The organism is Pseudomonas sp. PDM26 (assembly GCF_019219185.1).
Classification (GTDB): Bacteria; Pseudomonadota; Gammaproteobacteria; order Pseudomonadales; family Pseudomonadaceae; genus Aquipseudomonas.
The window spans coordinates 114,371-172,041 of sequence record NZ_JAHUWC010000011.1 but is presented as its reverse complement, the minus strand read 5'-3'; the positions used below and the strand labels follow the sequence as shown (position 1 = coordinate 172,041).

At 60.6% G+C, this 57,671-nt stretch carries 47 protein-coding genes (1 of these 47 cut by a window edge); 22 read left to right on the top strand and 25 right to left on the bottom strand.

From position 1 onward, the window contains the following. Positions 1-167 precede the first annotated feature (167 nt). Positions 168-905, top strand: a complete 738-nt coding sequence (locus tag KW849_RS21470; protein WP_218431167.1) for an ABC transporter substrate-binding protein — start codon at positions 168-170, stop codon at positions 903-905. A 139-nt stretch (positions 906-1,044) separates the two neighbouring features. On the opposite strand, the gene yccS is transcribed toward KW849_RS21470, so the two are convergent. The 9 genes from yccS to betI form a co-directional block, all read right to left on the bottom strand. After that, entirely contained in the window at positions 1,045-3,228 is a 2,184-nt protein-coding gene (yccS, locus tag KW849_RS21465; protein ID WP_218431166.1) for a YccS family putative transporter, read from the bottom strand. Positions 3,229-3,445: 217 nt separating this feature from the next. Next, the gene (locus tag KW849_RS21460) at positions 3,446-4,624 is read right to left on the bottom strand and encodes an NAD(P)/FAD-dependent oxidoreductase (protein WP_218431165.1); all 1,179 of its coding nucleotides are present in this window, start codon (positions 4,622-4,624) and stop codon (positions 3,446-3,448) included. A 130-nt stretch (positions 4,625-4,754) separates the two neighbouring features. After that, positions 4,755-6,092 carry an ATP-dependent RNA helicase DbpA gene (dbpA, locus tag KW849_RS21455; RefSeq protein ID WP_256357322.1) on the bottom strand — a complete coding sequence of 446 codons (1,338 nt, stop codon included), beginning with the start codon at positions 6,090-6,092 and terminating at the stop codon, positions 4,755-4,757. Between the two features lie 105 nt (positions 6,093-6,197). After that, complete coding sequence (mdtD, locus tag KW849_RS21450) at positions 6,198-7,625, bottom strand: multidrug transporter subunit MdtD (protein WP_256357315.1); 1,428 nt, start codon at positions 7,623-7,625, stop codon at positions 6,198-6,200. A gap of 155 nt (positions 7,626-7,780) precedes the next feature. Continuing rightward, a complete protein-coding gene (locus KW849_RS21445; protein WP_218431163.1) occupies positions 7,781-9,118 on the bottom strand; it encodes a TldD/PmbA family protein in 1,338 nt (445 codons plus the stop codon). After that, positions 9,118-10,560: a TldD/PmbA family protein gene (locus tag KW849_RS21440; RefSeq protein WP_218431162.1), complete on the bottom strand. Its 1,443-nt coding sequence runs from the start codon at positions 10,558-10,560 to the stop codon at positions 9,118-9,120. The genes KW849_RS21445 and KW849_RS21440 overlap by 1 nt, the downstream gene beginning before the upstream one ends. 269 nt (positions 10,561-10,829) lie before the next feature. After that, positions 10,830-12,530 (bottom strand): choline dehydrogenase, encoded by a 1,701-nt coding sequence (gene betA / locus KW849_RS21435; protein WP_218431161.1) that lies wholly within the window; start codon positions 12,528-12,530, stop codon positions 10,830-10,832. Positions 12,531-12,740: 210 nt separating this feature from the next. Then, positions 12,741-14,213 (bottom strand): betaine-aldehyde dehydrogenase, encoded by a 1,473-nt coding sequence (betB, locus tag KW849_RS21430; RefSeq protein ID WP_218431160.1) that lies wholly within the window; start codon positions 14,211-14,213, stop codon positions 12,741-12,743. Between the two features lie 62 nt (positions 14,214-14,275). Continuing rightward, complete coding sequence (betI, locus tag KW849_RS21425; protein WP_218431159.1) at positions 14,276-14,869, bottom strand: transcriptional regulator BetI; 594 nt, start codon at positions 14,867-14,869, stop codon at positions 14,276-14,278. 381 nt (positions 14,870-15,250) lie between these two features. Here betI and KW849_RS21420 point away from each other — a divergent pair, with 381 nt between their 5' ends. After that, positions 15,251-17,191, top strand: a complete 1,941-nt coding sequence (locus KW849_RS21420) for a BCCT family transporter (RefSeq protein WP_371319169.1) — start codon at positions 15,251-15,253, stop codon at positions 17,189-17,191. A 253-nt stretch (positions 17,192-17,444) separates the two neighbouring features. Here the strand turns inward: KW849_RS21420 and choV are convergent, their stop codons facing one another. From choV to KW849_RS21405, 3 genes are all read right to left on the bottom strand, one after another. Beyond that, positions 17,445-18,623 carry a choline ABC transporter ATP-binding protein gene (gene choV, locus KW849_RS21415; RefSeq protein WP_218431157.1) on the bottom strand — a complete coding sequence of 393 codons (1,179 nt, stop codon included), beginning with the start codon at positions 18,621-18,623 and terminating at the stop codon, positions 17,445-17,447. Further along, positions 18,620-19,465 carry a choline ABC transporter permease subunit gene (gene choW, locus KW849_RS21410; RefSeq protein WP_108216985.1) on the bottom strand — a complete coding sequence of 282 codons (846 nt, stop codon included), beginning with the start codon at positions 19,463-19,465 and terminating at the stop codon, positions 18,620-18,622. Before choW ends, choV begins: the two co-directional genes overlap by 4 nt. Positions 19,466-19,542: 77 nt before the next feature. Next, positions 19,543-20,490 (bottom strand): choline ABC transporter substrate-binding protein, encoded by a 948-nt coding sequence (locus KW849_RS21405; RefSeq protein WP_218431156.1) that lies wholly within the window; start codon positions 20,488-20,490, stop codon positions 19,543-19,545. Between the two features lie 435 nt (positions 20,491-20,925). Between KW849_RS21405 and KW849_RS21400 the strand changes: the two genes are divergently transcribed. Beyond that, entirely contained in the window at positions 20,926-22,302 is a 1,377-nt protein-coding gene (locus tag KW849_RS21400) for an L-serine ammonia-lyase (RefSeq protein WP_218431155.1), read from the top strand. A gap of 539 nt (positions 22,303-22,841) precedes the next feature. Beyond that, positions 22,842-23,945: a GlxA family transcriptional regulator gene (locus KW849_RS21395; RefSeq protein WP_007975492.1), complete on the top strand. Its 1,104-nt coding sequence runs from the start codon at positions 22,842-22,844 to the stop codon at positions 23,943-23,945. A gap of 99 nt (positions 23,946-24,044) precedes the next feature. Here the strand turns inward: KW849_RS21395 and KW849_RS21390 are convergent, their stop codons facing one another. The 6 genes from KW849_RS21390 to KW849_RS21365 form a co-directional block, all read right to left on the bottom strand. Then, positions 24,045-24,308, bottom strand: a complete 264-nt coding sequence (locus KW849_RS21390; protein ID WP_218431154.1) for a hypothetical protein — start codon at positions 24,306-24,308, stop codon at positions 24,045-24,047. A 359-nt stretch (positions 24,309-24,667) separates the two neighbouring features. Next, on the bottom strand, positions 24,668-25,831 hold the full coding sequence (locus KW849_RS21385) for a gamma-butyrobetaine dioxygenase (RefSeq protein WP_218431153.1): 1,164 nt from the start codon (positions 25,829-25,831) through the stop codon (positions 24,668-24,670). A 13-nt stretch (positions 25,832-25,844) separates the two neighbouring features. Next, a complete protein-coding gene (locus KW849_RS21380; RefSeq protein WP_218431152.1) occupies positions 25,845-26,321 on the bottom strand; it encodes a thioesterase family protein in 477 nt (158 codons plus the stop codon). Positions 26,322-26,445: 124 nt separating this feature from the next. Further along, positions 26,446-27,411, bottom strand: coding sequence for an L-carnitine dehydrogenase (locus tag KW849_RS21375; protein WP_218431151.1), 966 nt, complete (start codon positions 27,409-27,411; stop codon positions 26,446-26,448). A 129-nt stretch (positions 27,412-27,540) separates the two neighbouring features. Next, on the bottom strand, positions 27,541-28,428 hold the full coding sequence (locus KW849_RS21370) for a 3-keto-5-aminohexanoate cleavage protein (protein WP_218431150.1): 888 nt from the start codon (positions 28,426-28,428) through the stop codon (positions 27,541-27,543). Positions 28,429-28,523: 95 nt separating this feature from the next. Beyond that, a complete protein-coding gene (locus tag KW849_RS21365) occupies positions 28,524-29,468 on the bottom strand; it encodes a choline ABC transporter substrate-binding protein (RefSeq protein ID WP_218431149.1) in 945 nt (314 codons plus the stop codon). Positions 29,469-29,708: 240 nt separating this feature from the next. On the opposite strand from KW849_RS21365, the gene KW849_RS21360 reads away from it, so the two are divergent. Continuing rightward, on the top strand, positions 29,709-30,653 hold the full coding sequence (locus KW849_RS21360) for a GlxA family transcriptional regulator (RefSeq protein WP_218431148.1): 945 nt from the start codon (positions 29,709-29,711) through the stop codon (positions 30,651-30,653). Positions 30,654-30,726: 73 nt separating this feature from the next. On the opposite strand, the gene KW849_RS21355 is transcribed toward KW849_RS21360, so the two are convergent. The 3 genes from KW849_RS21355 to KW849_RS21345 all read right to left on the bottom strand — a co-directional run bounded on the left by KW849_RS21355 (position 30,727) and on the right by KW849_RS21345 (position 32,117). Continuing rightward, complete coding sequence (locus KW849_RS21355; RefSeq protein ID WP_218431147.1) at positions 30,727-31,143, bottom strand: DUF3010 family protein; 417 nt, start codon at positions 31,141-31,143, stop codon at positions 30,727-30,729. A 33-nt stretch (positions 31,144-31,176) separates the two neighbouring features. Beyond that, entirely contained in the window at positions 31,177-31,512 is a 336-nt protein-coding gene (locus tag KW849_RS21350) for a helix-turn-helix transcriptional regulator (RefSeq protein ID WP_218431244.1), read from the bottom strand. Positions 31,513-31,715: 203 nt separating this feature from the next. Then, positions 31,716-32,117: a lysozyme inhibitor LprI family protein gene (locus KW849_RS21345; protein ID WP_218431146.1), complete on the bottom strand. Its 402-nt coding sequence runs from the start codon at positions 32,115-32,117 to the stop codon at positions 31,716-31,718. Positions 32,118-32,341: 224 nt separating this feature from the next. Between KW849_RS21345 and KW849_RS21340 the strand changes: the two genes are divergently transcribed. The 8 genes from KW849_RS21340 to KW849_RS21305 all read left to right on the top strand — a co-directional run bounded on the left by KW849_RS21340 (position 32,342) and on the right by KW849_RS21305 (position 42,139). After that, positions 32,342-33,319: a dipeptidase gene (locus KW849_RS21340; protein ID WP_218431145.1), complete on the top strand. Its 978-nt coding sequence runs from the start codon at positions 32,342-32,344 to the stop codon at positions 33,317-33,319. Positions 33,320-33,397: 78 nt separating this feature from the next. Then, positions 33,398-33,928: a DUF5943 domain-containing protein gene (locus KW849_RS21335; protein WP_218431144.1), complete on the top strand. Its 531-nt coding sequence runs from the start codon at positions 33,398-33,400 to the stop codon at positions 33,926-33,928. A gap of 15 nt (positions 33,929-33,943) precedes the next feature. Continuing rightward, positions 33,944-36,004 carry a dimethylglycine demethylation protein DgcA gene (gene dgcA / locus KW849_RS21330; RefSeq protein WP_218431143.1) on the top strand — a complete coding sequence of 687 codons (2,061 nt, stop codon included), beginning with the start codon at positions 33,944-33,946 and terminating at the stop codon, positions 36,002-36,004. Positions 36,005-36,147: 143 nt separating this feature from the next. Beyond that, a complete protein-coding gene (gene dgcB, locus KW849_RS21325) occupies positions 36,148-38,094 on the top strand; it encodes a dimethylglycine demethylation protein DgcB (protein ID WP_218431142.1) in 1,947 nt (648 codons plus the stop codon). Beyond that, entirely contained in the window at positions 38,094-39,314 is a 1,221-nt protein-coding gene (locus tag KW849_RS21320; protein WP_007985970.1) for an electron transfer flavoprotein subunit alpha/FixB family protein, read from the top strand. Before dgcB ends, KW849_RS21320 begins: the two co-directional genes overlap by 1 nt. A 15-nt stretch (positions 39,315-39,329) precedes the next feature. Next, entirely contained in the window at positions 39,330-40,100 is a 771-nt protein-coding gene (locus KW849_RS21315) for an electron transfer flavoprotein subunit beta (RefSeq protein ID WP_108216968.1), read from the top strand. 69 nt (positions 40,101-40,169) lie between these two features. Then, on the top strand, positions 40,170-40,736 hold the full coding sequence (locus KW849_RS21310; RefSeq protein WP_218431141.1) for a GNAT family N-acetyltransferase: 567 nt from the start codon (positions 40,170-40,172) through the stop codon (positions 40,734-40,736). A gap of 170 nt (positions 40,737-40,906) precedes the next feature. After that, positions 40,907-42,139, top strand: coding sequence for a retropepsin-like aspartic protease (locus KW849_RS21305; RefSeq protein ID WP_371319167.1), 1,233 nt, complete (start codon positions 40,907-40,909; stop codon positions 42,137-42,139). Positions 42,140-42,356: 217 nt separating this feature from the next. Here KW849_RS21305 and KW849_RS21300 read toward each other — a convergent pair whose 3' ends face one another. Then, positions 42,357-42,542 (bottom strand): hypothetical protein, encoded by a 186-nt coding sequence (locus KW849_RS21300; RefSeq protein WP_218431140.1) that lies wholly within the window; start codon positions 42,540-42,542, stop codon positions 42,357-42,359. Between the two features lie 361 nt (positions 42,543-42,903). Continuing rightward, positions 42,904-44,199 (bottom strand): glycine-betaine demethylase subunit GbcA, encoded by a 1,296-nt coding sequence (gbcA, locus tag KW849_RS21295; RefSeq protein ID WP_218431139.1) that lies wholly within the window; start codon positions 44,197-44,199, stop codon positions 42,904-42,906. 282 nt (positions 44,200-44,481) lie between these two features. Here gbcA and gbcB point away from each other — a divergent pair, with 282 nt between their 5' ends. Then, on the top strand, positions 44,482-45,582 hold the full coding sequence (gbcB, locus tag KW849_RS21290; RefSeq protein ID WP_218431138.1) for a glycine-betaine demethylase subunit GbcB: 1,101 nt from the start codon (positions 44,482-44,484) through the stop codon (positions 45,580-45,582). 129 nt (positions 45,583-45,711) lie between these two features. On the opposite strand, the gene KW849_RS21285 is transcribed toward gbcB, so the two are convergent. Next, entirely contained in the window at positions 45,712-46,536 is an 825-nt protein-coding gene (locus tag KW849_RS21285) for an NAD(P)-dependent oxidoreductase (protein ID WP_218431137.1), read from the bottom strand. Positions 46,537-46,760: 224 nt separating this feature from the next. Further along, positions 46,761-47,801, bottom strand: a complete 1,041-nt coding sequence (locus KW849_RS21280; protein WP_218431136.1) for a low specificity L-threonine aldolase — start codon at positions 47,799-47,801, stop codon at positions 46,761-46,763. Positions 47,802-47,933: 132 nt separating this feature from the next. On the opposite strand from KW849_RS21280, the gene KW849_RS21275 reads away from it, so the two are divergent. The 8 genes from KW849_RS21275 to fdhA form a co-directional block, all read left to right on the top strand. Next, positions 47,934-48,698 (top strand): TraX family protein, encoded by a 765-nt coding sequence (locus KW849_RS21275; RefSeq protein WP_256357314.1) that lies wholly within the window; start codon positions 47,934-47,936, stop codon positions 48,696-48,698. A 180-nt stretch (positions 48,699-48,878) separates the two neighbouring features. Next, positions 48,879-50,132: a serine hydroxymethyltransferase gene (glyA, locus tag KW849_RS21270; protein WP_218431135.1), complete on the top strand. Its 1,254-nt coding sequence runs from the start codon at positions 48,879-48,881 to the stop codon at positions 50,130-50,132. Positions 50,133-50,155: 23 nt separating this feature from the next. After that, positions 50,156-51,406, top strand: coding sequence for a sarcosine oxidase subunit beta (locus tag KW849_RS21265; RefSeq protein WP_038981138.1), 1,251 nt, complete (start codon positions 50,156-50,158; stop codon positions 51,404-51,406). 14 nt (positions 51,407-51,420) lie between these two features. Beyond that, a complete protein-coding gene (locus tag KW849_RS21260) occupies positions 51,421-51,750 on the top strand; it encodes a sarcosine oxidase subunit delta (RefSeq protein ID WP_046039383.1) in 330 nt (109 codons plus the stop codon). Further along, positions 51,747-54,764 carry a sarcosine oxidase subunit alpha gene (locus KW849_RS21255; protein WP_218431134.1) on the top strand — a complete coding sequence of 1,006 codons (3,018 nt, stop codon included), beginning with the start codon at positions 51,747-51,749 and terminating at the stop codon, positions 54,762-54,764. The genes KW849_RS21260 and KW849_RS21255 overlap by 4 nt, the downstream gene beginning before the upstream one ends. Before the next feature lie 161 nt (positions 54,765-54,925). Then, complete coding sequence (locus tag KW849_RS21250) at positions 54,926-55,558, top strand: sarcosine oxidase subunit gamma (protein ID WP_218431133.1); 633 nt, start codon at positions 54,926-54,928, stop codon at positions 55,556-55,558. 146 nt (positions 55,559-55,704) lie between these two features. Continuing rightward, the gene (purU, locus tag KW849_RS21245; protein WP_218431132.1) at positions 55,705-56,562 is read left to right on the top strand and encodes a formyltetrahydrofolate deformylase; all 858 of its coding nucleotides are present in this window, start codon (positions 55,705-55,707) and stop codon (positions 56,560-56,562) included. A 163-nt stretch (positions 56,563-56,725) separates the two neighbouring features. Next, positions 56,726-57,671: the 5' portion of a formaldehyde dehydrogenase, glutathione-independent gene (gene fdhA, locus KW849_RS21240; RefSeq protein ID WP_108216956.1), read on the top strand. 254 nt of this gene lie beyond the right edge of the window; the window shows 946 of its 1,200 coding nt (coding positions 1-946); the start codon lies at positions 56,726-56,728; the stop codon falls past the right edge of the window.

Sequence of the window (57,671 nt, the reverse complement as noted above, 5' to 3'; positions counted from 1 at the left end):
TGCCATCATTCATTTCTCGCGCGGATGTCTTCTTTGTGTAATCTGGATCGAAGCGCTGTGCTGTGGCTTCGATGAGCTGATGTTTCGTACCCGGGCTTGTCAGTACGAGGCCTTGGGGTTTTGGCTGAAAACACGTTGGGCAATCCGCCCGCTAAGGATTTTCTGGCATGCCGCGATTGCATCGAGCTTTTGCTTTGATTGGATTGCTGTTGCTGGTTCAGGGAGCAGCGGCAGAAAAACTGCGGTTGGTCGCTGATGCCTGGCCCCCTTTTACCGATTCCACGCTCCTCAACGGTGGTTTGGCCACGGATATTGTCAGTACCGCGCTCGCCAGGGCCGGCTATGCCAGTGAGTTTGAACAAGTGCCCTGGGCGCGGGCCTTGATGGGTGTGGGCGAGGGCCGCTACGACGTGCTGGTCAACGCCTGGTACAACGACGAGCGTACAAAATTCGGCCAGTTCTCCGGCGAATACCTGCTCAATCGCGTACGGTTTCTCAAGCGTAAAGACGTGCCCATCGAGTTCAACGACCTGCAGCAATTGCACACGTATCCGATTGCCATCGTGCGCGGTTACGCCTATTCGCCCGCGTTCGACAACGACGACTCATTGCAGAAAATCCCGGTGCACAGCTTCGCCATGGCAGTGCGCATGGTCGCGGCCGACCGGGTCAAACTGACGCTGGAAGATGAGTACGTCGCCCGCTACTACCTGTCCCGTGAGTCACCCAAGGTACGAAACGCCGTGGAATTCCTGCCCAAGGCATTGAGCGAGAACAGCCTGCACATTCTGGTCAGCCTGAAGAATCCGCTGCATGAGCAGATCGTCGCCAGTTTCGACCGGGAGATTGCGGCGATGAAGGTGGATGGGAGTTATGACAATTTGATGAAACAGCATGGGATGTGAGTGGGTTGAGCCAGTTTCTGTGTTGTCTGAGCGGGCCTCATCGCGAGCAGGCTCGCTCCCACACTAGATCTGCGTCGTTCACAAAACCAATGTGGGAGCGGGCTTGCCCGCGAAGAGGCCCGCCCAGACACAAGAGATCTCAATCCTCACTGGTGTCCTTGATCAGATGCGCCGCTAACGTCCGCAACGGCCCGAGCTGACGACAAATCAGCGCCAGTTGCGTCTGCACCAACCGCTGCCCCTCATCGATTTCATCGGGCATCTGTTCCAGTCCATAGGCCAGTGCTTCTTCCTCATCGCTTTGAATCGCAATTGAGGATTTGCTCGCCAGCCCATGAGCGATTTCGTCGATGCTCGCAGCCAGTTTCACCCCGGCTCCGTCGATCAAATGTTCATGCACGTCCGCTGGCAGTTGGGTTTCCCGGTGTGCGCCCAGGCCTGACAGGTAGCTGAGTAGCGTGTGCGACAGCACCAGGAAGCGGAATCCGACATCCGCTTCCTTACGGAAATGCCCAGGCTCCATCAGCATATTGGCCAGTGTGGTCGACAGCGCCGCGTCGGCGTTGTGCGCGTTGCGGCGGGCCAGGCGGTAAGCCAGGTCGTCGCTTTTGCCCGCCGCGTATTGCTGCATGATCTGGCGCAAGTAAATGCTGTTGCAGGCCAGGGTGTTGGCCAGCACTTTGTTCAGGCGTCGGCCCTGCCAGTCCGGCAGGAACAGGAACACCGCGAGCCCGGCGATCAGGCTGCCGAGCAAGGTATCGAACAGCCGTGGCAGGAACAGCCCGTAACCGTCACCCACCTGGTTGAAGCAGAACAGCACCATCAGGGTGATCGCCGCCGTCGCCAGGGTGTAGCGGGTGGTGCGGTTGGTAAAGAACACCACCCCGGCGGCGATGGCGAAACACGACTGGATCAGTGGGTTCGGGAACAGGTCGAACAACGCCCAGGCCAGGGTCAGGCCGATGGCGGTGCCGATGATCCGTTGACCGAGTTTGCGGCGGGTGGCGCCGTAGTTCGGTTGGCAGACGAACAGCGTGGTGAGGATGATCCAGTAGCCTTGGGACGGGTGAATCAAATGCACCATGGCGTAGCCAATGCTCAAGGCCAGGGGCAATCGCAGGGCATGGCGGAACAGCAGCGAGGTCGGCGTCAGTTGCGTGCGCAAGCGCAACCACACGTCCTTGAGGCTGCGCGGCGAACGGTCGAGCAAGCTGCTGTCGGTGGCGTCGGCCAGGGCGTCGGGGTTGCTGGCATCGCTGAGCAAGCGGTCGAGAGTGCCAAGGTTGGCCGCCAGTGCCCGCAGTGAACGCAGCAAGCCGCGCCAGGCCGGGTTGCTCTGGATGCGCAGGTGTTCCAGGGAGGCATCCAGGTCGCTCAGGGCCTCGGCGAAACTGGCGTCATAGGTGAACGGCTGGCGCATCTGGATCGATTCGGCCAGGGCTCGGCAAGCTTTGCCTTGCTGACGCAACAGGCGCTGACAGCGGAACAATACGTCGCTGTGGAAAAAGGCATCGGCCAAGGCGTTGTATGGATAGTGCGATGAGCTGGCGCGTTCGTGGATGTCTTGGGCGAGGAAGTACAGTTTCAGGTAGCGGCTGACTTTCGACCCCGGGCGACCGTTACCGACCCGGTGCAGGATGATTTCCTTGGCAGCGTTCAATGCCGCCACCACCCGACCGTTCTGCTGGGCCAGTTCCAGGCGCCGTGCCTCCACGTCCATCTGCCGGATCGGCTCGAACAGCGAGGATTTGAGCTTCAGGTAAAAGCCCAGCTCACGGAACAGGCGCGCCAGGCTCTGCTGCACCGGCTGATTGGAAAACAGCGCCTGCCACAACACCGAGAGCAGGCCATACCAGGCGGCACCGGCCACCAGCAGCACCGGCTCGTGCCAGACATCGATGACCGCGCCGCCGCGCTGGTCCACGCCGATCATGGTGTAGACCGAAAGGATCAACGTCGCCGAGGCAATCGCGCCGTAGCGTTCGCCCAAGGCGCCGAGCATGGTCAGGCAGAACGCGGCCAGGGCGAAGGCGATGATAAACAGCGAGGGGTAGGGGAAGAGCAGTTCGACGGACAGGGCGGCAACCGCGAAACACACCAGCGTCACCGCCAGCGCGTTGAGACGGCCCTGCCAGCTGTCGTCGGTTTCGGCCAGGGCACTGGCGATAATCCCCAGGAACAACGGGATCAGCAGGCCCATTTCATCCTGATACCAACACAGCGCCATGGTGCCGGTCAGGGCAATGAATACCCGCACGCTGTAGCTGAACTTATCCAGTGCCCAGAGGCGACGCAGAGACTGGCGGAACGAAGTCGATGACATGAAATGCGAAGGCCTTCCGAGGCAATGACGCTAAATTGAGCCACTAATGACGCCGACGCAATGGCGTCGATCACATCAGACAGCAAAATCTGTTCCTTCCTTGGCGATACACCGCCTCTGTAGGAGCTGCCGAAGGCTGCGATCTTTTGATTTTGCTTTTCAAGATCAAAAGATCGCAGCCTCGTTTCACTCGGCAGCTCCTACAGGGGTGGTGCGATCAGACGTACTGCGCGGCGGCATACCCGGATGCCCAGGCCCACTGGAAATTGAACCCGCCCAGATGCCCGGTCACGTCCAGCACTTCACCGATGAAGTACAGCCCCGGGCTTTTCAGCGATTCCATGGTCTTGGACGACACTTCATTGGTGTTGACGCCACCCAGGGTCACCTCGGCGGTGCGATAGCCTTCGGTGCCCGCCGGCACGACTTTCCAGCTCGCCAGTTTTTCCGCGATATCGGCCAGTTCCGCGTGGGTGTACTGTTTCATCGGTTTGGAGACGAACCAGTTGTCCGCCAGCAGGTTGGCCATCTTCTTGGTGAAGATTTCCCCGAGCAGGGTTTTCAGCTCGCTATTGGGACGTTCGGCCTGCTGCTGTTGCAACCAGCCTGGCACGTCGTGATCCGGCATCATGTTGATCTCGACGGTATCGCCAGACTCCCAGAACGACGAGATCTGCAAAATCGCCGGGCCGCTGAGGCCGCGGTGGGTGAACAGGATGTTCTCGCGAAAGCTCTGGTCGTTGCAGCTCACCAGGCAATCCACCGACGTGCCAGACAACTCGGTGCACAAGGCCTTGAGCTGATCGGTGATGGTGAACGGCACCAGACCAGCGCGGGTCGGCAGCAGTTCGTGGCCAAACTGTTTGGCCACCTGGTAACCGAAGCCGGTGGCGCCCAGGGTCGGGATCGACAGGCCGCCGGTGGCGATCACCAGGGATTCGCACGTTATCTGGTCGAGCGTCGTGTCCAGCAAATAGCCCTTTTCGAGCTTCTCGATGGTCTGGATCGACGTGTCCAGGTGCAGGCTGACGCCGACCTGGTCGCACTCATTCAGGAGCATTTCCAGGATGTCGCTGGATTTGTTATCGCAAAACAACTGGCCGAGTTTTTTCTCGTGATACGGCACGCCATGCTTGGCCACCATGCCGATGAAATCCCACTGGGTGTAGCGGGCCAGGGCGGATTTGCAGAAGTGCGCGTTCTGCGAGAGGAAATTGCTCGGTTCCGTGTACATGTTGGTGAAATTGCAGCGGCCACCGCCCGACATCAGGATTTTCTTGCCGGCCTTGTTGGCATGGTCGAGCAGCAACACCTTGCGCCCGCGCCCGGCGGCGGTCAGTGCACACATCAACCCTGCGGCGCCAGCGCCAATGATCACGACTTCGGTAGAGCGCAAAACGGTGTCCTCAGTATTACGTACCTGTAGGAGCTGCCGCAGGCTGCGATCTTTTGATTTTGCTTTTAAAAAACAAGATCAAAAGATCGCAGCCTGCGGCAGCTCCTACACAGGGAGATGTGTGGCGTTATTACAGGATGCGAACGCGCAACGAACGGCCCTTGATCTTGCCGTCGTTCAAGCGCTGCAAGGCCTGCTTGGCGACGCCGCGCTCCACGGCCACATAGGCCTGGAAGTCGAAAATCGCGATCTTGCCGACCTGGGCACCGGGGATGCCGGCGTCACCGGTCAGTGCGCCGAGAATGTCGCCCGGGCGAACCTTGTCCTTACGGCCGGCAGCGATGCACAGCGTGGTCATCTGCGGCAACAGCGGACCACCGCCCTTGGAGGTGAGGTTGTCGACCTGATCCCAGGTCAATGGCGTCTGCTGCAATTGCTCGATGGCTTGTGCGCGCTGTGCTTCGGACGGCGCGACAAGGCTGATCGCGAGGCCTTTCTCACCGGCGCGGCCAGTACGGCCGACGCGGTGGATGTGGATTTCCGAATCACGGGCCAGTTCGACGTTGATCACCATGTCCAGGGAATCGATGTCGAGACCGCGGGCGGCAACGTCGGTGGCGACCAGCACCGAAGTGCTGCGGTTGGCGAACATCGCCAATACCTGGTCGCGGTCACGCTGTTCCAGATCGCCGTGCAGGCCGACGGCGGAAATGCCTTTGGCGGTCAGGTGGTCGACGGTTTCCTGAACCTGCTGCTTGGTGTAGCAGAAGGCCACGCAGGAGGCCGGGCGGAAGTGGCCAAGGACCTTGGTCACCGCACTCATGCGGTCATCCGGGGAAATCTCGTAGAAGCGCTGCTCGATCTGCGTGTCGTCGTGGAACGCTTCGGCCTTCACCTGCTGCGGGTTACGCATGAACTTCGAGGCCAACTGCTTGATGCCTACCGGGTAGGTGGCGGAGAACAGCAGGGTCTGGCGACGCTCCGGGGCCTGCATGATGATTTCTTCGATGGAATCGTAGAAACCCATGTCGAGCATGCGGTCGGCTTCGTCGAGGATCAGGGTGTTCAGGCCGTGGAGTACCAGCGAGCCCTTGCGCAAGTGCTGCTGAATACGCCCCGGGGTGCCGACGATGATGTGCGCGCCATGCTCCAGCGAAGCGATCTGCGGGCCGAGGGACACGCCGCCGCACAGGGTCAGGACCTTGATGTTGTCTTCGGCACGGGCCAGGCGGCGGATTTCCTTGGCGACCTGGTCAGCCAGCTCGCGGGTCGGGCACAGGATCAGCGCCTGGCAACCGAAGTAGCGCGGATTGATCGGGTTCAGCAGGCCGATGCCGAACGCGGCGGTCTTGCCGCTGCCGGTCTTGGCCTGGGCGATCAGGTCCATCCCCTTGAGGATCACCGGCAAGCTTTGCGCCTGGATCGGCGTCATCTGGGCATAACCGAGGGAGTCGAGGTTAGCCAGCATGGCGGCGGACAGCGGCAAAGTATTAAATTCGGTGGCGATGGTGGTCACGGGACTGGCCTGCAAAACAAAATGTCGCGCAGTGTACCAGCCCGGTGGCCATTCGCCCTAAGGCTCTATGTGCTGTTCCGGACGTTTAACACGCCGTCCGTCATTCTTTGACAGTTGCGAGAAGATCGTAGCGGCCAGCATCGCCATGATTCCGACGGTCACGAAGGTCAATTGGAATGCCCCCAAAACCGTGTCCACGCCGTCATTGCCAATCTCCGCCGTAAAGCCACCGAGCAGCGCACCCGCACACGCAACCCCCAGGCTCAGGGACAATTGCGCGACCACCGACAGCAGGCTGTTGCCGCTGCTGGCGCTGGCGTCGTCGAGGTCGATCAGGGTCACGGTGTTCATCGCGGTGAACTGCAAGGAGTTGATCGCCCCGAGGATCGCCAGCAGGCACAGCAGCAGCCAGTACGGCGTCTGCTCGCTGACCAGGCCCATGCTCGCCAGCATGATCCCCAGCGCCAGGGTGTTGCCGGTGAGCACGACGCGATAACCCAGACGCTCGATCAGCGGCCGCGCGACCCACTTGGCGATCATCGCCGCCGCCGCCAGCGGCAGCATGCTCATCCCGGCCTGGGACGGCGAATAGCCCAGCGCCACTTGCAGCAGCAACGGCACCAGAAAGGGCAGGGCGCCGCTGCCGAGACGGGCGAACAGGTTGCCGATAATGCCCACGGCAAAGGTCCGGGTCTTGAACAGCGACGGCGCGAACAGCGGGTTATCGATATGCCCGGCACGCAGCCAATACGCCGCCAGGCAAGCCATGCCGCCGAACAGCAGCAACATTACCCGCAAATGCGGCAGGTGCAGTTCGCCGAGGCCTTCCATGGCGATGGTGATCAGAATCATCGCCGCGCCGAACAGCACGAAACCCAGGCTATCGAATCGGGTGCGCTCGGTGCCGCGAAGGTCGGGGATGAATTTCCACACGGCGTAGCAACCGACGACGCCGACGGGCAGGTTGATCAGGAAGATCCAGTGCCAGGTCAGGTATTGCACCATCCAGCCACCCATGGTCGGGCCGATCAAAGGGCCAAGCAACCCGGGAATGGTGATGAAACCCATGATCCGCACCAGTTCCGAACGCGGGTAGGCGCGCAACACCACCAGCCGCCCGACCGGCAACATCAACGCGCCACCCAGGCCCTGGATCACCCGGGCACCGATCAGCATGGTCAGGCTGCTCGACAGCGCGCAGAGCAGCGAACCGAAGCTGAACAACAGAATCGCGCTGAAGAAGATCTTTCGGGTGCCGAAGCGATCGGCGATCCAGCCCGAAGCCGGGATCAGCAACGCGACCGTGAGCATGTAGGCGATGATCACGCCCTGCATGCGCAATGGGTCTTCGGCCAAGTCGCGGGCCATGGCTGGCAGGGCAGTGTTGAGAATCGTCCCGTCGAGGGACTGCATGAAGAAGGCGATGGCGACGACCCACGGCACCCAACGGGCGGTGACAGCGTCGAGAGGTGGGCGGTTGGGCATGGGACCTCTTCTGTAGGAGCGAGCTTGCTCGCGATGGACGTGAACGATGATGCGTGCTGTCTGAATAAATGCGCTGCCTTCTCATTCTTCGCGAGCAAGCTCGCTCCTACAGGAATTGTGCTGTCCATGTGGGAGCGAGCCTGCTCGCGAAGCTTTTAAAGGGTCAGGGTCAATCGGCTGACCAACGCCCCTGGCAACAACGCCGAAGCCGTCGCCCGCTGGCTATATGTACTTGCCGACAGCAACAACTCCCGCTCCTCGGTCAATGCTTCCAGCTGCGAACCGAGCAGGCTGAAAGCACTGTCATCAAAACGCATGGTGCTGACCGGTGCCTGGATCTCGCCGTTCTCGACCCAGAACGTGGCAAAGCGGGTCATGCCGGTCAGGCGTGCGGCCGGTTGATCCGAGAAGTTCAGGTACCACAGGTTGCTGATGTACAGCCCCGTGCCCAATTGCTTGAGGATGTCCGCGTCAGGCAATGCCCCGGCTTTCATGTTCAGTGCGCTCGGTGATTCACCGCCGCTGGCGCCATTGGCAGTCAAACCGTATTCAGCGGCGCTGCGCGAGCCGACCAGTTGCGCCCCGGCCTTGCCGTCGACGATCAACGCCAGGTCGCTGCGCGGATAACCCTCATCGGAAAACGCCGGGCTCAGCGAGCCGCTGACTTTTTCATCCAGCGAGACCAACAGGCTGAAAGCGCTGTCACCCCCGTAGAGCTTCTGCAGCGGGCTGCTTTTGCTGGCAATCGACTGTGCCGAGAAACCACCCCAGCACAGCATGCCCATGATTTCTTCCAGTGCCGCCGGTGCCAGGTAGGCGCGGTATTGGCCGGGCGCCAAGGTGCGCAGCGGCCGACCCAGAAACTCAAGCTGTTCGCGGGCTTGCTGGAAGCGTTTGGCAAAGCCATCGCTGCTCCAGTCGTGCCCGGCGTAGCTGGCTTTCACGGCCTGGCCATTCTCGTGGAACAGGCTGAAGTCGAAATTGAAACTGTTGGCCTGATGCCAGCCGAAGGCGCCCGAAGAACTGGCAAAGCCACGACTGATAGGCCCTGCAGCATAGAATCCGACCAGATCCAGGCCTTCGGCGGCCTGGGTGATTTGCGCGACGACCTGCTCGGTGTCCGGCAGCGGGTGCGACTGCACGTTGTTGCTCTGCCAGCCGTTGTGGTTGAGCAGCAAGTACGGGTCCGCAGGCAACAGTGGCAGGGTTTCACGCAACTGTTGCAGACCTTCGCTCAGGCGCTGCGCATCCACCTGCGGATCGCCGGCCAGGGTGATGTGCAGGTCGGCATGGCGGCCTTCGTTGATCAGCTTCAGGCCGATACTCGCCTGCTGCACCTGACCGGCCTGACGCACCTTGGCGTGGTTGAAACGCACGAAGGCCGACGACTCGGCGGCGTAGCTGAGGGTGAACTGCTCAGGCTCGCGAAGCGCTTCACGCAAGCTATTGACCAGTGCCTTGAACGACGCGGACTGGCTGTTTGAAGGATTCATCAGGCGTCTCCTCCGAATACATCAACGTTGCTGAACACGCAGGCCGGTGATGCGTGACCGACGCGGATCACCTGGTTCGGTTCACCCTTGCCGCAGTTCGGTGTGCCGAGGACCTTGAAGGTACTGGCATCGCCGACGGCGCTGAGGCTCTTCCAGAATTGCGCGGAGATGCCCCGGTAATTGGGGTTCTTGACCACGCCCTTGAGTTCGCCGTTTTCGATAATTTGGCCCCATTCGCAGCCGAACTGGAATTTGTTGCGCGCATCGTCGATCGACCATGAGCGGTTGGTCGACATCAGCACGCCGTGTTCGATACCGCCGATCAGCTGTTCGATGGACTGATCACCGGGCTCGATGTTGAGGTTGGCCATGCGGTCGATGGGTGGGCGGTTCCAGCCGCAGGCGCGGCTGTTGGCGACGCCGTCCATGCCGGCACGGAATTGCGACAACGCACCACCCAGCGGGCGCAGCAACAGGCCTTCACGGATCAGGAACTGTTTGCTGGCGGGTGTGCCGTCGTCGTCATGGCCGTAGCTGGCGAGTTCTTCGGGGATGTCCGGGTCGAAGGTCACGTTGAGCAGGCCGGAGCCGTATTGCAGGCGGCCGAAATCACTGGCTTTGACGAAACTGGTGCCGGCGTAATTGCGCTCGTCGCCGAGGATGCGGTCCAGCTCCAGCGGATGGCCGATGGACTCGTGGATTTGCAGCATCATCTGGTCGGGCATCAGCAGCAGGTCGCGCTTGCCTTGCGGGGTGTTCGGCGCCAGGAGCAATTGCAGGGTCTGATCGGCCACCTGGGCACCGGCACCGATCAGGCCGCAGCGGCTGATGACGTCCGCCGCGCCTTGCTGGCCGAAGTTCTCGCGGCCAAGGCTGCGGGTCTGGCTGTCGTTGCCGTCGTAGGCCGTGACGTCCAGGCCAGGGTAGACAAAGCGTTGGGCCTGGCGCAGTTCGGCACCGGCGCTGTTGAGGTAAATCTGCTCGACGTGGGTGATGCCGAGGCTGACCTGCCAGTTCACCACGCGCTCGTCCTTGGGCACGGCAGCCGACTCGGTGCCGAGCAGTTGGTAGCAGTCGCTCAGGGACGGGAAGGCCTGCCCGAGGTTGGGCGAAAAGTAATCGGCGCGGTCGCTGGAAACAGCCTGTTCACGCAGGTCCAGCAAGGCGTGGGGCTTGAGTCGGCGGGCCTGGAGTTCGGCGCGTTCGAGGGCGGCTTGCAGGCCTTGTTGCGACAGGTCGTTGGTCGCCGCATAGGCCTCGACGCCATTGACCCGCACGGTCAGCATCGCCCCTTCGTCACGGCTCAGGCTCGGCGGTTCGGCGACGTTCTTGCGCACCGACAGGTACTGCCCGGATTCGCGCACATAACGCAGGGAAAAGAATTCGGCACCCGTGCGCAAGGCAGCGAAGCGCTGCTTGAGCTGGGGATGGAAATCGAACATTCGTGAACCTCCTGGGTGTGGAGTGGCGATGGAGCTGTGTTGCGAGGGGAGGGGTGAAACGATTGCGTGGCGCTAGATTAGGCCTGCGCGGGGGGAGGATCAAGGGTGGAGAGCGGTCTAGAGCGGAGATGCTTTGGGGAGGGGGGGGTGTCTGGTCGGGTCTCATCGCGAGCAGGCTCGCTCCTACATTCAACCGCATTCCCATGAGGGAGCGCGATCAACTGTAGGAGCGAGCCTGCTCGCGATTGGCCGTGACGCGGTGTAACGCCTTACGCCGTCTGGCTCAATTCCCGCACCGGCTTGCCCTTCACCGGCGCTTCACCAGCCACATAGTAAGTGGCGGTGCTGCGCGGCAACGGCTTGCGGCCACGGATCTTGTCGGCGATTTTCTCGGCCATCATGATCGTCGGTGCGTTGAGGTTGCCGGTGGTGATGATTGGCATGATCGAGGCATCGACCACACGCAGGCTTTGCATGCCATGCACGCGACCTTCGCCATCGACCACGGCCATTTCGTCGGTGCCCATCTTGCACGAGCAGGACGGGTGGAACGCGGTTTCGGCGTGCTCGCGGATGAACTTGTCCAGCTGCTCGTCGCTTTGCACGTCGATGCCCGGGCTGATCTCGCGGCCACGGAAGGGGTCCAGCGCAGGCTGCTGCATGATTTCACGGGTCAGGCGAATGCCGTCGCGGAACTCCTGCCAGTCCTGCTCGGTGGCCATGTAGTTGAACAGGATGCTCGGGTGCTGGCGCGGGTCTTTGGACTTGGCCTGGATGCGACCACGGCTTGGCGAACGCATGGAGCCCATGTGCGCCTGGAAACCGTGCTCTTTCACACCGTTGCTGCCGTTGTAGTTAATCGCCACCGGCAGGAAGTGGTACTGGATGTTCGGCCATTCGAATTCCGGACGGGTGCGAATGAAACCGCCGGCTTCGAACTGGTTGCTGGCGCCGATGCCGGTGCCGTTGAACAGCCATTCGGCACCGATGGCCGGCTGGTTGTGCAAGAGCAGCGACGGGTACAGCGAGACCGGTTGGGTGCAAGCGTATTGCAGGTACAACTCAAGGTGATCCTGCAGGTTTTCACCGACCCCCGGCAGGTCGTGGACCACTGGAATGTCGAGCTTGTTCAGCAACTCGGCCGGGCCGACGCCGGAGCGTTGCAGGATCTGCGGCGAAGCGATGGCGCCGGAGCACAGCAGGACTTCCTTGCGTGCTTTGACTTCTACACGCTCTTCAGCGGCGCCGACCAGGTAACGTACGCCGACCGCACGCTTGCCTTCGAACAGGATCTTGTCGGTCAGGGCATGAGTGACGATGGTCAGGGTCGAACGCTTCTTGGCGACGTCCAGGTAGCCGCGGGCGGTGGAGGCACGACGACCCTTGGGCGTCACGGTGCGGTCCATCGGGCCGAAGCCTTCCTGTTGGTAGCCGTTCAGGTCTTCGGTACGCGGGTAACCGGCCTGCACGCCCGCTTCCACCATGGCGTGGAACAGCGGGTTGTTGCCGGCTTTCGGTGTGGTCACGCTGACTGGGCCGTCGCCACCGTGGTAGTCGTTCGGGCCGATGTCACGGGTTTCCGCTTTACGGAAATACGGCAGGCAGTCCAGGTACGACCAGTCTTCCAGGCCTGGCAGTTTCGCCCAGCCGTCGTAGTCCATGGCATTGCCGCGGATGTAGCACATGCCGTTGATCAGCGAGGAACCGCCCAGGCCCTTGCCGCGACCGCATTCCATGCGACGGCCGTCCATGTGTGGCTCAGGATCGGTTTCGTAGGCCCAGTTGTAGCGACGGCCTTGCAGCGGGAACGCCAGGGCGGCCGGCATTTGCGTGCGGAAGTCCAGGCGGTAGTCCGGGCCGCCCGCTTCGAGCAGCAGGACGGTGACGCCTGCGTCTTCGGTCAGACGGGTCGCCAGGGTGTTACCGGCCGAGCCGGCACCGATGATGATGTAGTCGAATTCTTGGGACATTGAATGCACCCTCTTTGAAGTTGGTCAGGTCGCGCACCGAGTTGCCAATCGTTGTGGCGAGGGAGCTTGCTCCCGCTCGGCTGCGCAGCAGTCGCAAAGTCAGCGACTGTGTTCTGTCTGCATGAACGCGGTGTCTGAAGTTGGGGCCGCTTCGCAGCCCAGCGGGAGCGAGCTCCCTCGCCACAAAAGGCCCCACAGGCTCGCAGCGGATCAGAACACCGAGACGTAATCGCCCAGTTCGACCTGTACCGATTTGATGCGGGTGAAGTTGTTCAGCGAGCTGATGCCGTTCTCGCGGCCGACACCCGACTGCTTGTAGCCGCCGACCGGCATCTTCGCGTCGGACTCGCCCCAGGCGTTGATCCAGCAGATACCGGCTTCCAGTTGATGAATCACGCGGTGCGCGCGGTTCAGGTCGCGGGTGACGATACCGGCGGCCAGGCCGAAGTCAGTGTCGTTGGCGCGACGGATCACTTCTTCTTCGGTTTCGTAGGTGAGGATTGCCATCACCGGGCCAAAGATTTCTTCACGCACGATGGTCATGTCGTCGGTGCAGTCGGTGAACACGGTCGGGGCCACGAATGCACCTTTGGCGAATTCGCCGTCGGTCAGGCGTTCGCCGCCGCACAGGACGCGGGCGCCTTCTTCCTTGCCCTTGGCGATGTAGCCCAGCACGCTTTCCATGTGGGCGAAGCTGACCAGTGGGCCGAAGTTGGTGTTTTCGTCTTCCGGGTTGCCGACGCGGATGCGCGCAACGCGCTCAACGATCTTGGCTTCGAAAGCGGTTTTCAGGTGAGCCGGTACGAACACGCGAGTGCCGTTGGTGCAGACCTGGCCGGAACTGTAGAAGTTGGCCATCATCGCGGTGTCGGCAGCGCGATCGAGGTCGGCGTCGTCGCAGATGATCAGCGGGGATTTGCCGCCCAGTTCCATGGTCACGTCCTTGAGCGACGAAGCCGAAGCGCTGGCCATGACTTTCTTGCCGGTATCGGTGCCGCCGGTGAAGGAGACTTTCTCGATGCGCGGGTGCTCGGTCAGCCAGGTGCCGACTTCGCGGCCGCTGCCGGTCAGGACGTTGAACACGCCGTTTGGCACGCCGGCTTCGGTGTAGATCTCGGCCAGTTTCAGGGTGGTCAGCGAGGTGACTTCACTTGGCTTGAAGATCATCGCGTTACCGGCCGCCAGGGCAGGTGCGGATTTCCACAGGGCGATCTGGATCGGGTAGTTCCACGCGCCAATACCGGCCACGATGCCCAGCGGCTCGCGACGGGTGTAGACGAACGAAGTGGTGCGCAGCGGAATCTGCTCGCCTTCGATGGCCGGTGCCAGGCCAGCGTAGTACTCCAGCACGTCAGCGCCGGTGACGATGTCGACGTAGCGGGTTTCGGAGTAGGCCTTGCCGGTGTCCAGGGTTTCCAGGGCGGCCAGTTCGTCGTTGCGCTCGCGCAGGATTTCCACGGCGCGACGCAGGATGCGCGAACGCTCCATCGCGGTCATTGCAGCCCAGATTTTCTGGCCCTTTTCGGCACTGACCACAGCGCGCTCGACGTCTTCCTTGGTCGCACGTTGTACTGTTGCGAGGACTTCACCATTAGCCGGGTTGATGGCTTCGAAAGTGGCGTCGCTGCTGGCGTCACTGTAAGCGCCATCGATGTAGAGTTTTTGCAGTTCGAAACGGGCCATAAAGTCCTCGCAAGAGCATTAAGTGGTTGGCACGGTCCGGTGGTTGAGCGTTTATGTGTGCTCTAACTCACCCGCTTGGCCAGTTGGATATCCATGTATTCGTAAGCGATCCGTTGCGCCTGCCCGGTGTCGAAAGCATCTCCCGACAGCGCGCCGCGCAACCACAAGCCGTCGATCAACGCTGCCAGGCCCCGGGCGGCACTGCGCGCATCATTGAGCGGCAGCACACGGCGGAACTGGCAGCACAGGTTGGAATACAGACGGTGATCGTTGATCCGCTGCAACCTGTGCAAAGACGGCTGGTGCATGCTGGTGGCCCAGAAGGCCAGCCAGGTTTTCATTGCCGGACCATTGACCTGGCTGGCGTCGAAGTTGCCTTCGATGATCACCTGCAGATGCGCCCGGGGGCTGTCATCTTTCAGCGCCTGTCGGCGCGCGGTGACGTTCTCGCTCAGGACAGTCATCAGGTGCCCCATGGTGGCGGCGATCAGGCCATTCTTGTCCTGAAAGTAGTGACTGATGATGCCGTTCGAGACACCGGCCAAACGGGCGATCAGCGCAATGCTGGCGTCCCCCATTCCGACCCGATCGACGGCCTGCAAAGTGGCTTCGATCAATTGCTGGCGGCGGATGGGTTGCATACCGACCTTGGGCATCTTGCACATCTCCTTAGGCCTTCCGGTGGACGTAGGACGGCTACCGGGTTGAAGGCCAGTCTATTTTGTTTTGATTGAACGTTCAATCAACAAAGAATAAGATCTGCGACAAATCGTCGCTGCCTACAGATTTTTCCTACATGTAGCGACGGAAAAAACGACTTCCGAAACTGCTCGAAACCTACGCGCTGCGGCGCTCCAGGGGTTTCGGGCTTTTTTCGGGCTGTCTTTATATCACCCGCCGGTCGGCTGCCCACTAACCGATTGGTCGGGTAACCCGTTTGTCTTGCGTTCTTCTCTCGCACTGCCCGGAGCTTCTGTGCCATGAGTTCTGCCTCGCTAATAAAGACCCCACCCGAGAAGGTGACGGTCAACGGTTGGGTGTTTTACACCTCTACCGCGTTGATTCTGTTGTTGACCGCCATTCTGATCATCGCCCCGCAAGAGGCCGGCAGAATGCTGGGTATGGCGCAAGCCTGGTTGTCCCGCAGCTTCGGCTGGTACTACATGGTGGTGATTGCCACCTACCTGATTTTTGTCGTCGGCCTGGCGTTTTCGTCCTACGGCAAACTCAAGCTCGGCAGCAAGGACGACACCCCGGACTTCAGCTACGGCGCCTGGGCGGGGATGCTGTTTTCGTCGGGTATCGGCATCTCGTTGCTGTACTTCGGTGCTTCCGAGCCGCTGGACCACTACTTCAACCCACCGGAAGGCGTGGCCGGCAGCAACCTTGCCGCCCGTCAGGCCGTTCAGCTGACATTCCTGCACTGGGGCCTGCACGGCTGGGCGATTTACGCACTGGTCGGTCTGGCCGTTGCCTACTTTGCTTACCGTCATAACCAGCCGTTGGCGTTGCGTTCGGCGCTGTATCCGCTGGTGGGCGAGCGTTGGGTCAAGGGCGCGGCCGGGCATGCGGTGGACGGTTTTGGCATGTTCGTGACCCTGCTGGGTCTGGTGACCAACCTGGGGATTGGTTCGCTGCAAGTGTCGTCGGGGCTGGAAAACCTGTTCGGCATGGAGCACAGCAACACCAACCTGCTGATCGTGATCATTGTGATGAGCACCGTGGCGACCATCGCTGCCGTGTCGGGCGTGGAAAACGGCATCCGTCGTCTGTCCAACCTCAACATCGTGCTGTTCAGCGGCCTGCTGATTTTCGTCCTGTTGTTTGGTCCGACCCTGCACCTGCTCAACGGCTTCGTGCAGAACGTCGGTGACTACCTGAACGGCGTGGTGCTGAAGACTTTCGACCTCTATGTGTACGAAGGCGACAGTGAGAAGTCCGACCGCTGGCTGGGCCTGTGGACCCTGTTCTACTGGGCCTGGTGGATTTCCTGGGCGCCATTCGTGGGCATGTTCATCGCGCGTATTTCCCGTGGTCGCACGGTGCGCGAGCTGGTCGCCGGTGTGCTGCTGATTCCGCTGGGCTTCACTCTGGCGTGGCTGTCGATCTTCGGCAACTCGGCCCTGGACCTGGTGATGAACCACGGGGCGGTAGAGCTCGGGAAGACGGCGCTGGAACAGCCGTCCATGGCGATCTACCAGTTGCTTGAGCATTACCCGGCGTCGAAAGTGGTGATCGGCGTGTCGATCTTTGTCGGTTTTGTGCTGTTCCTGACACCGGCGGATTCCGGCGCGGTGATGATGGCCAACCTGTCCTGCAAGGGCGGCAATGTCGACGAAGACGCACCGCACTGGCTGCGGATCTTCTGGTCGGCGGTGATCACCCTGGTGACCATCGGCCTGCTGTTCGCCGGCAACTTCGAAGCCATGCAAACCATGGTGGTGCTGGCCGGCCTGCCGTTCTCGGTGGTGCTGGTGTTCTTCATGTTTGGCTTGCACAAGGCCATGCGCCAGGATGTGCAGATCGAACAGGAACAAGCCGAGTTGGCGGCACGCGGTCGTCGTGGTTTCAGCGAGCGCTTGACCCAACTGGACCTGCAACCGAGCCAGTCGGTCGTGCAGCGTTTCATGGACAAGCACGTGAGCCCGGCGCTGGAAGATGCGACGGTGCAAATGCGTGCTCAAGGTCTGCAAGTGCAGACGCTGCTGGGCAAGTCCAAGCGCTGCATGGGCGTGCGGGTCGAGATGGAAGAGGGCAATCCTTTCGTCTACGAAGTCAGCCTGGACGGGTACCTGGCCACACCGACCGAATCGGCTCAGTCCGATGAGGCGCGTCAGCGTTACTACCGTGCCGAGGTGTATCTGCATAACGGCAGCCAGGACTACGACTTGATGGGCTTCACCCAGGATCAGATCACCCGTGACGTGCTCGATCAGTTTGAAAGCCATCGGCAGCTCCTTGGCCGCGTCTATAGCTGAGTTGTGAGGGGATGCGGTGCAGTGAATGCACCGCAGATCTGATTGTGGCGAGGGGGCTTGCCCCCGTTCGGCGGCGCAGCCGTCGTAAATCCGGATAATGCGGTTTGTCTGAACTACTGCGGTGTATGGGTTTAGGGTCGCTGCGCAACCCAACGGGGGCAAGCCCCCTCGCCACAGGGTTCTCTGTTTACAGTTGAATTTCTGCACTAACAAAAACGCCGCGATCTCTCGCGGCGTTTTCGTTTCTGTTGCCTTACCCCAGGTTCTTGCCGAGCAGCGCGTGATACAGCTCGCTGTCGCCAAGGATCCCCACCACCTTGTTGTTGTCGTGCAGCACCAGTTTGTTGCCGGTCTGATAACGAATCTGCAGCGCATCGCGCATGCCGATGTTCGAGTCCACCAGGGTTGGTCGACGACCCAGGCCTTCAACGGCCTGACCCGGTACCCAGTTCTGCAAGTCCAGGGCAGACCCGTTCTGGCGAGCGCCCTTGATGGTGTTGCCCTCGGCCAGGTCCAGCCACGAATCGCCGCCCGGATCCAGGCACACCGAACCGTTGATGCGTTTGCAGTTGTCCAGGGTGCGCATCAGGCTGCGACCGCACAGTACGTTCAGCGGGTTGGTGTGAGCCACGAAGGTCCGCACGTAGTCGTCCGCAGGGTTGAGGACGATTTCTTCCGGCTTGCTGTACTGGATGATCCGGCCGTCTTTCATGATCGCGATACGGCTGCCGAGTTTCAGCGCTTCATCAAGGTCGTGGCTCACGAAGACGATGGTCTTGTGCAGCTTGCGTTGCAGCTCCAGCAGCTCGTCTTGCAGGCCCTGACGGATCAGCGGGTCGAGTGCCGAGAACGGTTCGTCCATCAGCAGAATGTCGGCGTCCATCGCCAGGGCACGGGCCAGGCCCACGCGTTGCTGCATACCACCGGACAGCTCATCGGGTTTCTTGTTGCGCCACTGGGCCAGGCCCACCAGTTCAAGCTTTTCGTCCACCAGTTTGCGTCGTTCTTTCTCGGGACGACCCTGCATTTCCAGGCCGAAGCTGATGTTTTCGCGAACGGTCAGCCAGGGCATCAGGGCGAACTTCTGGAACACCATCGCAATGCGCTTGGTGCGCATCATTTTCAGTTCGGCGGGGCTGCAGGACGCAATGTCGATCTGCTTGCCTTCGTGCTCGACGAACAACTTGCCACGGCTGACAGTGTTGAGGCCGTTGATGCAGCGCAGCAGGCTGGACTTGCCGGAGCCGGACAGGCCCATCAGTACGCAGATTTCACCTTTTTCGATATCCAGGCTGGCTTTTTCAACGCCGACAATCTGCCCGGTCTTTTTCAGGATCTCGTTACGGGTCATGCCCTGATCCAGCAGCTTGAGCGCCTCGCGTGGATCCTTGGAGAAGATAACGTCAACGTTATCGAAGCGAATAATGCTCATGCGTCACCCCCTACTTTGGCGTCGGGTTGTTTGCAGATACGGTCGAGCATGATCGCCAGCAGTACGATCGCCAGGCCTGCTTCGAAGCCCAGGGCGATATCAGCAGTGTTCAGTGCGTTGACCACCGGTTTGCCCAGGCCATCGGCGCCCACAAGTGCCGCAATCACCACCATCGAAAGGGACAGCATGATGCACTGGGTGATGCCTGCCGCAATGCTTGGCATGGCGTGGGGCAGTTCGATCCGCGAGAGCAGCTGACGGCGCGAGCAGCCAAAGGCCTTGCCGGCGTCCATCAATTCTTCCGGTACATCGCGGATACCCAGGTAAGTCAGGCGGATGGGCGCGGCAATCGCGAACACCACCGTGGAGATCAGGCCCGGGACCACACCCAGCCCGAAGAGGGTGAGGGTAGGAATGAGGTACACGAAAGTCGGTACGGTCTGCATCAGATCGAGTACCGGACGCATTAAAGTATAGAACATCGGCTTGTGCGCGGCGACGATGCCCAGCGGCACGCCGATGACCACGCAGACCAGGGTGGCGAACATCACCTGGGCGAGGGTTTCCATGGTTTCCTGCCAGTACCCCAGATTGAGGATCAGCAGAAAGGAGGCAACGACAAACGCGGTCAGACCCCATTTACGTTGAATGAAATGTGCCAGTAGTGCGATTAGGCCGATCAGTGCCAGCGGGTTGAACCAGGTCAGCGCAAAGGTCACGCCGTGGATCATCGTTTCCAGAGACACGGCGATTGCGTCGAAGGTGCTGGCGCCGTGTTGCGTCAACCATTCAACAAAGCCCGCGATGTACTGGCCTAGGGGTATTTTCTGATCAATCAGCATGGTAGTGAACGTCCGCATGCAAGGTAATTAACAGCCCGGACGGTGTGGGCCGTCCGGCATAAGCGATGCTCCCTAATTCAAGGCGTCAGTTTGGCTTTCACGGCCTCCAGGCCAGGTTTACCGTCAATGGTGGTCACGCCAGCGAGCCAGGTATCGAGCACCTGTGGATTCTTTTTCAGCCAGGCCTTGGCGGCCGCGTCAGGCTTCATCTTGTCGTCCAGGATGTTGCCCATCAGTTCACTTTCCATGTCGACGGTGAACTCCAGGTTCTTCAGCAACTGGCCGACGTTGCCGCACTCCTGCGCATAACCCTTGCGGGTGTTGGTCGCCACGGTGGCGGCACCGAAGTCCGGGCCGAAGAAGTCATCACCACCGGTCAGGTATTGAATCTTGAAGCGCTTGTTCATCGGGTGCGGCGCCCAGCCGAGGAACACCACGGCGGTGTCGCGTTTCTGCGCGCGGTCGACCTGCGACAGCATGCCGGCTTCGCTGGACTCGACGACCTTGAAGCCTGCGTCCTTGAGGCCGAAGGCGTTCTTGTCGATCATCGACTGGATCAGGCGGTTGCCGTCGTTGCCAGGCTCGATGCCGTAGATCTTGCCATCGAGTTCCTTCTTGAATTTGGCGATATCGGCGAAGTCATGCAGCCCCTTGTCGTACAGAGCCTGGGGGACGGCGAGGGTGTACTTGGCGCCCTTGAGGTTGGTACGCACGGTCTCCACGGTGCCGGCATCGCGGTAAGCCTTGATGTCGTTTTCCATGGTCGGCATCCAGTTGCCCAGGAACACGTCCATGTTCTTGCCGTCAGCCAGCGACTTGTAGGTCACGGGCACGGAAATCATGGTGGTCTTGGTCTTGTAGCCAAGGGCATTGAGCACGACGCTGGTGGTCGCGGTAGTCGCGGTGATGTCGGTCCAGCCGACATCGGAGAAGTTTACGGTACTGCACTGCGCCGGTTCTGCAGCTTGCGCCAGAACCGGCAGACTAAGCATGGCGGCCAACAACAACGACGGGGAACCTTTCATGGATGGACTCCTTGGTGTTTTTTTTGGCAGTGTTCCGACTGGACCACCGCACTTATAGGTTGCGGTTGGGTGGCGTTCTGGAGACAGCTCTACCACGTCGCCTTGCAATCGAGTCGATATGATCATGTACCAGTGAAAATCTGACGCCTACAGGGTGCGTCGTATCCAGTACAGGGATGGTCGCATCCAGTGTCGGTGACGTCGTTTACAGATTTTTTCAGCCCGATTTTCCCCTCTGAACCGCAAAAAAACGGCGAAAACACGGCGTAAAAGACACGCGGCGCTGGTGGGCATGAGTGCGTCGGTTAGAGACGTCGAACAACTGGATAAAAGCTTGATGATGCGCTCATCTCGGCGGATTGCAGCTTGAGCGTAGCAGCTCCGTCACCGTGCGCTTTCGCGTGCGCAGTGGGCCCATCCAGGAGTTCGGCAGTAATGGCTATCAGTGTTTTCGACCTGTTCAAAATCGGCATCGGCCCTTCCAGTTCACATACCGTGGGGCCCATGCGGGCGGCGGCTTTGTTTGTGCAGGGCCTGCGCGAGCGCGGGTTGCTTGAGCAGGTGCGGCGTGTCGAAGTCCAGCTGTTCGGCTCTTTGTCGGCCACCGGTATCGGCCACGGCAGCGACAATGCCGTGATCATGGGCCTGATGGGTGAGTGGCCGGATGCGATCGATCCGTCGCAAATCGGCATCCGCATCGCCACTCTGCGCGAGAGCGATACGCTGCTGCTCGACAGTCGCTTGCCGGTGCCCTTCATCTGGTCCCGGGACATGCGCCTGATCGACGAGAACCTGCCATTCCATCCCAACGCCATGACCTTGATAGTCGAGGGTGATGACGGCGAGTTGCATCGCGACACCTACTATTCGGTTGGCGGCGGTTTTGTCGTCGATGAGGCTCAGGCCTCCAGCGGTGTCGTCGACCTCGACCGCACTGTGTTGCCTTATGACTTTTCCAGTGCGGCCGAGCTGCTGGAACTGTGCAAAAAGCACAAGCTGCGCGTGGCTGAGTTAATGATGGCTAACGAGAGGGTGTGGCGCAGCGAGGACGAAATCCGCAGCGGCCTGATGAAGCTCTGGCGCGCCATGCAAGATTGCGTCGAACAAGGCCTGAAGCACGAAGGCATCCTGCCCGGCGGGCTGAACGTGCGCCGTCGTGCGGCCAAGCTGCACCGTAGCCTGCAGGAACTGAACAAACCCAACGTGATCGGCTCGACCTTGAGCGCCATGGAGTGGGTCAACCTGTTCGCCCTGGCGGTCAACGAAGAAAACGCCGCCGGCGGGCGCATGGTCACGGCACCGACCAACGGCGCGGCGGGGATCATTCCGGCGGTACTGCACTACTTCATGAAGTTCAGCGAAGCGGTGACCGACGCCAATGTCGTGGATTACTTCCTCAGTGCGGCGGCAGTGGGAATCCTGTGCAAGAAGAACGCCTCGATCTCCGGTGCCGAAGTCGGCTGTCAGGGCGAAGTCGGTTCGGCCTGCGCCATGGCGGCGGCCGGGCTGGCGGAAATTCTTGGCGCCACACCAGAGCAACTGTGCAACGCGGCGGAGATCGGTCTGGAGCACAACCTCGGCCTGACCTGCGACCCGGTGGGTGGGCTGGTCCAGGTGCCGTGCATCGAGCGCAACGCGATTGCCGCGGTGAAGGCGATCAATGCGGCGCAAATGGCATTGCGCGGTGATGGCCAGCACTTTATTTCGCTGGACCGGGTGATCCGCACCATGCGCGATACCGGTGCCGATATGCATGACAAATATAAAGAGACATCGCGGGGTGGGTTGGCGGTGAGTGCGGTGGAGTGCTGACACACCTGTCCCTGTAGGAGCTGGCTTGCCAGCGAAAGCGGTGGCTCTACCGCTGAATATGTGTCGGATGTACTGGCCTCTTCGCTGGCAAGCCAGCTCCTACACACCGTCAGACCAGTCAAAACTGCGCGCTAAGTGAACACCCGATTTAAAACGCGCCACCTTTTGGCGCGTCGCTCACAGATAAATCGTCTTGCCACTGATCGAGGGCCAACCGGCCTTCGACCGCCCGTCACCCGTGCCTGCGGTGACACTCTCTTCCAACTGCTCGTAGCCCTGTTCCCACAAGTGCTACCGAATTGCTCACAGCTTGTGGGCCAGGGCGCTTGCCAGCCCTGATGGCCATTTAAATCCCCCTGCCTTGCAAGACATATATATACACATTCCGACGTCGTTTTCAGGAGTTATTGAACGCGCATTCAAAAATAGGCATGGCAATTGCTCTGTCATTACAAAGCCCGTCTCCCACGCGAGAACGATGGCAATAAAAAGAGCCTCCGCCTGAGGCCATCACCCGCTTTGTGTGAGGAGATACCGCGATGACGACGTTCAACTCCGGGGCCCAACCCCAGAACCGTGCGCCTCAATCCATCGGCTTTCTGCTGCTGGACAATTTCACGCTGATTTCCCTGGCGTCCGCAGTGGAACCCCTGCGCATGGCCAACCAGTTGTCCGGTCGCGAGCTGTATCGCTGGACCACCCTCACCGTCGATGGCGGTCAGGTCTGGGCGAGTGACGGCTTGCAGATCACCCCCGACGCCTCCATGCACAAAGCCCCGCCAATGGACACCGTGATTGTTTGCGGTGGCATCGGCATCCAGCGCACGGTGACCCGCGAACACGTGTCCTGGCTGCAAAGCCAGGCCCGCCAGTCCCGCCGTCTCGGGGCGGTGTGCACCGGCAGCTGGGCCCTGGCCTGCGCCGGCCTGCTCGACGGTTTCGATTGCAGCGTGCACTGGGAATGCCTGGCGGCGATGCAGGAAGCTTTCCCACGGGTAGCCATGAGCACCCGTCTGTTCACCCTCGACCGTAACCGTTTCACCAGCTCGGGCGGCACCGCGCCACTGGACATGATGCTGCACCTGATCAGCCGTGATCACGGGCGTGAACTGTCGGCGGCCATTTCGGAAATGTTCGTCTACGAGCGCATCCGCAACGAGCAGGATCACCAGCGTGTGCCGCTCAAGCACATGCTCGGCACCAACCAGCCGAAGTTGCAGGAAATCGTCGCGCTGATGGAAGCCAACCTCGAAGAGCCGATCGACCTCGACGAACTGGCGGTTTATGTTGCGGTGTCCCGTCGTCAGCTCGAGCGGTTATTCCAGAAATACCTGCACTGCTCACCGTCGCGCTATTACCTGAAGCTGCGTCTGATCCGCGCGCGGCAATTGCTCAAGCAAACGCCGATGTCGATCATCGAAGTGGCGTCGGTGTGCGGTTTCGTGTCCACGCCGCACTTCTCCAAGTGCTACCGCGAATACTTCGGCATTCCACCGCGTGACGAGCGCGTAGGGTCCAACACTACCCAGCAAGTGGCGATGATGCCGCTGCCGCAAGCGCTGGTGCTGTCGCCGTTGTCCGGGCCGTTGTCGGCGCTGAGCCAGGCGCGTAATGAGTCGACGTTCGCTAGCGTAAGGCTTTAAACCGAGAAGCCATTAAAAGATCACAGCCTGCGGCAGCTCCTACAGGGAACGTGTTTCAACTGTAGGAGCTGCCGCAGGCTGCGATCTTTTGATTTTCTGTCAGCTGCGATGGCTCTGCTGGTACTCCGACAACGCCGGCAGCAATTGTTTGTCGATGGCCTGGCGCACTGCCGGCAGGATCGTCGCGCTGCTGGTGTACATCTCCTTGACCATCTTGCGAAGCTCATACGCCCGAGTATCGTCCAGGCCCCTTACCACGCACTCGCAAGCCTGCTCGGCGGTGGCTCCATTGGGTACGTTGAATCCCAATGACTTGAGCTGGCCCAACAGGTCTTCCTGGTCTATCAAATCGGCGTGCATCATGACGCAATCCTTCTTCAGGGAACGGTGTCGTGGTTCGATTCTGGTGGGGGTGCCGGGTGTCGGCAAGGGCGAATTGTCGCAATGGCTCAATTGGTTATGAACATGTCGTTTTCGGCTAACCTGGCTCGCGGGGTAGTGGGCACACTGGACTCAGCTCGCTTCACGAAGGTTTGGTCACCCTCGCACGGCAGCTCCTCAACAGTACCCTCTGCCTCGATCATGTCACGGCTTGATCGGGGCTTTTTTTCGCCTGCGGATCGGTGTTGGCAGGCCCCATGCCTTCGCTGGCAAGCCAGCTCCTACAGGGGCGGTGTGATCTCTGTAGGAGCTGGCTTGCCAGCGAAGAACGATGACGCGGACTAGCGTTGCAACACGAGGATGCGCGACAACAACTCATCCCGGTCGACATAGCAACCCTGGAAATGCCGCGCCCCGGTGGCCGGGTCGAAGGCGTTACGGGCATGCAGGGTGCGGCGGTTGTCGAAGCACCACAGCTCGCCTGGATTGAGCCGCTGCATCAACCTGAATCGAGGCTCGCGGGTCATCGCGATAAAGCGCCGGTAGGCGCGATAGAGTCTGGGCATCTGTTCCACCGACGCATCGAACGGTCCGCGCAGAAAGTTCGCCATGCGGATTTCCGACACCTGCCCCAACGCATCCACGGCAATGATCGGCGCCAGGCAGCGGTAGTCGCTGTGACGGTCCTTGTTGCGAAACTCAACGGGAATTTCACACAGGTTTTTGAAGGATTCGGGGTCTTCCCGGCGCAAGGCGTCGGCGATGGCAAAACCATCGACAAAAATGCTCTCGCCACCCTCGGCGTCATTGACCAGGCAATGCAGGAACTGCAGCCCCGGTTGCAACTCACGGGTTGGCAAATCGCTGTGCAGCGGCAGGTTGAAGGCGGTGTAGGCGTTGCTGTCGGCGTCGGCCTTGGATTGCACGTTGAACAGCACGCCGAAATTGCTCTCGCGGATGAAGGAAATCCGTTGGGCGATCAGTTTCAGGGAGCCGGGCTCGGTGGGCAAGCCACGGACCTGGGTCAATCCGACGTCCCGTACTGCCAACAACCATTGCAACAAGGCGTCGGAGTCGTTCATCAGCGCTTGATACTCGAACACCGGCAACTGCAAATCGCTGTGCCAGAGCCTGGCTTTCGGCTTGCGTTGCTGACGCTCGGCGCGGGAATCATCGTCATAGGCGTGGGCACGCAGCCAGCCGGGGTCGAAGCGGCTGCCGTGGCCGTCCTGCCAATCCACCGCCAGGCAGCCATCGCTGTCTATACGGGCGTTATCGGGCATCAGGTCTTGAGCCACATCGACGATTTCCAGCACTTGCTCGCGGGTCACTGTGTAGACGCATTGCGGGCACGAGCAGTTGTCCCGCAGCCATTGATGGTGGAAAGGGCTGACACGGTTATCGGCCCACTTCACCAGAACATGGTCCGCCAGAGTCTGCACGCCAGTCAGCGCGCTGATCAACGGATAGGTACGAAAGTCGGCAAATGCAGCGGCGGTGTTCATGGCGATCTCCTTGTTATTTTTTTGGGGGTAATGCGATCACTCGGCCAACGTACTCGGGTGTTGGCAGGTCCACCTGTTCGGCGACGATGGCTTGCAGCCGGCTCAAGGACTGTTCACTGAACGGGGCCGAACGCGGCCCGGCGAGATCCACGTGCAGCAGCATCTGTTCGTTGCCTGCCAGTTCCTGGGCATCACCGACCAGATGCAGGCTGTGATAGAGGTGCACGCGCTTGCTGTCGTGGGCAATGATTTGAGTGTGCACTTCGACTTGGGCGTCGAGCTTCACTTCGTGCAGGTAGTTGAGGTGCAGTTCGAGGGTGAACAGCGAGTTGCCGCTGGCTTCGCGGCTGCTGCTGTCCAGTCCCAGGCGATCCATCAGCGCGTCGGTGGCGTAGCTGAAGATCAGCAGGTAGAAGGCGTCGCGAAGGTGGCCGTTGTAGTCGACCCATTCGGGGATGATGGTGGTTTGGTAGGTGGTGAGGGTGGGCATGATGGCTGATCCAGAACAGATTGTGATTGGAATGCCGTCATCGCCAGCAGGCTGGCTCCCACATTGGAATGCGTTCTCCTGTGGGAGCCAGCCTGCTGGCGATGGGGCCGGGCCTGCGGTTTGATTACTCGCTGAACGCCATCCCATGCTTCTCTTTGGTGGTCTTCACCGCCTCCAGCACCGCCAGCAGGCAGTCATCACGATAGCGCTCCAGCGCCGAAATGCTGTGTTTGCCCAGTTGATCGCTGGTGCCATCGACCACGTCGTCGATCAGCTTGTCGGTCAGCTCCGGTGCCGGCAGGTAGGTCCACGGCAATTGCAACGCCGGGCCAAACTGGGCCATGAAGTGACGCATGCCGGCATCGCCACCGGCCAGGGTGTAAGTCAGGAACGTGCCCATGAAGGACCAGCGCAAACCGGCGCCGAAGCGGATTGCATCGTCGATTTCACCGGTAGTCGCCACACCGTCGTTGACCAGGTGCAGTGCCTCACGCCACAGCGCCTCGAGCAGACGGTCGGCGATGAAGCCCGGTACTTCCTTGCGCACGTGCAGCGGGCGCATCCCCAGGGATTCATAGACCTTCATCGCGGCTTGCACTGCTTCAGGGGCGGTGTTTTTGCCGCCGACCACTTCCACCAACGGCAGCAGGTAAACCGGGTTGAACGGGTGACCGACCACGCAGCGCTCCGGGTGCGTGGCACTCTCGTAGAACTCGCTGGGTAGCAGGCCAGAGGTGCTGGAACCGATCAATGCATTGGGCTTGGCTGCCGCGCTGATTTTGCTGTGCAGGTCCAGTTTCAGATCCAGCCGTTCCGGGGCGCTTTCCTGGATGAAATCGGCATCGCGCACGCACTCTTCGATGGTCGCGACAAAGCTTAGGCGATTCTGCGATGCACCTGGCGCCAGGCCTTGTTTCTCCAGCGCGCCCCAGGCATTGGCGACGCGTTTGCGCAAGGCGGCCTCAGCGCCGGGGGCCGGGTCCCAGGCCACTACATCCAGACCATGGGCGAGGGCACGTGACACCCAACCGCTGCCGATGACACCGCTGCCTAACGCTGCGAAGATTTTGATTTCGGTGATGAAGCTCATGGTGACGTCCTAATAAGTTCGGTGAGCCCTGTAGGAGCTGCCGCAGGCTGCGATCTTTTGACTTTGTTTTTTAAAGCAAGATCAAAAGATCGCAGCCTGCGGCAGCTCCTACGGGTTTTGTGTTTGGGGTTAACCGCGCTTGGTCAGGCCCATTTTTGCCCGGCCTTGCGCCGGGGTCAGGACGCGGGCACCGAGGCGGCTGAGGATTTCCGTGGCACGCTCGACCAGTTGGCCGTTGGTCGCCAGCACGCCCTTGTCCAGCCACAGGTTGTCTTCCAGGCCGACGCGCACGTTGCCGCCGAGCAGTACTGCTTGCGCAGCCATCGGCATCTGCATGCGACCGATACCAAAGCCGGCCCAGACCGCGTCGGCCGGCAGGTTGTCGACCATGGCTTTCATGGTGGTGGTGTCCGCCGGCGCGCCCCAAGGGATGCCCAGGCATAGCTGAAACAACGGGTTGTCGAGCAGGCCTTCCTTGATCATCTGCTTGGCGAACCACAGGTGACCGGTGTCGAAGATTTCCAGCTCGGCTTTAACGCCCAGCTCTTGAATGCGTTTGGCGCCAGCGCGCAGCTGCGCCGGGGTGGACACGTATATGGTGTCGCCGTCGCCGAAGTTCAGGGTGCCGCAATCGAGGGTGCAGATTTCCGGTAGCAGTTCTTCGACGTGGGCCAGGCGGGTCAGCGGGCCGACCAGATCGGTGTTCGGGCCGAATTCCATCGGGTTCTCGCCGCCGCCGATTTCCAGGTCGCCGCCCATGCCAGCAGTGAGGTTGACGATGATGTCCACGTCCGCCTCGCGGATGCGCTCCATCACTTCGCGGTACAGCGCCACATCACGGCTGAATTTGCCGGTTTGCGGGTCGCGCACATGGCAGTGAACCACGGTGGCGCCGGCCTTGGCGGCTTCCACGGCGGCAGCGGCGATTTGTTTCGGGGTGACCGGCACGTGGGGGCTTTTGCTGGTCGTGTCGCCAGCACCGGTGAGTGCGCAGGTGATGATGACGTCGTGGTTCATGAGGCGGTTCCTTACAGGCGAGTTTTTGGTTTTGGCCAGGCGTGGTGGTCCCGTTCGCAGCCCGTCGGGGCTGCGAGTCGGTGGTTCAATCGGGTTTATTTACTGGTCAGTTTCAGGTTTTCAGCGGCCGGTTTGCCATCGAAGGTGGTGACACCTTCAAGCCAGCGCTTTTTGTCCTGCGGGTGATCCTTGAGCCATTGCTTGGCCGACTCGAAAGCGTCCTTGTGATCCAGCAGCGGCTGCATCATCCGGCTCTCGTCTTCGGCGGTGAACGTCAGGTTGCTCAGCAGGCGACCGACGTTCGGGCATTGTTCGGTGTATGTCGGTGCGGTGACGGTCCACACGGTGGCCTTGCCTTCGTTCGGGCCGAGGGCGTCGTCGCTGCCGGTGAGGTAGGTCATCTTGACGTTGACGTTCATCGGGTGCGGCGCCCAGCCGAAGAACACCACGGCTTCGTTGCGACGTACGGCGCGATCCACGGCGGCGAGCATGCCGGCTTCGCTGGACTCGACCAGCTGGAACTTGCCGAGGCCGAACTGGTTCTTGGAGATCATCGCTTTGATTTGGGTGTTGGCGCCCGAGCCAGGCTCGATGCCGTAGATCTTGCCGCCCAGTTCTTTTTCGAATTTGGCGATGTCAGCGAAGGTTTTCAGGCCCTTGTCCGCGAGGTAGGTCGGCACGGCGAGGGTCGCGCGGGCGTCCTGCAGGCTTGGCGCTTCAAGCACCTTGACCTGTTTGGCGTCGACGAACGGGGTGATGGTCTGGGTCATCAGCGGGTTCCAGTAGCCGAGGAACAGGTCCAGACGCTGGTCGCGGATCCCGGCGAAGATGATTTGCTGGGAGGCGCTGGTTTGTTTGGTGTTGTAGCCGAGGCCATCGAGCAATACCTGGGTCATGGCACTGGTGGCGATCACGTCGGTCCAGTTCACTACACCCATGCGCACGTTCTGGCACGCGGCGGGTTCGGCGGCCATGACACTGGCGCTCAGCAAAGCGGTACCACTGAGTGCAAGAACACAGCTGCTGATCAGTCGTTTCATTCTCAGGTTCCTCGGCAGTTCGATTATTGTGAGTTCCGGTGTCTGATGCGCCGGTGATGCCAAGTTACGCAGCTAAGCGGCCGTGAAAGCGCACTGCGGCGACCAGCTCTTGCACTGCAGCGACCTGTGCTCTTGAATGCCACTGGCAAGTGGCGTATCAACATCCTCACGCTACCCGCCCTCTCGTTACCTGGCCTCTTGTTACCTGGCCTCTTGTTACCTGCTAAGCGAGTGCGCTCCATGTCCCAGGATTTCTACTTCTTGTTGATGCCGGGTTTCTCGGCCATCGGATTTATCTCGGCTATCGAGCCGTTGCGGGTCGCCAATCGCTTTCGCGGCGAGCTGTATCGCTGGCATGTGCTGAGCGCCGATGGCGGGGCGGTGCTGGCGAGCAATGGCATGTCGGTCAACGCCGATGCGGCGCTGGAGCCGCTGAAGAAAGGCGCGACACTGCTGGTGGTCGCCGGTTTCGAACCGCTGAAGTTCACTACCCCGGCGCTGGAACATTGGTTGCGCCGCCTGGACAACGAAGGCGTGACCCTCGGCGCCATCGACACCGGCAGCTTCATCCTCGCCGAAGCCGGCCTGCTCGACGGCCATCGCCTGACCCTGCACTGGGAAGCTATCGACGCGTTCAAGGAGTCTTATCCACAGCTCAGTGTCACCCAGGAACTGTTCGAGATCGACCGTCGGCGCATCACCTCCGCTGGTGGCACGGCTTCCATCGATTTGATGCTGGATCTGATCGCCCAGGCCCACGGTCCCGACCTGGCGATCCAGGTCAGCGAACAATTCGTACTCGGCCGTATCCGCCCGCGCAAAGACCACCAGCGCATGGAAGTCGCCACGCGCTACGGCATCAGCAACAAGAAACTGGTGCATGTGATTGGCGAGATGGAGCAGCACAGCGAACCGCCGCTAAGCACCTTGGAACTGGCGGAATCGATCAAGGTGACGCGGCGCCAGTTGGAGCGCCTGTTTCGCCTGCACCTGAAAGATACGCCGAGCAATTTCTACTTGCGGTTACGGTTGGAAAAAGCGCGGCAGTTGCTCCGTCAGACCGACATGAGCGTGCTGGAAGTGAGCATTGCCTGCGGGTTCGAATCGCCGTCGTATTTCACACGCAGTTATCGGGCGAAATATGAGCGCTGCCCGCGGGAGGATCGGCGTACCGCCAAGGCATAAAGATCAAAAGATCGCAGCCTTCGGCAGCTTCTACATGAGATCCCCTGTAGGAGCTGCCGAAGGCTGCGATTTTTTATTTTTTCACCAACGCCGAACACGCCGCTTTGTAAGCCTCATGCTGATACTTGTTCAGCGTCCCCGGCAGTTCGAAGTTGTGCTTCTTGGCCTGGGCATTGATGGTCTGCGGCGACAGCAGGGCTACCTCGCAATTTTCCAGCAACTGGAAAACCCCCTCGATCTTGAAGGTGGTCGGCCCGCCAGCGAACTCGCCTTTCTTGCTGCGCTTCTTGATCGCGATGCGGTCGATGGAGTTCTCACGGACAAACGAAGCGACCTGAGCGGCGAACACTTTGACGTTGGCGGCTTCATCGTCATCGTCCAGCGCAATTTTCTTGGTGGCGAGCGCGACATGGCCCAGCACCTGACCGTCCAGGGTGGCCACGGCGATGATGGCTTCGCTACCTTTGATTTCGATGCCGCAGACTTTCATGTTCAATCTCATTAGTGACAGAGGGTGTGCAGCTTACAGTTCAAGCTGGCTGGCAGTGATGCCAAATGCCAAAGCGATTTTTTCGCGAGTGGCTTTACGGGGCTTGGCGACGGTTTCCTGTTGGGCAAAGGCAGGCTGGGTTATGCCCATGCGTTTGGCCACTTCATCCTGGGTAAGGTTCAAGTGTTCGCGCCAGGCGCGGATAGGGGTAGCGCCATCGACGATACGGCTCACCACTTCATGGGGGATCAAGTCGGGCTCGACTTTCTGCGCCACGTATTGTGCATAGGGAATGACCACGAAGGCTGGATTGCCTTCGGCGTCGTTGATGATTTGAATGTCAGTAGGTGCTTCATCGCGGAAAAATATAAGTCTTTTATAAGATTTGCGAATTTTTACTTATATTTTTGTGATAGGCCATCAACAACATTTGTCGGTATGTTGCGTGAAAAGTCCGCAGAGCAGCGGCTTTCGACAGAAGCTGGAGGTCAGATCTGAGTGCTTTGTGGGAAAAGGGGGTTTTGGCGATTGAAAGCTGGTGGTAGTGCCAGCTTTCAGCGGGACATTCAGGACTATTCCTGCCCAATCGACTCCAAAAACTCCGACCGCTCGTCGCTCATCCGCGCCACGCAATCGTTCTGGGCAATGGTGAACGCCTTGCTGCCACTGGTGGCCGGGAAGGCTTCGACGGCGCAATCGGCGTCGCGGGTCTTCAGCCATTGCTGTTGGGCGGCCTTGATCTTGGCGGTGATGTCGGCCAGTTGCGACGGGTTTTTGCCGTACTGCGACTGCATGCGGTCGTCCAGGCCCTGGAGGTTTTCCTTGAGCAGGTCTTCGGCGGTGGTTTTGCTGAAGGCCGAGCACTCGAGGGTCTGGACGTCGTTTTCGACTTTGTCGCACGGGTTGTCGTCGGACACCTCGGCTGCGTGTACGCCGGTCGCAATCAGTGCCAAAGCCAGAAGGATGGATTTCATTCAGGTCGCCGCTCTATTCCAGTGATGCGGCGAATTCTGGCCCAAGCCGAGGGCCTTGAACAGGTCGGTGATAGTGCCTGGCGACGACCCTTTGTCGCGGATTGACGCTTTCGGCAATTCCCCTGTCGTTTTTGCACCCGGCTGCTTGGGCACCGAGGCATATGCTGGCTCCAAAGCGCCGGCAGACGATTCGGCGCATGAATCGCTAACAAGGGGACAGCCTGATGAGCCCAGCCGAATTGCACGCCGACAGCATCGTTATCGACGGGCTGATTATTGCCAAGTGGAACCGTGAACTGTTCGAAGACATGCGCAAGGGCGGCTTGACCGCGGCCAACTGCACCGTGTCGGTGTGGGAGGGCTTTCAGGCCACCATCAACAACATCGCCGCCAGCCAGAAGCTGATCCGCGAGAACAGCGACCTGGTGATTCCGGTGCGCACCACCGCCGATATCCGCAAGGCCAAGGAACAGGGCAAGACCGGCATCCTCTTTGGCTTCCAGAATGCTCACGCGTTTGAAGACCAGATCGGCTACGTCGAGGTCTTCAAGCAGCTGGGCGTTGGCATCGTGCAGATGTGCTACAACACCCAGAACCTGGTCGGTACCGGTTGCTACGAGCGTGACGGCGGCCTGTCGGGCTTCGGTCGTGAAATCGTCGCCGAGATGAACCGGGTCGGCGTGATGTGCGACCTGTCCCACGTCGGCTCGAAAACCTCCGAAGAAGTCATCCTCGAATCGAAGAAGCCAGTCTGCTACTCCCACTGCCTGCCGTCGGGGCTCAAGGAGCACCCGCGCAACAAGTCCGATGAAGAACTGAAGTTCATTGCCGACCACGGCGGTTTCGTCGGGGTGACCATGTTCGCGCCGTTCCTGGCCAAGGGTATCGATTCGACCATCGACGACTACGCCGAAGCGATCGAATACACCATGAACCTGGTTGGCGAAGACGCCATCGGCATCGGCACCGACTTCACCCAGGGCCATGGCCAGGACTTCTTCGAATACCTGACCCATGACAAGGGCTATGCCCGCCGTCTGACCAGCTTCGGCAAGATCATCAACCCGCTGGGCATCCGCACCGTGGGCGAGTTCCCGAACCTGACCGAGACCCTGCTCAAGCGCGGCCACTCCGAGCGCGTGGTGCGCAAGATCATGGGTGAGAACTGGGTGAATGTCCTCAAGGACGTTTGGGGCGAATAAGCCGCCGCATCTCTGAATCCTTTCCCGCTGCCGTCCGTGCAGCGGGCAACGCAACGAATTTTCTGGAGTCAAGTTTCCATGGCCAAAATCGCCCCGCAATTGCCAATCGAAGTCGACAGCGAAACCGGTGTCTGGACCTCCGACGCCCTGCCGATGCTGTATGTACCGCGTCACTTCTTCGTCAACAACCACATGGGCATCGAGGAAGTGCTGGGCGCTGACGCTTATGCCGAAATCCTCTACAAGGCCGGCTACAAGTCCGCCTGGCACTGGTGTGAAAAAGAAGCCGAATGTCACGGTCTGGAAGGCATCGCCGTGTTCGAACACTACATGAAGCGCCTGTCGCAGCGCGGCTGGGGCCTGTTCAAGATCCAGGACATCGACCTCGACAAAGGCACCGCCAGCGTCAAGCTCGAACACTCGGCATTCGTCTATGTGTACGGCAAGGTCGGGCGTAAGGTCGACTACATGTTCACTGGCTGGTTTGCAGGGGCCATGGACCAGATCCTGGCCGCTCGCGGCAGCAAGATCCGCACCGTGGCCGAGCAAGTCTACGGTGGCTCCGAAGAGGGCCACGAAGACGGTTTGTTCACCGTCAAGCCGTTGTAAGTCGAGGAACCCGCCATGGCTTTCGAAGCAATGTTCCAACCGATCCAGATCGGTAAACTGACCATCCGCAACCGCGTGCTCAGCACCGCGCACGCCGAGGTTTATGCCACCGACGGCGGCATGACCACCGACCGGTACGTCAAGTATTACGAAGAGAAAGCCAAGGGCGGGATCGGCCTGGCGATTTGTGGCGGCTCGTCCGTCGTGGCGATCGACAGCCCGCAGGAGTGGTGGAGCTCGGTGAACCTGTCCACCGACCGCATCATTCCGCACTTCCAGAATCTGGCCGATGCCATGCACAAGCACGGCGCCAAGATCATGATCCAGATTACCCACATGGGTCGTCGCTCGCGTTGGGACGGCTTTAACTGGCCAACGTTGATGTCGCCGTCGGGCGTGCGTGAGCCGGTGCACCGTGCCACTTGCAAGACCATCGAGCCGGAAGAAATCTGGCGGGTGATCGGCAACTATGCGCAGGCTGCGCGTCGTGCCAAGGCCGGTGGCCTGGACGGCGTGGAATTGTCGGCTGTGCACCAGCACATGATCGACCAGTTCTGGAGCCCGCGCGTCAACAAGCGTACCGACGAATGGGGCGGTACCTTCGAAGGCCGCATGAAGTTCGGCCTGGAAGTCTTGAAAGCCGTGCGCGCCGAGGTCGGTGACGACTTCTGCGTGGGCATGCGCATCTGCGGTGATGAGTTTCACCCGGACGGCCTGTCCCACGAAGACATGAAGCAGATCGCCAAGTATTACGACGACACCGGCATGCTCGATTTCATCGGCGTTGTCGGCTCGGGTTGCGACACTCACAACACCCTGGCCAACGTGATTCCGAACATGAGTTACCCGCCTGAGCCGTTCCTGCACCTGGCGGCCGGGATCAAGGAGGTGGTCAAGGTTCCGGTGTTGCACGCGCAGAACATCAAGGACCCGAACCAGGCCACGCGGATTCTGGAAGGCGGTTACGTCGACATGGTCGGCATGACCCGCGCGCACATCGCCGACCCGCACCTGATCGCCAAGATCAAGATGGGCCAGATCGACCAGATCAAGCAGTGCGTTGGCGCCAACTACTGCATCGACCGTCAATACCAGGGCCTGGATGTGTTGTGCATCCAGAACGCCGCAACTTCCCGTGAATACATGGGCGTGCCACACATCATCGAAAAAACCACCGGCGTGAAACGCAAAGTGGTGGTCGTTGGTGCCGGCCCTGCGGGGATGGAAGCCGCTCGCGTTGCCGCCGAACGTGGCCACAACGTGACCCTGTTCGAGAAGAAAGAATTCATCGGCGGCCAAATCACCACCGCTTCGAAAGCACCGCAACGGGACCAGATCGCCGGTATCACCCGCTGGTACCAGCTGGAACTGGCTCGGTTGAAAGTCGATCTGCGCCTGGGCACTGCGGCGGATGCGCCGACCATCATGGACCTGCGTCCAGACGTGGTGGTGCTGGCCGTCGGTGGACATCCGTTCATCGAGCAGAACGAACACTGGGGTGCGGCTGAAGGCTTGGTGGTCAGCAGCTGGGATGTGCTCGACGGCAAGGTTCTGCCTGGCAAGAACGTGCTGGTTTACGACACCATTTGCGAGTTCACCGGCATGTCTACCGCCGACTTCATTGCGGACAAGGGCAGCCAGGTCGAGATCGTCACCGACGACATCAAGCCGGGCGTGGCGATTGGCGGCACGTCGTTCCCGACGTACTACCGCAGCATGTACCCGAAAGAAGTGATCATGACCGGCGACATGATGCTGGAAAAGGTTTACCGCGAAGGCGACAAGCTGGTGGCGGTGTTGGAGAACGAATACACCGGTGCCAAAGAGGAGCGGGTGGTGGACCAGGTGGTCATCGAAAACGGTGTGCGCCCGGACGAGGAAATCTACTACGCCTTGAAGGAAGGCTCGCGCAACAAAGGCCAGATCGACGTCGAAGCCTTGTTCGCGATCAAGCCGCAACCTTGCCTGGAGCAGAGCGGCGACGGCTACCTGCTGTTCCGCATCGGTGACTGCGTGGCACAGCGCAACGTGCATGCGGCGATCTACGACGCGCTGCGGTTGTGCAAGGATTTCTAAGGTTTTGACACCCCTGTGTAGGAGCTGCCGCAGGCTGCGATCTTTTGATCTTGTTTTTAAGGTCAAGATCAAAAGATCGCAGCCTGCGGCAGCTCCTACACACCGACCGTGTTTCTCCAAGATGTACTGGTGGGAGCTTCACCATGTTGAACACCCTTCTTCCTATCCTGTTGTTCGCAGCCCTTGGCCTTGGTGTCCTGGGCGCGTTGCGGCGGGTGGCCATGTGGCGCCGGGGCCGGGCTTCGAAAGTCGACCTGATCGGCGGCCTGTTCGCCATGCCCAAGCGCTACATGGTCGACTTGCACCACGTAGTGGCGCGAGACAAATACATTGCCAACACCCACGTCGCCACGGCTGGCGGTGCGGTAGCGTCTATCGTGCTGGCGATTCTGGTGCACGGTTTCGGCCTGCATAACCGCTTCCTCGGCTATGCGTTGCTGCTGATGACGGCTGTGATGTTCGTCGGTGCGATCTTTGTTTACCTGCGCCGGCGCAACCCTCCATCGCGCCTGTCGAAAGGCCCGTGGATGCGTCTGCCGAAAAGCCTGCTGGCGTTCTCGGCCTCGTTCTTCCTGTTGACCCTGCCGGTGGCGGGCATCCTCCCGGAAAACTTCGGTGGCTGGCTGTTGGCAGCGGTTCTCGGGGTTGGCGTGCTGTGGGGCGTGTCGGAACTGTTCTTCGGCATGACCTGGGGCGGGCCGATGAAGCACGCCTTCGCCGGTGCGCTGCACCTGGCCTGGCACCGTCGCGCCGAACGCTTCGGTGGCGGTCGTTCCACGGGCCTCAAGCCTCTGGACTTGAGCGACCCGACCGCGCCGTTGGGCGTGGAAAAACCCAAGGATTTCACCTGGAACCAATTGCTCGGCTTCGACGCCTGCGTGCAATGCGGTAAATGCGAAGCGGCATGCCCGGCGTTCGCCGCCGGCCAGCCGTTGAACCCGAAAAAACTGATTCAGGACATGGTCGTCGGCCTGGCCGGCGGCACCGATGCCAAGTTTGCCGGCAGTCCGTATCCGGGCAAGGCCATCGGCGAGCACGCGGGCAATCCACATCAACCGATCGTCAACGGTCTGGTGGACGCCGAAACCCTGTGGTCGTGCACCACCTGCCGTGCCTGTGTCGAGGAATGCCCGATGATGATCGAGCACGTCGACGCCATCGTCGACATGCGTCGCCATCTGACCCTGGAAAAAGGCGCAACCCCGAACAAGGGCGCGGAAGTCCTGGAAAACCTGATCGCCACTGACAACCCGGGCGGTTTCGCGCCGGGCGGGCGGATGAACTGGGCGGCGGATTTGAACCTCAATCTGCTCAGCGAAAAGAAATCCACCGACGTGCTGTTCTGGGTCGGCGACGGCGCCTTCGACATGCGCAACCAGCGCACCCTGCGCGCTTTCGTCAAAGTGCTCAAGGCGGCGAAAATCGACTTCGCCGTGCTCGGCCTCGAAGAACGCGACAGCGGTGACGTGGCCCGGCGCCTGGGCGACGAAGCGACCTTCCAGCTGTTGGCCAAACGCAACATCCAGACCCTGGCCAAGTACAGCTTCAACCGCATCGTCACCTGTGATCCGCACAGCTTCCACGTGCTGAAAAACGAGTACGGCGCCTTCGATGGCAACTACCTGGTGCAGCACCACAGCACCTACATGGCGGAAATCATCGATGCTGGCGCGCTCAATCTCGGTCAGCACAAAGGCGACAGCGTGACCTATCACGACCCGTGCTACCTCGGCCGCTACAACGGTGAGTACGAGGCGCCGCGTCAGGTGTTGCGCGCCCTCGGGATCGAAGTGAAAGAGATGCAACGTTCCGGCTTCCGTTCGCGCTGCTGCGGCGGTGGTGGCGGTGCGCCGATCACCGACATTCCCGGCAAGCAACGTATTCCCGACATGCGCATGGACGATATCCGCGAAACCGGCGCCGAACTGGTGGCCGTGGGTTGCCCACAATGCACGGCGATGCTCGAAGGCGTGGTCGAACCCCGTCCGCTGATCAAGGACATTGCCGAACTGGTGGCCGACGCGCTGCTGGAAGACGACGCGGCAAAGCCGGCCGCGCCGGCCAAACGTGAACCTGCGGAGGTGCACTGATGAGCGACATTATCCGCCGCGACCCGCGGGCCGAATGGATCGCCCGCAACCGGCTGCACCCGCTACACGCGGCCATGCAACCGGCGCAACACAGCTGGATGGGGCCGAATGGCGTCATCCGCAAGAATCCCCACGGCATTGGCTTTATCGGTCCGAACGGCATCAAGCGTATCGACCGTAGTGGCGCCCAGCAGGGTGGGGCGACTAAACGTTCAGCCGCTGTTGAAGTGCAGTTGCCATTGCATCAGGTGGCCGCGCCGGCGTTTTACATCAGCGTGGTGCCGGACATGGTCGGTGGTCGCTTGAGCAGCCACGACCGCGACTTGCTGGGCCTGGCCCATCAGCTGGCCGGCAAGGACGGTGCGGTGTTGGCCGTGGTGTTCGGCGAGCACAAGGAAAACGCTTTCGCCACGGCGGGCGTCGACCGCCTGCTCGTGCTGGAAGGCGAAGAATTCAACGGTTATGCACCAGAGCAACGGGTCCAGGGCCTGCGGGCTGTGGATAACCAGTTCAGCCCGCGTCACTGGTTACTGCCGGACAGCCGCAGTGGCGGTGGCGAACTCGGTCGACGTTTCGCCGCGGCACTGGGCGAGCGTCCGGCCACGCGGGTCTGGCAGGTCAAGGATCAGGAGTGCATTGGTCGAGCCGGCGCAGGTCTGCAAGACCTTGCCCGTCCACTGGCGCGATTGATTCTGGCGGCTGCCGAGTGCGCCGAACCGGTCAGCGAAACCCGTCACGAAGCCTTGCCGGTGGAGTTATCCACAACCGTGGCGCGCAGCTTGTCGCGGATTGAAGATCTGGGTGCGGTGGCAGTCGATCCGGCGGCAATCCCCATGGCCGAAGCCGAGTTCATTTTCTCCGGCGGCAACGGGGTCAAGGACTGGGGACTTTTCCACAGGACCGCCGAAGCCCTCGGCGCGACCGAAGGCGCCTCGCGGGTGGCAGTGGACGACGGCTTCATGGCTCGCGATCGTCAGGTCGGGGCATCCGGCACTTGGGTCACCGCACGGGTCTATGTGGCAGTGGGGATTTCCGGGGCGATCCAGCACCTGCAAGGCATCGGTGCCTGCGACAAGGTGGTGGCGATCAACCTCGACCCTGGCTGCGACATGATCAAGCGTGCCGACCTCTCGGTGATCGGTGAGAGCGCGGAGATTCTTCAAGCCTTGATCGAGGCGGTAGAGGCTTACCGCAACGACGCCAAGCGCGATGCGGCTTAAGGGAAGGAAAGGGTTATGAGCACGAAAATCATCAGCCTGGTGTCCATCGGCGCCCACCCGACGTCCGGTCGGCCACGTCGCGCGGAACAGGATGCGCGGGCGGTAGAGCTGGGCCTGCAACTGGCTGGGGATAACCTGCAAGTGCTGCATGCCGGCGACATCGCCGAGCCTGCATTGCGCGCTTACCTGGGCATGGGGCTGGAGCAACTGCATGTGTTGGAGCAACCGCAAGGCGCCGATGCGCTACCGGCGCTGACCGAGTATCTGCGCGATGCAGGTGCTCAGGTGGTGTTGACCGGCAGTCAGGCGGAAACCGGCGAAGGCTCGGGCATGTTGCCCTTCCTGCTCGCCGAAAGCCTGGGTTGGCCGCTGGTGGTGGGGCTGGCTCAGGTCGAGTCCATCGACGGCGGTTCGGCGCTGGTGCTGCAGGCCTTGCCGCGCGGTCAACGTCGGCGGCTGAAGGTGCGCCTGCCGTTTCTGGCAACGGTGGATAACGCCGCGCCCAAGCCTCGCCAGAGCGCTTACGGCCCGGCCCGACGCGGCGTGCTGCAAGCGCAGGAAGTTGAAGTCATCGATGATCAATTGCTTGCGGTCGCCAGCCTGCAACCAGCCAAGCCACGGCCCAAGCGCCTGAAAGTAATCAAGGCCAAGAGCGGCGCCGATCGTATGAAAGCCGCAACCGCGAAAGCCAGTGGCGGTGGCGGACAAGTGCTCAAAGGCGTTACGGCGCAAGCTGGGGCTGAGGCGATACTCAAGTTGTTGATTGAAGAAGGCGTGGTCCGCTAGCGTTTTTTGCAGAAGCAGCCTGCGGCAGCTCTTACATGTGGACTGGATAAATCTGGCAGAGAAAAAACAATGGCAGTTGAATTTCGTTCGGCAGTGCGTGCAGACGCGCGTGCGATTGCGCGTCTGTTCCAGATTTCCTCAGAGGGCGCTTCGGATTACATCTGGAGCCAGTTAGCCGAGCCCGGTCAGGACTTGCTGGATGTAGGTGCCATTCGATACGCCCGGGACGACGTGGATTTCTCCTACCAGAACTGCCTGATTGCCGAGGCCGGTGGTCAGGTCATTGGCATGATGCACAGCTACGTGATGCGCCACGATCCACTGGCGGTGCCGACGACCGACCCGGTACTGGCGCCTTACGCCGACATGGAGGTACCCGATACCCTGTACATCTCCAGCCTGGCCCTGCATGAAGGCTGGCGCAACCGGGGGTTGGGCGTGCAGTTTCTCGCCCATGCTCAAGAACGCGCCGACCAGCTGGGGCTCAATGGCCTGAGCCTGATCGATTACGCCGCCAACACTGGCGCCCGGCGTTTTTACGAACGGCACGGTTTCGGGATCATCAAGACCTGCCAGGTCACCCCTCATCCCATGATCCGCGTCACCGGTGACGCCTATCTAATGCACAGGCCTTGAGCTTGCTCGAGGGGTCGACCGACGACGGTTATCCACAGCGCCACGAACGCTCGCTCTCGTCCCACGCCGACGAGGGCGGTGAGCTACAGTTTTCTAAGCGCTGATCAAAGGTGCGGCACGCTTTCGGGAGCTTTCAGACATTCAGCGCTGACTCATAAAACCCGGTTTTTATGATTGGCCTGAATATGAAGACTATCGCTCTTCTGGCGCTCTTTGCATCGGCCATGTGGTTATCCACAGGCTTGATCTCTGCCGCCCAGACAAACGCGCCCGTGGCACCGGCTGAGGCTGACCAGGATTTTTATCGCTGGATAGACTCCGAACAGGGGCGCAACGCGTCCCTGGCGCAACTGCGGCAACAGTGCGACAAGGTGTTGGATGCCGATAGACACCTCAGCTGTTCGGTGACGGTCTTCGCCAGATTGCTCGAAGCCAAGGCCGCCAACCAACTCCCCGAATACTACCTGGCGATAAAAGCCAGGCATGCCCGGGCGATTGCCGCCAGCGCCGATCTGAAGCCCCTGTTTTCCACGTTTGGCAGCAAATCACTGGCTGTCCTGGCGGCGACCGGCGATTTCACGGTCAAGGGTTCGACGCGGCATGAGGTGCTACCGCTCCACCCGTATGCCAACGACTTTTACATCGCTGAACAAGTGCTGCCATTTATCGAGGTCGGCGCGGCCAATGGGGTCTCGGCGCGTTTTGTGCTGGACACGGGCGCACCGCAAACCCGGGTCAACATCGACACGGCGAAACAGATGGGCATCAGGTTGCTGCCCGATGCTTTTTATCGCTACAGCACGTTTTATGGCGAAAAGGGCTTGGCCGCGAGGCTGGGAATTCTCGGGTCGCTGAAAGTCGGCACCCGCGAGTTCAGGAACGTCCTGGTCTTTGTCAGCGACCGGGACAATCTGTTGGGGCTGGATCTGATCACCAAGCTGGGGCGCTTGAAGATCACCAGCAGAACACTGGAGCTGAATCCACCGCCGGCCACACGCTGTGATGCGTCGATTGTCGTCAGCCGCCTGGATCTCAATCAACGGCTGGTGGTGGCCGCACAGCTGGATCGCCGGGCAACGCAGGCCATCATCGATACCGGAAATGTCGACTACCTGACGGCCTCGTCGCCCGGCAGGCAGCTCAGTGTTGCGCAAGCGCTGACACCGGGACGCTCGAGCGTTACCGCCAACGACAACAAGCGCTTCCAACGCTTCGACGGCGTATTGGCCCTGCAAGGCAATACAATGGCGGTCACCTACAAATACTACCCGGGCTTTACCATCCCGCCTTCGCTGATCGGCGGGCAATATGTCCCGTCGATATTGCTCGGATGGCGCGCCTTCAAAGACTTTGAATTGAACCTGGACCTGGATTCAGGTCGCTCATGCCTCAATAAAGTTTGAACAACTTCGGTGTTTACCCACAATCCCTGTTGGTGGTTCTGTGGACAACATGTTCGCCCCTCGCTACACCCCATATAAATAAAGCCCTGCAAGCCGTTGCTCAAAAAGCAACCAGCCTTGCTCGTAGTTTTTCCAAGCTTTTTCAAGGGGATAAGTGCTGCTGGGGATGCAGACTTGCCCCCAATCTCTGTTGGCGCTTCTGTGGATAAGATGTTTGCTATCGGCTGTAGGCCTTATAAACAGCGGCTTTCATGGTTGCGATCAAAAAATGATCAATTGATGGTTGTGAGCCGGAGAATTCTACGAAAACACCGGTTTCTTGCGGGTCATAGCGGTTTTCCACAGCGTCTTCGAAGTTAACCCCAAAGTCTGTTGGCGCTTCTGTGGATAAGGTGTTTGCCATCCTCTGGAAGCCTTGTATTCCGTGCCTTTCAGGTTGGTGATCAAAAAATGATCAGTCCGATCGTGGAAGCATGCTTCTGGATAAGTCACGGTTTTTCTTTGGTTTTTTTAAAGAGATTTTGCAGTCTTTCCACAGTTGTCCCCAATAGCTGTGGGTGGAGATGTGGATAACTTGTTTGCGGAAGGCTGGGAGGTGCGGCGGGCATAGGCCTGAACGAGATAGGTCATATTTCGTACAGTTCTAATGAAGAGAGGAATTACCGAGAGGAGTTTGTTGATGCTGAGGGCGCCATCGCGAGCAGGCTCGCTCCCACAAGGGATCTTCAGTGCACATAGATCCAGTGTGGGAGCGAGCCTTGCTTTTAGCCTTGTACCGGAACCCCTTTGAGGTACGGCGCAGGCTCGGCCCCAAGGTTGTTCAGCAACCGCTCGCTGTACCAGTCCACGAAGTTCACCACGCCGAACTCATAGGTCTTGGAGTACGGGCCAGGCTGGTACGCGGTGGAGTTGATGCCGCGCTGGTTCTCTTCGGCCAGGCGACGGTCCTGGTCGTTGGTGGCGTCCCAGACCTGGCGCATGCGCTCCACGTCGTAGTCCACGCCTTCGACCGCGTCCTTGTGCACGATCCACTTGGTGGTGACCATGGTTTCCTGGGCGCTGATCGGCCACACGGTGAACACGATGATGTGGTCGCCCATGCAGTGGTTCCACGAGTGCGGCAGGTGCAGGATGCGCATCGAGCCCAGATCCGGGTTCTGGATCCGGCCCATGAGTTTTTTGCAGCCTTGCTTGCCGTCGATCGTCATCGACACGGTGCCCTTGAGCAGCGGCATGCGCACGATACGGTTACGCAGGCCGAAACTGGCGTGGGCGTAAGGGATCTTCTCGGCTTCCCAGGCAGCGGCCGAAGCAGCGACGTGGTCCTTGAAGGCCTGATCCGCGCGCGGGTCGGTGACGTCGTCCCATTCCAGCAGGGTTTTCAACAGTTCCGGGTGCGACGCGTTGCAGTGGTAGCACTCGCGGTTGTTTTCCAGCACCAGTTTCCAGTTGGCTTTTTCGAACAAGGTGGTCTGGATCGCCACCTTGGTGTTCTCCATGTCGTACGGTTCCATGTAATGGTTCAGCGTCGACAGGAAGTCATCGATGGCCGGCGGGTTTTCCGACAGGCTGATGAAGATGTAGCCGCCGGCGGTCTTCACGTTCACCGGCTTGAGGCCGTACTGCTTCATGTCGAAGTCGGCGCCCATTTCAGTGCCGGCGAACAACAGGCGGCCATCGAGTTCGTAGGTCCACTGGTGGTAGTGGCAGACCAGTTTGGCGACCTTGCCTTTTTCGCTGGTGCACAGGCGTGAGCCACGGTGGCGGCAGACGTTATGGAACGCGTGCACCACGCCCTCGGCGCCACGAATCACGATGATCGGGTTCTTGCCGATCTGCAGGGTCAGGTAGTTGCCCTTGGTAGGGATTTCGCAGGTCATGCCGGCGATCAACCACTCTTTCTGGAAGATTTCCTGCATATCGATATCAAACAGCCGCTCGTCAGAGTAAAACGGCTGCGGCAGCGAGAAAGTGCGCTCGCGCTCTTGCAGCATCTGTGCGGTGGCCTTGCGTGCGGGTTCCAGCGGATCGCCCAGGCTCAGGGTAGTGGTGACGTCCATCATTTAATCCTCAAGGCCATTCTGTGTGGCCGGCGAATAGTGGCTACGGTTGTGCGACGCAAGACAAAAAACAGCAGTTATCTGTTGAGGCGAGTGTGGGGCCGGCGCTGCCCGGAACCTTATCCATGGGCGACATGGCCCAATCTGTTCCCGACGCGCAACCCCCGGTAATTGGGGGCTGGTCGCGATAAGTATGTGAATGTCGCAGATAGGTAAATGGGAGGTTCGCGCTATACGCAGAATCCCCAACATGAAGGCCGACAGTCGGCCGTGGAGATCAGCATGTCCAACAGCTTCCTGAACCCGGTAACCACCCAGACCTGGGCCAATGGCCGACACATTGTCCGTTGCGTCAAAGTCATCCAGGAAACCTGGGATGTGCGCACCTTCTGCTTTATGGCCGACCAGCCAATCCTGTTCTTTTTCAAGCCCGGGCAGTTCGTCACCCTGGAGCTGGAAATTGACGGCGTACAGATCATGCGCTCCTACACCATTTCCAGTTCGCCGTCGGTGCCGTACAGCTTTTCGGTGACTATCAAGCGTGTGCCGGGGGGCAAGGTGTCCAACTGGCTGCACGACACTCTGCATGAAGGCCAGGAGCTGGCGGTGCACGGGCCGGTCGGACTGTTCAATGCCATGGACTTCCCTGCGCCGAAAGTACTCTACCTCAGCGGCGGCGTCGGCATCACGCCGTGCATGTCCATGGCGCGCTGGTTCTACGACACCAACGGCAACGTCGACATGACGTTTATCCACAGCGCCCGCTCACCCAAAGACATCATTTATCACCGCGAGCTGGAACACATGGCGTCGCGGATCGAGAACTTCAGCCTGCACCTGATCTGTGAGAAACATGGCATGGGTGAGCCCTGGGCCGGTTATCGCGGTTACCTGAACCACAGAATGCTTGAATTGATGGCGCCGGATTTCCTTGAGCGCGAAGTGTTCTGCTGCGGCCCGACACCGTATATGACCGCGGTCAAGCGCTTGCTGGAAGGCGCTGGCTTCGACATGTCGCGCTACCACGAAGAGTCCTTCGGCGCGACTCCGCCAGAGGCCCGCGCCGACGCCGTGGAACACGCTGAACAAGCGGCCGAGGCAGCGGAAGTGGACGAGGCGGATCTGCACCAGGTGGAATTCATCGCATCCGGCAAGAGCATTCGCGTGGCCCCGGGCGAGACCGTGCATGCGGCGGCGGCCAAGGTCGGCCTGATGATCCCGAAAGCGTGCGGCATGGGCATCTGCGGCACCTGCAAGGTGTTGAAGCTGGGCGGCGAAGTGGAAATGGAACACAACGGCGGGATCACCGAGGAAGACGAAGCCGAAGGGTATATCCTGTCGTGCTGCAGTGTGCCGAAGGGTGACGTGCGCATCGAGTTCTAATAAACGCCGATCCTCGCCCTGTAGGAGCTGCCGAAGGCTGCGATCTTTTGATCTTGATCTTTAAAAAATCAAAGTCAAAAGATCGCAGCCTCGTTTCACTCGACAGCTCCTACAGAGGTTGTGGATATCTCAGTCGACGAATAGGTCAGGCATTAGTGTGTCGCTGCTGTCCGGTGCAAAGCGATAGTGTTCGAACTCCGTCACACCGCTTTCCCGCAGAATCTCCTCATCAATCAACAAGCGCCCGGTCAGGCTGCGATTCGCGCTGCTCAAAATGACATGCGCCGCATCGGCCATGATCGCAGGCACGCGCGCATGCTTGAATGACTCCCTCGACCCCAACTGAAACTCGATGGCAGCGGTGGCGATCATCGTCTGTGGCCACAGCGAGTTGACGCTGATGCCGTAATTCCTGAATTCCTCACTCATGCCCAAGGTCAGCATGCTCATGCCGTATTTGGTCACGGTGTACGGGCTGTACTGGGCAAACCACTTGGTGGCCAGGTTCAGGGGCGGGGACAGGTTGAGGATGTGGCCGCGGGACTTCTTCAAATAGGGCAGGGCGGCCTGGCTGCACAGCAGCACGGCGCGGGTGTTGATCTGGTGCATCAGGTCGAAGCGCTTGAGTTCGAGGTGCTGGACCCCGGTCAATTTGATCGCCCCGGCGTTATTGATCAGCGCATCGATGCTGCCGAAATGTTCGTTGGCTCGGGCCAGTGCTTCGCGTACGGCGTCTTCCTCACGCACATCCACCTGCAGAGCCAAGGCTTTCCCGCCAGCGGCTTCCACTTCCCGGGCCACACTGAAGATCGTGCCCGGTAGCTTGGGGTGGGGTTCGGCACTTTTTGCGGCGATCACAATGTTGGCCCCATCGTGTGCGGCCCGCAGCGCAATCTCGCGGCCGATGCCGCGGCTGGCACCGGTGATGAACAGGGTTTTGCCTTGCAATGACATGCTGACGCTCCTGATTGTTGTTATGTGAGCGGATCGGCTCGACAAACAATGTAGACGATGTCTTCAGGTGCGGACTGTCAGGGGATACGGATGGCTTTTGTAGGAGTGAGCCTGCTCCGGGCGGCGTTCCGACGATAGCGGTCTTTCATCCAACAGATCTGGTGAATGATCGGGCCTCATCGCGAGCAGGCTCGCTCCTACAGGGGGCTGGGTTAACCAAAGTTTTAGTGAGACATCACTTCACGAATGTCCTTCGCCAATTCCCGCACGCGCTCTTGCTCGGTGTCCCACGAGCACATGAAGCGTGCGCCGCCGTTGCCGATGAAGGTGTAGAAGCGCCAGCCCTTGGCGGTCAGCGCGGCGATGGCCGGTTCCGACAGTTGCAGGAACACGCCGTTGGCCTGCACCGGGAACATCAGCTCCACGCCGGGAATGTCGCTGACCAGTTCGGCCAGCAATTGCGCGCAGTGGTTGGCGTGGTTGGCGTATTTGAGCCAAGCGTCGTTTTCCAGGATGCCGACCCACGGCGCCGACAGGAAGCGCATTTTCGACGCCAGCTGCCCGGCCTGTTTGCAGCGGTAATCGAAGTCTTCGGCGAGTTTGTGGTTGAAGAACAGAATCGCCTCGCCCACCGCCATGCCGTTTTTCGTACCGCCGAAGCACAACACGTCGACGCCGGCCTTCCAGGTCAGGTCGGCCGGGGTACAGCCGAGGAAGGCGCAGGCGTTGGAGAAGCGCGCACCGTCCATGTGCAGATTCAGGCCCAGCTCTTTGCAGGTGGTGCTGATGGCGCGGATTTCATCCGGGGTGTAGACGCTGCCGACTTCGGTGGCCTGGGTCAGGGTCACGACGCGGGGTTTCGGGTAGTGGATATCCTGGCGCTTGAGCGCGACCTCGCGGATCGAATCCGGGGTCAATTTGCCGTTTTCGGTGCGGGCGATCAGCAGTTTGGAGCCGTTGGAGAAGAATTCCGGGGCGCCGCATTCGTCGGTTTCGACGTGGGCGGTTTCCGAGCAGATCACGCTGTGGTAACTCTGGCACAGCGACGACAGCGCCAGCGAGTTGGCGGCGGTGCCGTTGAAGGCGAAAAACACTTCGCAGTCGGTTGCAAACAGTTTGCGGAAATCGTCGGACGCGCGGGCGGTCCACTCGTCGTCGCCGTATGCGCGCTGGTGGCCGTGGTTGGCCAGTTCCATGGCCGCCCAGGCTTCAGGGCAGATACCGGAATAGTTGTCGCTGGCGAATTGTTGGCTCTTGTCGGTCATGGCCTGCTTCCGTGGTCGAGATGCCTATGGTGAAGCGTCCCGTGGTCAATGAGGGGGCGCACTGTACCCAAGATCGTCAGGTGCAGCGCACAGGATGTCGCTGTTGGGAAAATACACGGTCGAAGGGCAATTATGCACGTGACTATGCACAAGAACATGCACAAGAACATGCACAAGGCCATGCACTTAAAGCAGCGCGACGGGGCACTGGATCTGCTCAAGTGGCTGGCGCTTTTGAGCATGGTGCTCGATCACCTGCGATATGTCGGTTATTCCGCCGATTTGCTGTATGTGCCGGGACGTCTGGCGTTTGCGTGGTTCTGCCTGGCGATGGCGGCCAATCTGGCGCGTGTGCGGACTGCGACGACCGGTGGCCAGTGGCGCTATCTGGGGTGGTTGCTACTGTTTAGCGCGGTGAGTGAAATTCCTTACCGAATGTTCATTCCTGATCCCGACACCTTGAATGTGCTGCCCACCCTTGCCCTGGGCTTGCTGGTGGTTCGTGGATGGCAGCAACCGGCGCTTGCATCGCGACTGCTTGCGGTCGGCGCGGTACTGCTGGCAGTGTTTTTCTCCCAGCGCTTGATGTTCGGTTTCTATGGCGTTCTGTTGCCGCTGGCGATGCTGCTGGTACTGCAGCGGCCTTGGTATTTCTCACTATTGCCGGGGCTGGTGTGCCTGGCGGCCAATCAATGGCAGGTGCTGTATTACTCTGTTCGATTGGGCAATCACGTGGCGATGGCGGCAGTCGCCACTTGTCTGATTGCGCCATGGCTCGGGCTGTTCTTGTTGCGACATGCCGAGGGCGTAAAACCACCGCCCATGCGACGTTGGGCGTATGCGCTGTATCCCGTGCATTTCCTGCTGTTACTCGCTGTGCGACAGGTTCTCGCATAACCCCCGTAGGAGGTATGCATGACTCCGCGCGAGATCCCATGTCGTAAACGCACCTTTGCGTGGCGCCCGTAGGCATTTGACGACTCCAAGCCAGTCATACCATCGCTACCAAAGGGCACTGCCGAAAAGCCAGTGCCTCACCGAGACGAATGGCGCACCGCCGCCGCTGGGAGAGACGCGATGTTCAGCAAGCAAGACCAGATCCAGGGTTACGACGATGCACTGCTGGCGGCGATGAATGCCGAGGAGCAACGTCAGGAAGATCACATCGAGCTGATCGCGTCGGAGAACTACACCAGCAAGCGCGTGATGGAAGCGCAAGGCAGCGGCCTGACCAACAAATACGCCGAAGGATATCCGGGCAAGCGCTACTACGGTGGCTGCGAACACGTCGACAAAGTTGAGGCGCTGGCCATCGAGCGCGCCAAGCAGCTGTTCGGCGCCGATTACGCCAACGTCCAGCCGCACTCCGGTTCCTCGGCCAACAGCGCCGTGTACCTGGCCCTGCTGCAAGCCGGCGACACCATCCTCGGCATGAGCCTGGCCCACGGCGGTCACCTGACCCACGGCGCCAAAGTGTCGTCCTCGGGCAAACTGTACAACGCCGTGCAGTACGGCATCGACACCAAGACCGGTCTGATCGATTACGACGAAGTCGAGCGCCTGGCCGTCGAGTGCAAGCCGAAGATGATCGTTGCCGGCTTCTCGGCCTACTCCAAGACCCTCGACTTCCCGCGCTTCCGCCAGATCGCCGACAAGGTCGGTGCACTGCTGTTCGTCGACATGGCTCACGTCGCCGGTCTGGTCGCTGCCGGTCTGTACCCGAACCCGCTGCCTTACGCCGATGTGGTCACCACCACTACCCACAAGACCCTGCGCGGTCCACGTGGCGGCCTGATCCTGGCCAAGTCCAACGAAGAAATCGAGAAGAAGCTCAACGCGGCAGTTTTCCCGGGTGCCCAGGGCGGCCCGCTGATGCACGTGATCGCCGGCAAGGCAGTGTGCTTCAAGGAAGCGCTGGAGCCTGGCTTCAAGGTTTACCAGCAACAAGTGATCGACAACGCCCAGGCGATGGCCGGCGTATTTATCAAACGCGGCTACGATGTAGTGTCCGGCGGCACCGATAACCACCTGTTCCTGGTCAGCCTGATCCGTCAGGGCCTCACCGGCAAAGAGGCGGATGCAGCACTGGGTCGCGCCCATATCACCGTGAATAAGAACGCTGTCCCGAACGATCCACAGTCGCCGTTCGTGACCTCCGGCCTGCGTATCGGCACCCCGGCGGTGACCACGCGCGGCTTCAAGGTTGCCCAGTGCGTCACGCTGGCCGGCTGGATCTGCGACATCCTCGACAACCTCGGCGATGCCGATGTCGAAGCGAATGTTGCGCAGCAAGTGGCGGCCCTGTGCGCGGACTTCCCGGTTTATCGCTGAGTGCGGTTTTGGAGTAAATGACTATGCAACGCTACTCGGGCTTCGGCCTCTTCAAACACTCTCTCAGCCATCATGAAAACTGGCAGAAAATGTGGCGCACGCCGACCCCTAAAAAGGTCTACGACGTGGTCATCGTCGGCGGTGGCGGGCATGGTCTGGCGACCGCCTACTACCTGGCCAAGGAACACGGCATCACCAACGTGGCCGTGGTCGAGAAGGGCTGGCTGGGCGGTGGTAACACCGCGCGCAACACCACCATCGTGCGCTCCAACTACCTGTGGGACGAGTCGGCGCACCTGTACGAACACGCGATGAAACTGTGGGAGGGCCTGTCCCAGGACCTGAACTACAACGTGATGTTCTCCCAGCGTGGCGTCTACAACCTGTGCCACACCCTGCAGGACATTCGTGATTCCGAGCGTCGGGTCAGCGCCAACCGCCTCAATGGCGTGGACGGTGAACTGCTCGATGCCAAACAGGTTGCCGACGAGATTCCGTACCTCGACTGCTCCAAGAACACTCGCTACCCAGTGATGGGCGCAACCGTCCAGCGTCGCGGCGGCGTGGCCCGTCACGATGCCGTGGCGTGGGGTTTTGCCCGTGCCGCTGACGCCTTGGGCGTGGACCTGATCCAGCAGACCGAAGTGATCGGTTTCCGTAAGGAAAACGGCGTGTGCATCGGTGTTGAAACCAACAAGGGCTTCATCGGCGCCAAACGCGTCGGTGTGGTCACTGCGGGTAACTCCGGGCACATGGCTAAACTTGCCGGTTTCCGTCTGCCGATCGAATCGCACCCGCTGCAAGCGCTGGTGTCCGAGCCGATCAAGCCGATTATCGACAGCGTGATCATGTCCAACGCCGTGCACGGCTACATCAGCCAGTCCGACAAGGGCGACCTGGTGATCGGCGCCGGTATCGACGGCTACAACGGCTACGGCCAGCGTGGTTCGTACCCAGTGATCGAACACACCGTCCAGGCCATCGTCGAGATGTTCCCGGTGTTGTCCCGCGTGCGCATGAACCGTCAGTGGGGCGGCATCGTCGACACCACGCCGGATGCGTGCCCGATCATTTCGAAAACACCGGTACCCAACATGTTCTTCAACTGCGGTTGGGGTACCGGTGGCTTCAAGGCAACACCTGGCTCGGGCAACGTATTTGCCGCCAGCCTGGCCAAGGGTGAAATGCACCCATTGGCTGCACCTTTCTCCATCGACCGTTTCCACAACGGTGCGTTGATCGACGAACACGGCGCTGCAGCAGTCGCCCACTAACAGGAGAAATCCCTATGTTGCATATCTTCTGTCCTCACTGTGGCGAACTGCGCTCCGAAGAGGAATTCCATGCATCCGGCCAGGCGCACATCCCGCGTCCACTGGATCCGAACACCTGCACCGACGAGGAGTGGGGCGACTACATGTTCTTCCGCGATAACCCGCGCGGTCTGCATCACGAGCTGTGGGATCACGTCGCCGGTTGCCGCCAGTACTTCAACGTCACCCGCGACACCGTGACCTACGAGATTCTCGAAACCTACAAGATCGGCACCAAGCCACAATTCACCGACAAGACCGATAGCCCGAAAGCGGCCAGCACGGCTCTGGGAGAGAAGGTATGAGCCAGATCAATCGCCTGTCCAACGGCGGACGGATCGACCGCAACAAAGTCTTGACCTTCACCTTCAACGGCCAGAACTACAAAGGCTTCGAAGGCGATTCCCTGGCCGCTGCACTGCTGGCCAACGGCGTCGACATCATCGGTCGCAGCTTCAAGTATTCCCGTCCGCGTGGCATCTTCGCCGCGGGCGCTGAAGAGCCGAACGCCGTGCTGCAGATAGGCGCCACCGAAGCCACGCAGATCCCGAACGTGCGCGCCACGCAACAGGCGCTGTATCAGGGCCTGGTCGCCACCAGCACCAACGGCTGGCCGAGCGTGAACAACGACATGATGGGGATTCTCGGCAAGGTCGGCGGCAAGCTGATGCCACCGGGCTTCTACTACAAAACCTTCATGTACCCGCAATCGTTCTGGATGACTTACGAGAAGTACATCCGCAAGGCCGCCGGCCTGGGTCGCTCGCCGACCGAGAACGATCCGGACACCTACGACTACATGAACCAGCACTGCGACGTGCTGATCGTCGGTGCCGGCCCTGCCGGTCTGGCGGCTGCCCTGGCGGCTGCGCGCAGCGGTGCCCGCGTGATCCTCGCCGATGAGCAGGAAGAGTTCGGCGGCAGCCTGCTCGATTCCCGCGAAAGCCTCGACGGCAAGCCTGCGACCGAGTGGGTCGCCAGCGTCATCGACGAACTGAAGAACACCCCGGACGTGCTGCTGTTGCCGCGCGCCACCGTCAATGGCTACCACGACCATAACTTCCTGACCATTCACGAGCGCCTCACCGATCACCTCGGCGACCGCGCACCGATTGGCCAGGTGCGTCAGCGCATTCACCGGGTCCGTGCCAAGCGCGTAGTGCTGGCGACCGGCGCTCACGAGCGTCCACTGGTCTACGGCAACAACGACGTGCCAGGCAACATGCTCGCCGGCGCCATCTCGACCTACGTGCGCCGTTACGGCGTGGCACCGGGCAAGAAACTGGTGCTGTCGACCAACAACGACCATGCCTACCGCGTTGCCCTGGATTGGCTCGATGCCAGCCTGCAAGTGGTGGCCATCGCCGATGCCCGCAGCAACCCGCGTGGTGCGCTGGTGGAAGAAGCACGTGCCAAAGGTATCCGCATTCTCACCGGCAGCGCCGTGATCGAGGCCCGTGGCAGCAAGCGCGTGACCGCTGCCCGTGTGGCCGCCATCGATGTCAAAGCCCACACCGTGACCAGCCCAGGCGAATGGCTCGACTGCGACGTGGTAGCCAGCTCCGGTGGTTACAGCCCGGTGGTTCACCTGGCTTCGCACCTGGGTGGCAAGCCGATCTGGCGCGAAGACATCCTCGGTTTCGTACCGGGTGAAGCGCCGCAGAAACGCGTGTGTGTCGGTGGCATCAACGGCGTCTACGGCCTTGGCGATTCTCTGGCCGACGGTTTTGAAGGTGGCGCCCGCGCCGCCGCTGAAGCCGGGTTCCAGACTGTCGAAGGCGTACTGCCCAAAGCCCTGAGCCGTCTCGAAGAGCCGACCCTGGCGCTGTTCCAGGTGCCGCATGAAAAGAACACCGCACGGGCGCCGAAGCAATTCGTCGACCTGCAAAACGACGTCACCGCCGCCGCCATCGAGCTGGCGACCCGTGAAGGCTTTGAGTCGGTCGAGCACGTCAAGCGCTACACCGCGCTGGGCTTCGGTACCGATCAGGGCAAGCTCGGCAACGTCAACGGCCTGGCCATCGCTGCCCGCTCGCTGAACGTGACCATCCCGCAGATGGGCACCACCATGTTCCGTCCGAACTACACGCCGGTGACCTTTGGCGCCGTGGCCGGTCGTCACTGTGGGCACATCTTCGAGCCGGTGCGCTACACCGCACTGCATCAATGGCACCTGAAAAACGGCGCCGAGTTCGAAGACGTCGGCCAGTGGAAACGTCCGTGGTACTTCCCGAAATCCGGTGAAGACCTGCACGCGGCAGTGAAGCGTGAGTGCAAAGCCGTGCGCGACAGCGTCGGCCTGCTCGATGCTTCGACCCTGGGCAAGATCGACATCCAGGGCCCGGATACGCGCGAGTTCCTCAACCGCGTCTACACCAACGCCTGGACCAAGCTCGATGTGGGCAAGGCCCGTTACGGCCTGATGTGCAAAGAAGACGGCATGGTGTTCGACGACGGCGTGACGGCTTGCCTGGCCGACAACCATTTCGTCATGACCACCACCACTGGCGGCGCAGCTCGTGTACTGCAGTGGCTGGAGCTGTACCACCAGACCGAATGGCCGGACATGAAGGTGTACTTCACCTCCGTTACCGACCACTGGGCAACCATGACCTTGTCCGGGCCGAACAGCCGCAAGCTGCTCAGCGAAGTCACCGACATCGACCTGAGCAACGAAGCCTTCCCGTTCATGACCTGGAAAGAAGGTCTGGTCGGTGGTGTACCGGCGCGGGTATTCCGGATTTCGTTTACCGGTGAGCTGTCGTACGAAGTCAACGTGCAGGCCGACTACGCGATGGGCGTGCTGGAAAAAATCGTCGACGCCGGCAAGAAGTACAACCTGACGCCGTACGGCACTGAAACCATGCACGTGCTGCGGGCCGAGAAGGGCTTCATCATCGTCGGTCAGGACACTGACAGCTCGATGACCCCGGACGACCTGAACATGGGCTGGTGTGTCGGTCGCACCAAACCGTTCTCGTGGATCGGCTGGCGCGGCATGAACCGTGAAGACTGCGTGCGTGATCAGCGCAAGCAACTGGTTGGCCTCAAGCCGATCGATCCGAACAAATGGCTGCCGGAAGGCGCGCAACTGGTGTTCAACACCAAGCAGGCGATCCCGATGACCATGGTGGGTCACGTGACCTCCAGTTACCTGCACAACTCCCTGGGCTATTCGTTCGCCATGGGCGTGGTCAAGGGTGGCCTGAACCGCATGGGCGAGCGCGTGTTCGCACCGCTGGCCGACGGCAGCGTGATCGAGGCGGAAATCGTTCCTTCGGTGTTCTTCGATCCGAAGGGCGAACGCCAGAACGTTTGATGGCTTAAAGGCTTGTGGATGGGCAATGACACTGAGTCGGCCCATTCGCGAGCAAGCCCGCTCCCACAGGGGAACTCGGTCGACTGTAGGAGCTGGCTTGCCAGCGAAGACGTCAGTTCAGTCACCGTAAGCCTCACAACAGAATTCAGGAAAGGTGCTTTATGACCGCAGCCAATGTTTACCAACAACGCCCAACCTCCGGGGCCAAGGCCGAGTCGTCGCTGCATCATGCCGACCTCGCCAGCCTGGTGGGCAAGGGTCGCAAGAACGCCGGCGTGATCGTGCGTGAGAAAAAACTCCTCGGCCACCTGACCATTCGTGGCGATGGCCACGATGCCGCGTTTGCCGCGGGCGTGCACAAGGCTCTTGGCATCGAGTTGCCGGGCGCACTGAGCGTCATCGTCAAAGGCGAAACCAGCCTGCAATGGATGGGACCGGATGAATGGCTGCTGATCGTGCCGAGCGGTGAAGAGCTTGCCGCCGAGCAGAAACTGCGCAAAGCGCTGGGCGATCTGCACATTGCAATCGTCAACGTCAGCGGCGGCCAGCAACTCCTCGAACTGAGCGGCCCGAACGTGCGCCAGGTGCTGATGAAGTCCACCAGCTACGACGTGCACCCGAACAACTTCCCGGTGGGCAAAGCTGTCGGCACGGTGTTCGCCAAGTCGCAACTGATGATCCGTCACACCGCTGAAGACACTTGGGAACTGTTGATTCGTCGCAGCTTCTCGGATTACTGGTGGCTGTGGTTGCAGGATGCTTCTGCCGAGTATGGGCTGAGCGTTCAGGCTTGATCAGCGATCAACTGTAGGAGCGAGCTTGCTCGCGAAAAACGTCAACGATAACGCGTGCCTCCTGATTTAACGCGTCGTCCTGAAGTCCTTCGCGAGCAAGCTCGCTCCTACAGGAGGCATCTACCGTTTTCAAGGGAGTCACCGCTATGAGCCGCGCCCCAGACACATGGATTCTGACCGCCGACTGCCCCAGCGTGCTCGGCACGGTGGATGCGGTGACCCGCTTTCTGTTCGAGCAGGGCTGCTACGTCACCGAGCATCATTCCTTCGATGACCGGCTCTCGGGCCGTTTCTTCATTCGTGTGGAATTTCGCCAACCCGACGGTTTCGACGAGCAGTCCTTCCGCGCGGGCCTGGCCGAGCGTGGCGACGCTTTTGGCATGATCTTCGAACTGGTCGCGCCGAACTATCGGCCGAAAGTGGTGATCATGGTCTCCAAGGCCGATCACTGCCTCAACGACTTGCTCTATCGCCAACGCATCGGCCAGTTGTCGATGGACGTCGCTGCCGTGGTCTCCAACCACCCGGACCTCAAGCCGCTGGCCGACTGGCACCAGATTCCGTACTACCACTTCCCGCTGGATCCGAACGACAAGCCGTCCCAAGAGCGTCAGGTGTGGCAGGTCATCGAAGAGTCCGGCGCCGAACTGGTGATCCTTGCGCGCTACATGCAAGTGCTGTCGCCGGAGCTGTGCCGCAAGCTCGATGGCAAGGCGATCAACATCCACCACTCCCTGCTGCCCGGGTTCAAGGGCGCCAAGCCTTATCACCAGGCCTACAACAAGGGCGTGAAACTGGTGGGCGCCACGGCGCATTACATCAACAACGACCTCGATGAAGGCCCGATCATCGCCCAGGGTGTGGAGGCCGTGGACCACAGCCATTACCCGGAAGATTTGATTGCCAAGGGGCGGGATATCGAAGGGCTGACGCTGGCGAGAGCCGTTGGCTATCACATCGAGAGAAGAGTGTTTTTGAACGCGAACAGAACGGTTGTTCTCTAGTGTTTTTTACTGCCTGAAAAGATCGCAGCCTTCGGCAGCTCCTACAGGGGTATGCGATCAATGTAGGAGCTGCCGAAGGCTGCGATTTTTTGAATTACCGAGCACTTAACGCGCTGCCTGCCTGGGTAACGCGGTTTCATAAAAACAACATCGAGGTGAAAGCATGTCTGGTAATCGTGGAGTGGTGTATCTCGGCGCTGGCAAGGTCGAAGTGCAGAGTATTGACTATCCGAAAATGCAGGACCCGCGCGGCAGGAAGATTGAACACGCTGTCATCCTGCGTGTGGTGTCCACCAACATATGTGGTTCCGACCAGCACATGGTGCGCGGTCGTACCACGGCGCAAACCGGCCTGGTGCTGGGTCATGAGATCACCGGTGAAGTGATCGAGAAGGGCAGCGACGTCGAGAACCTGAATATCGGCGACCTGGTGTCCGTACCGTTCAACGTGGCTTGCGGGCGCTGCCGCTCCTGCAAAGAGATGCATACCGGCGTGTGCCTGAGCGTCAACCCGGCGCGTCCCGGTGGCGCTTATGGTTATGTCGACATGGGCGACTGGACCGGTGGTCAGGCCGAATACGCCATGGTGCCGTACGCCGACTTCAACCTGCTGAAACTGCCGGATCGCGATCGGGCGATGGAAAAAATCCGCGACCTGACCTGCCTCTCCGACATCCTGCCGACTGGCTATCACGGTGCCGTGACCGCTGGCGTTGGCCCGGGCAGCACCGTGTACATCGCTGGTGCCGGTCCGGTTGGCCTGGCTGCAGCCGCTTCGGCCCGTCTGTTGGGTGCGGCGGTGGTGATCGTCGGCGACGTCAACACCGTTCGCCTGGCTCATGCCAAGGCCCAGGGCTTCGAAATCGCCGACCTGTCCCTGGAAACGCCGCTGCACGAACAGATCGCCGCACTGCTCGGCGAGCCGGAAGTGGATTGCGCCGTCGACGCCGTTGGCTTCGAAGCCCGTGGCCATGGCCATGCCGGCGTGAAACACGAAGCCCCGGCCACTGTGCTCAACTCGCTGATGGGCGTGGTGCGTGTGGCAGGCAAGATCGGCATCCCCGGCCTCTACGTGACCGAAGACCCGGGCGCTGTCGACGCTGCCGCGA

Excerpts from the sequence above, each read along its gene's own strand:
- KW849_RS21470 (WP_218431167.1), top strand. The coding sequence starts at position 168 with ATGCCGCGATTGCATCGAGCTTTTGCTTTGATTGGATTGCTGTTGCTG.
- yccS (WP_218431166.1), bottom strand. The coding sequence starts at position 3,228 with ATGTCATCGACTTCGTTCCGCCAGTCTCTGCGTCGCCTCTGGGCACTG.
- dbpA (WP_256357322.1), bottom strand. The coding sequence starts at position 6,092 with ATGCTGGCTAACCTCGACTCCCTCGGTTATGCCCAGATGACGCCGATC.
- mdtD (WP_256357315.1), bottom strand. The coding sequence starts at position 7,625 with ATGCCCAACCGCCCACCTCTCGACGCTGTCACCGCCCGTTGGGTGCCG.
- KW849_RS21445 (WP_218431163.1), bottom strand. The coding sequence starts at position 9,118 with ATGAATCCTTCAAACAGCCAGTCCGCGTCGTTCAAGGCACTGGTCAAT.
- KW849_RS21440 (WP_218431162.1), bottom strand. The coding sequence starts at position 10,560 with ATGTTCGATTTCCATCCCCAGCTCAAGCAGCGCTTCGCTGCCTTGCGC.
- betA (WP_218431161.1), bottom strand. The coding sequence starts at position 12,530 with ATGTCCCAAGAATTCGACTACATCATCATCGGTGCCGGCTCGGCCGGT.
- betB (WP_218431160.1), bottom strand. The coding sequence starts at position 14,213 with ATGGCCCGTTTCGAACTGCAAAAACTCTACATCGATGGCGCTTACAGT.
- betI (WP_218431159.1), bottom strand. The coding sequence starts at position 14,869 with ATGCCCAAGGTCGGTATGCAACCCATCCGCCGCCAGCAATTGATCGAA.
- choV (WP_218431157.1), bottom strand. The coding sequence starts at position 18,623 with ATGAGCATTATTCGCTTCGATAACGTTGACGTTATCTTCTCCAAGGAT.
- choW (WP_108216985.1), bottom strand. The coding sequence starts at position 19,465 with ATGCTGATTGATCAGAAAATACCCCTAGGCCAGTACATCGCGGGCTTT.
- KW849_RS21405 (WP_218431156.1), bottom strand. The coding sequence starts at position 20,490 with ATGAAAGGTTCCCCGTCGTTGTTGTTGGCCGCCATGCTTAGTCTGCCG.
- KW849_RS21400 (WP_218431155.1), top strand. The coding sequence starts at position 20,926 with ATGGCTATCAGTGTTTTCGACCTGTTCAAAATCGGCATCGGCCCTTCC.
- KW849_RS21395 (WP_007975492.1), top strand. The coding sequence starts at position 22,842 with ATGACGACGTTCAACTCCGGGGCCCAACCCCAGAACCGTGCGCCTCAA.
- KW849_RS21390 (WP_218431154.1), bottom strand. The coding sequence starts at position 24,308 with ATGATGCACGCCGATTTGATAGACCAGGAAGACCTGTTGGGCCAGCTC.
- KW849_RS21385 (WP_218431153.1), bottom strand. The coding sequence starts at position 25,831 with ATGAACACCGCCGCTGCATTTGCCGACTTTCGTACCTATCCGTTGATC.
- KW849_RS21380 (WP_218431152.1), bottom strand. The coding sequence starts at position 26,321 with ATGCCCACCCTCACCACCTACCAAACCACCATCATCCCCGAATGGGTC.
- KW849_RS21375 (WP_218431151.1), bottom strand. The coding sequence starts at position 27,411 with ATGAGCTTCATCACCGAAATCAAAATCTTCGCAGCGTTAGGCAGCGGT.
- KW849_RS21370 (WP_218431150.1), bottom strand. The coding sequence starts at position 28,428 with ATGAACCACGACGTCATCATCACCTGCGCACTCACCGGTGCTGGCGAC.
- KW849_RS21365 (WP_218431149.1), bottom strand. The coding sequence starts at position 29,468 with ATGAAACGACTGATCAGCAGCTGTGTTCTTGCACTCAGTGGTACCGCT.
- KW849_RS21360 (WP_218431148.1), top strand. The coding sequence starts at position 29,709 with ATGTCCCAGGATTTCTACTTCTTGTTGATGCCGGGTTTCTCGGCCATC.
- KW849_RS21355 (WP_218431147.1), bottom strand. The coding sequence starts at position 31,143 with ATGAAAGTCTGCGGCATCGAAATCAAAGGTAGCGAAGCCATCATCGCC.
- KW849_RS21345 (WP_218431146.1), bottom strand. The coding sequence starts at position 32,117 with ATGAAATCCATCCTTCTGGCTTTGGCACTGATTGCGACCGGCGTACAC.
- KW849_RS21340 (WP_218431145.1), top strand. The coding sequence starts at position 32,342 with ATGAGCCCAGCCGAATTGCACGCCGACAGCATCGTTATCGACGGGCTG.
- KW849_RS21335 (WP_218431144.1), top strand. The coding sequence starts at position 33,398 with ATGGCCAAAATCGCCCCGCAATTGCCAATCGAAGTCGACAGCGAAACC.
- dgcA (WP_218431143.1), top strand. The coding sequence starts at position 33,944 with ATGGCTTTCGAAGCAATGTTCCAACCGATCCAGATCGGTAAACTGACC.
- dgcB (WP_218431142.1), top strand. The coding sequence starts at position 36,148 with ATGTTGAACACCCTTCTTCCTATCCTGTTGTTCGCAGCCCTTGGCCTT.
- KW849_RS21320 (WP_007985970.1), top strand. The coding sequence starts at position 38,094 with ATGAGCGACATTATCCGCCGCGACCCGCGGGCCGAATGGATCGCCCGC.
- KW849_RS21315 (WP_108216968.1), top strand. The coding sequence starts at position 39,330 with ATGAGCACGAAAATCATCAGCCTGGTGTCCATCGGCGCCCACCCGACG.
- KW849_RS21310 (WP_218431141.1), top strand. The coding sequence starts at position 40,170 with ATGGCAGTTGAATTTCGTTCGGCAGTGCGTGCAGACGCGCGTGCGATT.
- KW849_RS21305 (WP_371319167.1), top strand. The coding sequence starts at position 40,907 with ATGATTGGCCTGAATATGAAGACTATCGCTCTTCTGGCGCTCTTTGCA.
- KW849_RS21300 (WP_218431140.1), bottom strand. The coding sequence starts at position 42,542 with ATGGCAAACACCTTATCCACAGAAGCGCCAACAGACTTTGGGGTTAAC.
- gbcA (WP_218431139.1), bottom strand. The coding sequence starts at position 44,199 with ATGGACGTCACCACTACCCTGAGCCTGGGCGATCCGCTGGAACCCGCA.
- gbcB (WP_218431138.1), top strand. The coding sequence starts at position 44,482 with ATGTCCAACAGCTTCCTGAACCCGGTAACCACCCAGACCTGGGCCAAT.
- KW849_RS21285 (WP_218431137.1), bottom strand. The coding sequence starts at position 46,536 with ATGTCATTGCAAGGCAAAACCCTGTTCATCACCGGTGCCAGCCGCGGC.
- KW849_RS21280 (WP_218431136.1), bottom strand. The coding sequence starts at position 47,801 with ATGACCGACAAGAGCCAACAATTCGCCAGCGACAACTATTCCGGTATC.
- KW849_RS21275 (WP_256357314.1), top strand. The coding sequence starts at position 47,934 with ATGCACGTGACTATGCACAAGAACATGCACAAGAACATGCACAAGGCC.
- glyA (WP_218431135.1), top strand. The coding sequence starts at position 48,879 with ATGTTCAGCAAGCAAGACCAGATCCAGGGTTACGACGATGCACTGCTG.
- KW849_RS21265 (WP_038981138.1), top strand. The coding sequence starts at position 50,156 with ATGCAACGCTACTCGGGCTTCGGCCTCTTCAAACACTCTCTCAGCCAT.
- KW849_RS21260 (WP_046039383.1), top strand. The coding sequence starts at position 51,421 with ATGTTGCATATCTTCTGTCCTCACTGTGGCGAACTGCGCTCCGAAGAG.
- KW849_RS21255 (WP_218431134.1), top strand. The coding sequence starts at position 51,747 with ATGAGCCAGATCAATCGCCTGTCCAACGGCGGACGGATCGACCGCAAC.
- KW849_RS21250 (WP_218431133.1), top strand. The coding sequence starts at position 54,926 with ATGACCGCAGCCAATGTTTACCAACAACGCCCAACCTCCGGGGCCAAG.
- purU (WP_218431132.1), top strand. The coding sequence starts at position 55,705 with ATGAGCCGCGCCCCAGACACATGGATTCTGACCGCCGACTGCCCCAGC.